The 53905-nt window shown below is 69.5% G+C and carries 59 protein-coding genes and 2 tRNA genes (2 of these 61 only partly in view); 31 read left to right on the top strand and 30 right to left on the bottom strand.

What is annotated here, in order from left to right; all coding sequences use genetic code 11:
• The 3 genes from E4A53_RS02050 to E4A53_RS02060 all read right to left on the bottom strand — a co-directional run.
• Nucleotides 1-670 carry the 5' portion of a transglycosylase domain-containing protein gene (locus tag E4A53_RS02050; protein ID WP_239018090.1) on the bottom strand. Its footprint begins 1349 nt before the window's first position, so the window shows 670 of its 2019 coding nt (coding positions 1-670); the start codon lies at nt 668-670; its stop codon lies beyond the left edge, outside the window.
• Between the two features lie 50 nt (nt 671-720).
• Nucleotides 721-3072, bottom strand: coding sequence for a hybrid sensor histidine kinase/response regulator (locus tag E4A53_RS02055; protein ID WP_136161459.1), 2352 nt, complete (start codon nt 3070-3072; stop codon nt 721-723).
• 94 nt (nt 3073-3166) lie between these two features.
• A complete protein-coding gene (locus E4A53_RS02060) occupies nt 3167-4849 on the bottom strand; it encodes an N-acyl-D-amino-acid deacylase family protein (protein WP_136161460.1) in 1683 nt (560 codons plus the stop codon).
• Nucleotides 4850-4980: 131 nt separating this feature from the next.
• On the opposite strand from E4A53_RS02060, the gene E4A53_RS02065 reads away from it, so the two are divergent.
• Nucleotides 4981-5787, top strand: coding sequence for a UDP-2,3-diacylglucosamine diphosphatase (locus E4A53_RS02065; protein ID WP_136161461.1), 807 nt, complete (start codon nt 4981-4983; stop codon nt 5785-5787).
• A gap of 3 nt (nt 5788-5790) precedes the next feature.
• A complete protein-coding gene (locus E4A53_RS02070; protein WP_136161462.1) occupies nt 5791-6816 on the top strand; it encodes a glycosyltransferase family 4 protein in 1026 nt (341 codons plus the stop codon).
• 150 nt (nt 6817-6966) lie between these two features.
• On the opposite strand, the gene E4A53_RS02075 is transcribed toward E4A53_RS02070, so the two are convergent.
• Nucleotides 6967-7449, bottom strand: coding sequence for a hypothetical protein (locus tag E4A53_RS02075; protein ID WP_136161463.1), 483 nt, complete (start codon nt 7447-7449; stop codon nt 6967-6969).
• A gap of 172 nt (nt 7450-7621) precedes the next feature.
• Here E4A53_RS02075 and E4A53_RS02080 point away from each other — a divergent pair, with 172 nt between their 5' ends.
• The 11 genes from E4A53_RS02080 (at nt 7622) to E4A53_RS02130 (ending at nt 16920) form a co-directional block, all read left to right on the top strand.
• The gene (locus tag E4A53_RS02080; RefSeq protein WP_136161464.1) at nt 7622-8323 is read left to right on the top strand and encodes a DUF1013 domain-containing protein; all 702 of its coding nucleotides are present in this window, start codon (nt 7622-7624) and stop codon (nt 8321-8323) included.
• Complete coding sequence (locus E4A53_RS02085; protein ID WP_136161465.1) at nt 8320-9375, top strand: MBL fold metallo-hydrolase; 1056 nt, start codon at nt 8320-8322, stop codon at nt 9373-9375. Before E4A53_RS02080 ends, E4A53_RS02085 begins: the two co-directional genes overlap by 4 nt.
• Nucleotides 9376-9434: 59 nt before the next feature.
• Complete coding sequence (locus E4A53_RS02090) at nt 9435-11123, top strand: long-chain-fatty-acid--CoA ligase (RefSeq protein ID WP_136161466.1); 1689 nt, start codon at nt 9435-9437, stop codon at nt 11121-11123.
• Between the two features lie 138 nt (nt 11124-11261).
• Complete coding sequence (locus E4A53_RS02095; RefSeq protein WP_136161467.1) at nt 11262-11510, top strand: exodeoxyribonuclease VII small subunit; 249 nt, start codon at nt 11262-11264, stop codon at nt 11508-11510.
• Nucleotides 11511-11515: 5 nt separating this feature from the next.
• The gene (locus E4A53_RS02100; RefSeq protein ID WP_136161468.1) at nt 11516-12415 is read left to right on the top strand and encodes a polyprenyl synthetase family protein; all 900 of its coding nucleotides are present in this window, start codon (nt 11516-11518) and stop codon (nt 12413-12415) included.
• Between the two features lie 16 nt (nt 12416-12431).
• Nucleotides 12432-12935, top strand: a complete 504-nt coding sequence (gene coaD, locus E4A53_RS02105) for a pantetheine-phosphate adenylyltransferase (RefSeq protein ID WP_136161469.1) — start codon at nt 12432-12434, stop codon at nt 12933-12935.
• Between the two features lie 79 nt (nt 12936-13014).
• A complete protein-coding gene (locus tag E4A53_RS02110; protein ID WP_420822598.1) occupies nt 13015-13683 on the top strand; it encodes a peptidylprolyl isomerase in 669 nt (222 codons plus the stop codon).
• 10 nt (nt 13684-13693) lie between these two features.
• Entirely contained in the window at nt 13694-14734 is a 1041-nt protein-coding gene (gene queA / locus E4A53_RS02115; RefSeq protein WP_136161471.1) for a tRNA preQ1(34) S-adenosylmethionine ribosyltransferase-isomerase QueA, read from the top strand.
• Nucleotides 14734-15225 carry an EF-hand domain-containing protein gene (locus E4A53_RS02120; RefSeq protein ID WP_168694290.1) on the top strand — a complete coding sequence of 164 codons (492 nt, stop codon included), beginning with the start codon at nt 14734-14736 and terminating at the stop codon, nt 15223-15225. The genes queA and E4A53_RS02120 overlap by 1 nt, the downstream gene beginning before the upstream one ends.
• Nucleotides 15226-15231: 6 nt before the next feature.
• Nucleotides 15232-16344 (top strand): tRNA guanosine(34) transglycosylase Tgt, encoded by a 1113-nt coding sequence (gene tgt / locus E4A53_RS02125; RefSeq protein ID WP_136161473.1) that lies wholly within the window; start codon nt 15232-15234, stop codon nt 16342-16344.
• A gap of 39 nt (nt 16345-16383) precedes the next feature.
• On the top strand, nt 16384-16920 hold the full coding sequence (locus E4A53_RS02130) for a YcnI family protein (protein ID WP_136161474.1): 537 nt from the start codon (nt 16384-16386) through the stop codon (nt 16918-16920).
• Between the two features lie 5 nt (nt 16921-16925).
• Here the strand turns inward: E4A53_RS02130 and E4A53_RS02135 are convergent, their stop codons facing one another.
• The gene (locus E4A53_RS02135; RefSeq protein WP_136161475.1) at nt 16926-18287 is read right to left on the bottom strand and encodes a DEAD/DEAH box helicase; all 1362 of its coding nucleotides are present in this window, start codon (nt 18285-18287) and stop codon (nt 16926-16928) included.
• A gap of 75 nt (nt 18288-18362) precedes the next feature.
• A complete protein-coding gene (locus E4A53_RS02140) occupies nt 18363-18794 on the bottom strand; it encodes a hypothetical protein (protein WP_136161476.1) in 432 nt (143 codons plus the stop codon).
• A gap of 108 nt (nt 18795-18902) precedes the next feature.
• Here E4A53_RS02140 and E4A53_RS02145 point away from each other — a divergent pair, with 108 nt between their 5' ends.
• Both E4A53_RS02145 and E4A53_RS02150 read left to right on the top strand, forming a co-directional pair.
• Complete coding sequence (locus E4A53_RS02145) at nt 18903-20315, top strand: FAD-binding oxidoreductase (RefSeq protein ID WP_136161477.1); 1413 nt, start codon at nt 18903-18905, stop codon at nt 20313-20315.
• 79 nt (nt 20316-20394) lie between these two features.
• Nucleotides 20395-21171, top strand: coding sequence for a SapC family protein (locus E4A53_RS02150; RefSeq protein WP_136161478.1), 777 nt, complete (start codon nt 20395-20397; stop codon nt 21169-21171).
• A 240-nt stretch (nt 21172-21411) separates the two neighbouring features.
• Here the strand turns inward: E4A53_RS02150 and E4A53_RS02155 are convergent, their stop codons facing one another.
• On the bottom strand, nt 21412-22251 hold the full coding sequence (locus tag E4A53_RS02155; RefSeq protein WP_239018092.1) for an N-formylglutamate amidohydrolase: 840 nt from the start codon (nt 22249-22251) through the stop codon (nt 21412-21414).
• Nucleotides 22252-22375: 124 nt separating this feature from the next.
• On the opposite strand from E4A53_RS02155, the gene cpdR reads away from it, so the two are divergent.
• Both cpdR and E4A53_RS02165 read left to right on the top strand, forming a co-directional pair.
• The gene (cpdR, locus tag E4A53_RS02160; protein WP_136161480.1) at nt 22376-22753 is read left to right on the top strand and encodes a cell cycle two-component system response regulator CpdR; all 378 of its coding nucleotides are present in this window, start codon (nt 22376-22378) and stop codon (nt 22751-22753) included.
• A gap of 64 nt (nt 22754-22817) precedes the next feature.
• Nucleotides 22818-22892: transfer RNA gene (locus tag E4A53_RS02165), tRNA-Val, on the top strand.
• Between the two features lie 87 nt (nt 22893-22979).
• On the opposite strand, the gene E4A53_RS14580 is transcribed toward E4A53_RS02165, so the two are convergent.
• The 3 genes from E4A53_RS14580 to E4A53_RS02175 all read right to left on the bottom strand — a co-directional run bounded on the left by E4A53_RS14580 (nt 22980) and on the right by E4A53_RS02175 (nt 25539).
• The gene (locus tag E4A53_RS14580) at nt 22980-23135 is read right to left on the bottom strand and encodes a hypothetical protein (protein ID WP_168694291.1); all 156 of its coding nucleotides are present in this window, start codon (nt 23133-23135) and stop codon (nt 22980-22982) included.
• A gap of 106 nt (nt 23136-23241) precedes the next feature.
• Complete coding sequence (locus E4A53_RS02170) at nt 23242-23694, bottom strand: MaoC family dehydratase (RefSeq protein WP_136161481.1); 453 nt, start codon at nt 23692-23694, stop codon at nt 23242-23244.
• 72 nt (nt 23695-23766) lie between these two features.
• Nucleotides 23767-25539, bottom strand: coding sequence for a DUF885 domain-containing protein (locus tag E4A53_RS02175; protein ID WP_136161482.1), 1773 nt, complete (start codon nt 25537-25539; stop codon nt 23767-23769).
• Between the two features lie 109 nt (nt 25540-25648).
• Between E4A53_RS02175 and E4A53_RS02180 the strand changes: the two genes are divergently transcribed.
• Nucleotides 25649-26482: an HpcH/HpaI aldolase/citrate lyase family protein gene (locus E4A53_RS02180; protein WP_136161483.1), complete on the top strand. Its 834-nt coding sequence runs from the start codon at nt 25649-25651 to the stop codon at nt 26480-26482.
• A 17-nt stretch (nt 26483-26499) separates the two neighbouring features.
• Here E4A53_RS02180 and E4A53_RS02185 read toward each other — a convergent pair whose 3' ends face one another.
• Both E4A53_RS02185 and E4A53_RS02190 read right to left on the bottom strand, forming a co-directional pair.
• A complete protein-coding gene (locus tag E4A53_RS02185) occupies nt 26500-27147 on the bottom strand; it encodes a PilZ domain-containing protein (RefSeq protein ID WP_136161484.1) in 648 nt (215 codons plus the stop codon).
• Between the two features lie 19 nt (nt 27148-27166).
• On the bottom strand, nt 27167-27715 hold the full coding sequence (locus E4A53_RS02190) for a hypothetical protein (RefSeq protein ID WP_136161485.1): 549 nt from the start codon (nt 27713-27715) through the stop codon (nt 27167-27169).
• Between the two features lie 187 nt (nt 27716-27902).
• On the opposite strand from E4A53_RS02190, the gene E4A53_RS02195 reads away from it, so the two are divergent.
• The 3 genes from E4A53_RS02195 (at nt 27903) to E4A53_RS02205 (ending at nt 29684) form a co-directional block, all read left to right on the top strand.
• Nucleotides 27903-28169: a helix-turn-helix domain-containing protein gene (locus E4A53_RS02195; RefSeq protein ID WP_136161486.1), complete on the top strand. Its 267-nt coding sequence runs from the start codon at nt 27903-27905 to the stop codon at nt 28167-28169.
• Nucleotides 28170-28249: 80 nt separating this feature from the next.
• Nucleotides 28250-28855 carry an NADPH-dependent FMN reductase gene (locus tag E4A53_RS02200; RefSeq protein ID WP_136161487.1) on the top strand — a complete coding sequence of 202 codons (606 nt, stop codon included), beginning with the start codon at nt 28250-28252 and terminating at the stop codon, nt 28853-28855.
• A gap of 94 nt (nt 28856-28949) precedes the next feature.
• Nucleotides 28950-29684 (top strand): 3'(2'),5'-bisphosphate nucleotidase CysQ, encoded by a 735-nt coding sequence (locus E4A53_RS02205; protein ID WP_136161488.1) that lies wholly within the window; start codon nt 28950-28952, stop codon nt 29682-29684.
• A 4-nt stretch (nt 29685-29688) separates the two neighbouring features.
• Here the strand turns inward: E4A53_RS02205 and E4A53_RS02210 are convergent, their stop codons facing one another.
• The 3 genes from E4A53_RS02210 to folK form a co-directional block, all read right to left on the bottom strand.
• A complete protein-coding gene (locus E4A53_RS02210; RefSeq protein ID WP_136161489.1) occupies nt 29689-29823 on the bottom strand; it encodes an entericidin A/B family lipoprotein in 135 nt (44 codons plus the stop codon).
• Between the two features lie 104 nt (nt 29824-29927).
• Nucleotides 29928-30003 (bottom strand) — tRNA-Lys (locus E4A53_RS02215).
• Nucleotides 29994-30488, bottom strand: a complete 495-nt coding sequence (gene folK / locus E4A53_RS02220) for a 2-amino-4-hydroxy-6-hydroxymethyldihydropteridine diphosphokinase (protein ID WP_136161490.1) — start codon at nt 30486-30488, stop codon at nt 29994-29996. The genes E4A53_RS02215 and folK overlap by 10 nt, the downstream gene beginning before the upstream one ends.
• A 23-nt stretch (nt 30489-30511) precedes the next feature.
• Between folK and E4A53_RS02225 the strand changes: the two genes are divergently transcribed.
• Nucleotides 30512-31186 (top strand): uracil-DNA glycosylase, encoded by a 675-nt coding sequence (locus E4A53_RS02225; protein ID WP_136161491.1) that lies wholly within the window; start codon nt 30512-30514, stop codon nt 31184-31186.
• Here the strand turns inward: E4A53_RS02225 and aguB are convergent.
• Both aguB and E4A53_RS02235 read right to left on the bottom strand, forming a co-directional pair.
• Complete coding sequence (gene aguB / locus E4A53_RS02230; RefSeq protein ID WP_136161492.1) at nt 31159-32007, bottom strand: N-carbamoylputrescine amidase; 849 nt, start codon at nt 32005-32007, stop codon at nt 31159-31161. The genes E4A53_RS02225 and aguB overlap by 28 nt on opposite strands.
• On the bottom strand, nt 32004-32999 hold the full coding sequence (locus E4A53_RS02235) for an agmatine deiminase family protein (protein WP_239018093.1): 996 nt from the start codon (nt 32997-32999) through the stop codon (nt 32004-32006). Before E4A53_RS02235 ends, aguB begins: the two co-directional genes overlap by 4 nt.
• Nucleotides 33000-33159: 160 nt before the next feature.
• On the opposite strand from E4A53_RS02235, the gene E4A53_RS02240 reads away from it, so the two are divergent.
• The gene (locus E4A53_RS02240; protein ID WP_168694292.1) at nt 33160-35094 is read left to right on the top strand and encodes an alpha/beta hydrolase family protein; all 1935 of its coding nucleotides are present in this window, start codon (nt 33160-33162) and stop codon (nt 35092-35094) included.
• 59 nt (nt 35095-35153) lie between these two features.
• On the opposite strand, the gene rpsD is transcribed toward E4A53_RS02240, so the two are convergent.
• Nucleotides 35154-35768 (bottom strand): 30S ribosomal protein S4, encoded by a 615-nt coding sequence (gene rpsD / locus E4A53_RS02245; protein ID WP_136161495.1) that lies wholly within the window; start codon nt 35766-35768, stop codon nt 35154-35156.
• Between the two features lie 195 nt (nt 35769-35963).
• On the opposite strand from rpsD, the gene E4A53_RS02250 reads away from it, so the two are divergent.
• On the top strand, nt 35964-36272 hold the full coding sequence (locus E4A53_RS02250; RefSeq protein WP_136161496.1) for a chorismate mutase: 309 nt from the start codon (nt 35964-35966) through the stop codon (nt 36270-36272).
• Nucleotides 36273-36424: 152 nt separating this feature from the next.
• On the opposite strand, the gene E4A53_RS02255 is transcribed toward E4A53_RS02250, so the two are convergent.
• The 4 genes from E4A53_RS02255 to rpiB are packed head-to-tail and all read right to left on the bottom strand — an operon-like array spanning nt 36425 to nt 39960.
• Complete coding sequence (locus E4A53_RS02255; protein WP_136161497.1) at nt 36425-37663, bottom strand: TrmH family RNA methyltransferase; 1239 nt, start codon at nt 37661-37663, stop codon at nt 36425-36427.
• 16 nt (nt 37664-37679) lie between these two features.
• Nucleotides 37680-38144: a transcriptional regulator NrdR gene (gene nrdR / locus E4A53_RS02260; protein WP_136161498.1), complete on the bottom strand. Its 465-nt coding sequence runs from the start codon at nt 38142-38144 to the stop codon at nt 37680-37682.
• Nucleotides 38145-38191: 47 nt separating this feature from the next.
• Nucleotides 38192-39505 carry a serine hydroxymethyltransferase gene (locus tag E4A53_RS02265; RefSeq protein WP_136161499.1) on the bottom strand — a complete coding sequence of 438 codons (1314 nt, stop codon included), beginning with the start codon at nt 39503-39505 and terminating at the stop codon, nt 38192-38194.
• Nucleotides 39502-39960, bottom strand: a complete 459-nt coding sequence (gene rpiB / locus E4A53_RS02270; RefSeq protein WP_136161500.1) for a ribose 5-phosphate isomerase B — start codon at nt 39958-39960, stop codon at nt 39502-39504. The genes E4A53_RS02265 and rpiB overlap by 4 nt, the downstream gene beginning before the upstream one ends.
• Nucleotides 39961-40112: 152 nt before the next feature.
• On the opposite strand from rpiB, the gene E4A53_RS02275 reads away from it, so the two are divergent.
• Entirely contained in the window at nt 40113-40556 is a 444-nt protein-coding gene (locus E4A53_RS02275) for a hypothetical protein (protein ID WP_136161501.1), read from the top strand.
• A 52-nt stretch (nt 40557-40608) separates the two neighbouring features.
• Complete coding sequence (locus tag E4A53_RS02280) at nt 40609-41130, top strand: GNAT family N-acetyltransferase (protein ID WP_136161502.1); 522 nt, start codon at nt 40609-40611, stop codon at nt 41128-41130.
• 11 nt (nt 41131-41141) lie between these two features.
• On the opposite strand, the gene hemA is transcribed toward E4A53_RS02280, so the two are convergent.
• Both hemA and murI read right to left on the bottom strand, forming a co-directional pair.
• Nucleotides 41142-42383, bottom strand: coding sequence for a 5-aminolevulinate synthase (gene hemA / locus E4A53_RS02285; RefSeq protein ID WP_136161503.1), 1242 nt, complete (start codon nt 42381-42383; stop codon nt 41142-41144).
• Between the two features lie 114 nt (nt 42384-42497).
• Nucleotides 42498-43292, bottom strand: a complete 795-nt coding sequence (gene murI / locus E4A53_RS02290) for a glutamate racemase (RefSeq protein ID WP_136161504.1) — start codon at nt 43290-43292, stop codon at nt 42498-42500.
• Between the two features lie 84 nt (nt 43293-43376).
• On the opposite strand from murI, the gene plsY reads away from it, so the two are divergent.
• The 3 genes from plsY (at nt 43377) to topA (ending at nt 47782) form a co-directional block, all read left to right on the top strand.
• Nucleotides 43377-43976: a glycerol-3-phosphate 1-O-acyltransferase PlsY gene (plsY, locus tag E4A53_RS02295; protein ID WP_239018118.1), complete on the top strand. Its 600-nt coding sequence runs from the start codon at nt 43377-43379 to the stop codon at nt 43974-43976.
• Nucleotides 43969-45072: a DNA-processing protein DprA gene (dprA, locus tag E4A53_RS02300; RefSeq protein ID WP_136161505.1), complete on the top strand. Its 1104-nt coding sequence runs from the start codon at nt 43969-43971 to the stop codon at nt 45070-45072. Before plsY ends, dprA begins: the two co-directional genes overlap by 8 nt.
• Nucleotides 45073-45232: 160 nt before the next feature.
• Nucleotides 45233-47782, top strand: coding sequence for a type I DNA topoisomerase (topA, locus tag E4A53_RS02305; RefSeq protein ID WP_136161506.1), 2550 nt, complete (start codon nt 45233-45235; stop codon nt 47780-47782).
• A gap of 6 nt (nt 47783-47788) precedes the next feature.
• On the opposite strand, the gene E4A53_RS02310 is transcribed toward topA, so the two are convergent.
• The 6 genes from E4A53_RS02310 to E4A53_RS02335 are packed head-to-tail and all read right to left on the bottom strand — an operon-like array spanning nt 47789 to nt 52137.
• The gene (locus E4A53_RS02310) at nt 47789-48094 is read right to left on the bottom strand and encodes a peroxiredoxin (protein WP_239018094.1); all 306 of its coding nucleotides are present in this window, start codon (nt 48092-48094) and stop codon (nt 47789-47791) included.
• Entirely contained in the window at nt 48082-48831 is a 750-nt protein-coding gene (locus tag E4A53_RS02315; protein WP_136161508.1) for a HesA/MoeB/ThiF family protein, read from the bottom strand. Before E4A53_RS02315 ends, E4A53_RS02310 begins: the two co-directional genes overlap by 13 nt.
• Complete coding sequence (gene dut / locus E4A53_RS02320) at nt 48828-49268, bottom strand: dUTP diphosphatase (protein WP_136161509.1); 441 nt, start codon at nt 49266-49268, stop codon at nt 48828-48830. Before dut ends, E4A53_RS02315 begins: the two co-directional genes overlap by 4 nt.
• Nucleotides 49265-50524, bottom strand: coding sequence for a bifunctional phosphopantothenoylcysteine decarboxylase/phosphopantothenate synthase (locus E4A53_RS02325; RefSeq protein WP_136161510.1), 1260 nt, complete (start codon nt 50522-50524; stop codon nt 49265-49267). The genes dut and E4A53_RS02325 overlap by 4 nt, the downstream gene beginning before the upstream one ends.
• A gap of 30 nt (nt 50525-50554) precedes the next feature.
• The gene (gene ruvX, locus E4A53_RS02330) at nt 50555-51013 is read right to left on the bottom strand and encodes a Holliday junction resolvase RuvX (protein ID WP_136161511.1); all 459 of its coding nucleotides are present in this window, start codon (nt 51011-51013) and stop codon (nt 50555-50557) included.
• Entirely contained in the window at nt 51010-52137 is a 1128-nt protein-coding gene (locus tag E4A53_RS02335) for a DUF3089 domain-containing protein (RefSeq protein ID WP_136161512.1), read from the bottom strand. The genes ruvX and E4A53_RS02335 overlap by 4 nt, the downstream gene beginning before the upstream one ends.
• Before the next feature lie 106 nt (nt 52138-52243).
• Between E4A53_RS02335 and gatC the strand changes: the two genes are divergently transcribed.
• Nucleotides 52244-52531, top strand: a complete 288-nt coding sequence (gatC, locus tag E4A53_RS02340; protein ID WP_136161513.1) for an Asp-tRNA(Asn)/Glu-tRNA(Gln) amidotransferase subunit GatC — start codon at nt 52244-52246, stop codon at nt 52529-52531.
• Nucleotides 52531-53905 carry the 5' portion of an Asp-tRNA(Asn)/Glu-tRNA(Gln) amidotransferase subunit GatA gene (gene gatA / locus E4A53_RS02345; protein ID WP_136161514.1) on the top strand. The gene runs 107 nt beyond the window's last position, so 1375 of the gene's 1482 nt are visible here — the first part of the coding sequence; its start codon is at nt 52531-52533; its stop codon lies beyond the right edge, outside the window. Before gatC ends, gatA begins: the two co-directional genes overlap by 1 nt.

Below are 53905 nucleotides of genomic sequence, written 5' to 3' on the forward strand. Positions count from 1 at the left end.
CCAGCCCGGCGAGCATCGCCGCCTGCGCGACGGTCAGCTTTTCCGGCGGGCGGTTGAAATAATGGAGGGCGGCGGCGCGCAGGCCGTAGACATTGTCGCCGAAATAGACGCTCGACAGATAGCGTTCGAGGATCTCGTCCTTGGTCAGCCAGGCTTCCAGCCAGAAGGCGATCACCGCTTCGCGCAGCTTGCGCCCGGCGGTGCGGTCGGCGTTGGTGAAGGCCAGCTTCGCAAGCTGCTGGGTGATGGTGCTGCCGCCCTGCCGCACCCCGCCGGCGCGCAGATTCTGCCAGGTGGCGCGGGCGATGCCGATCGGGTCCACCCCCCAATGGCTGCGGAAGCGCCGGTCCTCGATCGCGACGAACGCGCCGGGAACATAGGCGGGCAGGGCGGCGATCTTCACCGGGGAGTCGATGATCGCGCCGCGCCGGGCGACCGGCTTGCCGTCGGTATCGAGCAGGGTGATGCCGGGCGGCGCGATCGGCTTCAGCGACTGGGACAGGGGGGCGGTGACCAGCAGCCAGGCGACGAGCAGCATGAAGCCGGCGAGCAGCGCCAGCGACACCCATTTCAGCCGTTTCCAGAAGCGGCGGGGCGGCGGCGCGGCGTCATCGGCCGCCGGGCCGCCGCCGGGCAGGTCAAGATCGTCGCCTGTCGCCTCGCTCTCCACTGTCCTGTTCCACTAACACGCCGGTCGGCGGCCGGCCACCGCAAAAGCGGTCATGCGCCGGCCGCGGCGGCGAGTGCCGCTTCCAGCTCTCCGGCGGTGAACGGCTTGGCCAGGCAGTGGAGGCCGGCGAGCGAGTCGGTGCCGGCGGCGTAGCCCGAGATGACCAGCGCGTGGAGGCGGGGGTGATCGGCGCGCGCGGCATGGACCAGCTCTGCGCCGCTCATCCGCGGCATGAGCTGGTCGGTGACGATCATGTCGGCGGGGGTGCCGCGCCCCAGCGCGGCCAGCGCCTCCGCCCCCGACGGGCATTCGACGACATGGTGGCCGAGTTCGGCCAGCATCGCGGCGGTGCTGGTCCGCGCCAGCGGTTCGTCGTCGACCAGGATGATGCGTAGCGGCGCCTGGTGGTGCGGGGGCGCCGCCGGCGCCTTCGCCGCCTCCGCCCCGCCTTCGATGATCGGCAGTATGATGTCGATGCGCGCGCCGGCCCCAGGCGTGCTCGCGATGCGGAGCGCGCCGCCGAGCTGCGCCGCAAGCCCGTGCGCCATCGACAGGCCGAGGCCGGTTCCGGCGCCCTGTTCCTTGGTCGAGAAGAACGGCTCGATCGCCCGGCGCAGCGTCGCCGCGTCCATGCCGGTGCCGGTGTCGGCGACGCCGAGCTTCAGATAGGCGCCGGGCGGCAGATCGGCATCGGCGCGGGCGATGCTTTCCTGGTCGAGGCTGATCGTCAGCGTGCCGCCGCCGGGCATAGCGTCGCGCGCGTTGACCGCCAGGTTGAGCACCGCCAATTCCAACTGGTTGGGATCGGCGATGGCGACCGGCAGGCCGGGGGCGAGCGCGAAGTCGAGGCTGATCGCCGGGCCGAGCGTGCTGCGCAGCAGGTCTTCCATGCCGCGCAGCAGCGGGCCGAGCGCGATCGGCCGCGGATCGAGCCGCTGGCGCCGCGCGAAGGTCAGCAGCCGCTGGACCAGCGTCTTGGCGCGATCGGCCGACTGCAGCGCGGCGTCGACCAGCCGGGCGGAGCGGGGATCGGGCAGGCCGCGCCGGGCGATCAGGTCCAGCCCGCCGAGGATCGGCGTCAGCAGATTGTTGAAATCATGGGCGACGCCGCCGGTCAGCTGGCCGAGCGCCTCCAGCTTCTGCGCCTGGCGCAGCGCCTCGCGGGTGCGGTCCAGCGTTTCGGTGCGGTTGCGCTCGTCGGTCACGTCGCGGGCGATGGCGTAGACCCGGTCGCCGTCGACCACCGCGTTCCACGCCAGCCAGCGCCAGGCGCCGTCGGCGGCGCGCAGGCGGTTGGTGAAGGTGACGCCGCTGGTGCCGTGGAACAGGCCGCGCAGGACCGCGCGGGTGCGGGCGACGTCGTCGGGGTGCTCGATCCATTCGGCGGTGCGGCCGAGCAATTGGTCTTCCGGCCAGCCGAGCAGGGTGGCCCAGGCCGGGCTGGCGCTCAGCCAGACGCCGGCCAGGTCGCAGATCATGAAGCCATCGCGCGACAGTGCCCACAGCCGGTCGCGCTCGCTGGTCCGCTGGTCGACGCGGGCGCGCAGCATCGCCGCCGCCTTGGCCGCCAGCTCCGCGGCTTCCTTCTCGGTCGTGATGTCTTCGGCGACGCCGATAAACCCGTCGGGCATACCGCGCGCGTCGAAGCGCGGCTGCGATACCGAGCGCAGCCAGCGCCAGCTGCCGTCGACGCGGCGGTAGCGCCCTTCGAGCGTGAAGCGCTCGCCGCTTGCCTCGCCGGCCAGCGATTCGGCGGTCACCCGATCGCGATCGTCGGGGTGGAGGATCTGCCGCCAGTCGAAGGCCAGCGCCGCGTCCGGATCGATGCCGAGGAAGTCGACATAGGCCTTGTTGGCGAAGGCGCGCAGCCGGTCCGGCCCAGTCACCCAGATCGGCGCTGGAATGCTGTCCGCGATGCGGCGGAAGCGCTGCTCGCTCTCGCGCAGCGTTTCCAGCGTCAGCCACTGCTCGGTGACGTCCTGGACGAAGGCATAGAAGCCGACGACCTTGCCGTCGCGGATATGCGGGACATGCTCGACGATGGTCTTGCGCCGCTCTCCGTCAAGCGGGAAGTCGACATCGTAGCGGACCTGTTCGCCGGCGAGCGCGCGGGCGACGAAGGGCTGGCGCGCGGCATAGGTCTCCGCATCCATGATCGCGCCGACATGCTGGCCCTCGATCTCCGCTACCGGCCGCCCGAACCACTGTTCGTAGGCACGGTTGACGAAGCGGAAGCGGCATTCGGCGTCGAGGTAGGAGATCATCACAGGCATCGCATCGGCGATGTCGCGGAAATTATGGGTCTCGCTGTTGGCCCGGCGCGCGGCGGCCGCAGCCAGTTCCGCCTCCAGCGTGGCGATGCGCGCGCGGAGTTCGGCCTGCGATGCCTGCTTCGTCTTCATACGCTCGCTTGACGCGCCCGAACCGGAGGAATGCCCCGCCACTCTGGATCAAGCCCGGCCGGCCGTCCAGCGTCAAGCGGCGGGGCCGCCCCGGTCATGCCGGCGGACAGCGTTGCCAGCCGGCACCGCGCACCGCGCGCCCCGGCGCCGCGCCGGTCGGGGTGCCGCCGCTCAGCACCTGCACGCCGTTGACGAACACGTCGCGGACGCCGGTGGCGTAGACCTGCGGCTTCGCGAAGGTCGCGCGGTCGGCGATCGTCGCCGGGTCGAACAGCACGACGTCGGCGAAATAGCCCGGTTTCAGCAGGCCGCGATCCTTGATCCCGATATTGGCGGCGGGCAGGCCGGTCAGCCGGTGGATCGCGTCGGACAGGGTGACGACGCCTTCGTCGCGGACATAATGGCCGAGCAGCCGGGCGAAATTGCCATAGGCGCGCGGGTGGGTACTCGATTGCAGGAAAACCCCCTCGGGCGCCTGCGCTTCCGCGTCGGAGCCGAAGCTCATCCACGGCCGGGCGACCAGCTTGCCGACATTCGCCTCATCCATCAGGAAATAGATGGTATCGACGCGGCTGCCGTCGGCGATTACCAGGTCGACGATCGTGTCCTCCGGCGTCGTCCCGCGTGCTGCTGCGACATCCGCCAGCGTCTTGCCGGTCAGCGGCTTCAGCGCCGGGTTCTTGAACCCGCTCAGCAGCATGCCGGCCGGGCCGGCGCCATAGGCCAGGTTTTCCCATCCCTTGCCCGGCGCCTTCATCTCGGCGACGACGCGAGCGCGAATCTTGGGGTCTTTCAGCCGCGCGACCCATTGCTCGACGCCGCCGGCCTGCACCCAGGTCGGCATCGCCGCGTCGAGGCCGGTGGCGCCGGCGGTGTAGGTATACATGTCCGCGGTGATGCGCAGGCCGCTGGCGCGCGCCGCCTCGATCCGCGCGATCGCCGCGTCGTATTTGCCCCAATTGTCGCGGCCGGCCATCTTCAGATGATAGATTTCCGCCGGTGCGCCGGTGCGGCGGGCGATCTCGACCAGTTCGTCGATTGATTCGAGCAGCCGTTCGCCTTCGGAGCGCATGTGGCTGATGTACATGCCGCCGCACGCCGCCGCCGCGCCGACCAGCGCGACCAGCTCGTCGGTTTCGGCGTAGGTGCCGGGCGCGTAGATCAGCGAGCTGCCGACGCCGAGCGCGCCGTCGTCCATCGCCGCGCGGACCAGCGCCCGCATCCGACCGAGCTGGGCCGGATCGGGGTCGACGTCACCTTCGCCCAGTTCGTGGATGCGGACGGTTGCGGCGCCGACGAAGCTGGCGATGTTCGGCGCGATGCCGCGCTTTTCCATGTAGGCGAAATAGTCGCCGAGGCTGGTCCAGCCGATCGCGTAGCGGATGTCGCCCTGCCGCGCCCGCGCGTCCGCCTTCATCCGCGCGTTCAGCGGCCCCATCGAGTTGCCTTCGCCCATCACCTCCAGCGTAACGCCCTGGCGGATGTCGCTCTGGCCGAGCGGGTCGGCGATCAGCGACTCGTTCGCCCAGCTCAGCATGTTGATGAAGCCCGGCGCCACCGCCAGCCCGCGCGCGTCGACCTCCCGCGCCGCGCGGCCGGGCGCCGCGCCGACCGCGACGATGCGGTCGCCCGTGATCGCGATGTCGCCGGAGACGCCGGCCGCGCCGCTGCCGTCGTAGAGCGTGCCGCCCCGGATCGCGATGTCGTAGACCGGGGGTGGCGCGGCCGCCGCGCCGAGCAGGGTGGCAAGCACAACCGGCAGCAGCAACGGCTTCATCGCGACTCCCCTTTCGCGCCGACAGCATAAGGGCGGCGGGGCCTGTCACAAGACCGTCACCGGAATTGCCTGCCACTGTAACCCTTTGGCGCGATAGGCCTCGGGCGAACGAAACGTCCGACGGGGGTCGCATGGACGCTGTCACGCCCGGAAAGCGGTGCCGGTATCGCACCATCTGGATTTCCGACATCCACCTCGGCACGCGCGGCTGCAACGCGGCGATGCTGATCGATTTCCTCGACCATACCGACAGCGATGTCCTGTATCTGGTCGGCGACATCATCGACGGCTGGCGGATGCGCAAGCGCTTCTACTGGCCGACGACGCATAACGACGTCGTCCGCCGGATCATGAAGCGGGTTCGGCGCGGCACCCGCGTCGTCTACATCCCGGGCAACCACGACGAGATGTTCCGCCAGTTCTCCGGCCTCAGCTTCGGCGGCATCGAGATCCGCCGCCGGGCGATCCACGAGACCGCGGACGGGCGCAAGCTGCTTGTCCTCCACGGCGACGAGTTCGACACGGTGATGCTCGCCCACCGCTGGCTCGCCTATGTCGGCGACGCCGCCTACGGTCTGCTGATGCGGCTGAACATCGTCGTCAATGGCGTCCGCCAGGCATTCAAGCTGCCGTACTGGTCGTTGTCGAAGCATGCGAAGCACAAGGTCAAGAACGCCGTCGCGTTCATCAGCCGCTTCGAGGAGGTCGTCGCCCATGCGGCCGGCGACCGCGGCGTGGACGGGGTGGTGTGCGGTCACATCCACAACGCCGAGATCCGCGAGATCGGCGGTATCGCCTATTACAACGACGGCGACTGGGTCGAAGGTTGCACCGCGCTGGTCGAGCATTTCGACGGGCGGATGGAGGTGCTGCACTGGGCCGAGGCAATCGCCGTGCGCGAACGCGCGGCGGCGCGCCCGGTGCGGCTGGCGGCCTGATCGATGCGGATCGCGATCGTCACCGACGCCTGGGCGCCGCAGGTCAACGGCGTCGTCCGTACCCTGCAGGCGGTGCGCGCGGAGCTGGAACGGGCGGGGCACGCGGTGCTGATCGTCGCGCCCGACCAGTTCGCCTCGCTGCCCTGCCCGACATACCCCGAAATCCGCCTGGCGATGGCGCGGACCGAGCGGGTGGGGGCGATGCTGGCTGCCTTCGCGCCGGACGCGATCCACCTGGCGACGGAAGGGCCGCTATGCCTGGCCGCGCGGCGCTGGTGCCTGCGCCACGGCCTTGCCTTCACCACCGCCTATCACACCCAGTTTCCCGATTATGTCGCGCGGCGCACCGGCATGCCGGCGGAATGGGTCTGGCGCTACATCCGCTGGTTCCACGCCCCGGCGAGCGGCGTGCTGGCGTCGACGCCGTCGATCCGCCGGCTGCTCGCCAGCCACGGCATCACCGCGCTGCGACACTGGGGCAGGGGGGTGGACCTTGGCTGCTTCACCCCCGACGCGCCGCCGCCCGCGCTGTATGCCGGCCTGCCCAGGCCGATCCAGCTCTATGTCGGCCGGATCGCGGTGGAAAAGAATGTCGAGGCATTCCTGCGCGCCGCCGCGCCGGGCAGCAAGGTTGTCGTCGGCGAGGGGCCGGCGCGTGCCGCGCTGGAGGCGCGGCACCCCGCTGCCCATTTTACGGGCGCACTGGCCGGCCGAGCGCTGGCCGGGGCCTATGCCGGGGCGGATGTGTTCGTGTTTCCCAGCCGGACCGACACGTTCGGGCTGGTGATGATCGAGGCGCTGGCCTGCGGCACCCCGGTTGCCGCCTATCCGGTGCCGGGACCGCTGGACGTGCTGACCGCCGCGACCGGGGCGATGGACGAGGATCTGGCGGCGGCGATTCCGCGCGCTCTGGCGCTCAGCCGCACGGCATGCGCGGCTGAGGGGCGGCGGTTTAGCTGGGCGGAAAGCGCGGCGCAGTTCGTCGCCGCGCTGGTGCCGCCGGGCGGCGAGTGCCGGGCCGCCGCGTGAACGCGTTTAGGGCGGATCGCCGTTTAGCCCTGACGGCCTGCAAATGGCGGCCTTCCGCGCTTCCGGTGCTCACAGACTATAAGTCCGCTGCGCTCCGGGTCACGGAAAACCACCATTTTCGGCTCGTCATCTTCTGAATGGCGATCCGTCCTAGCTGCAATCCGGGCTGCAATGCTCTGCATTCTCGCGCAGGATGATATAGCCGATGCCGACCGCCGCCACCGCCGCGCCGACGACGATGCCCGCGATGCCGAGCGGCGACAGGCCCAGGCGCCGCCCGTCCGGGCCGGCCGCTCGGCCAGGCGCGAAGCCGTAACCGCCGAAGGTCAGGCGCGGCGCCCGCTGCCCGCCGGTAAAGCCGATTTCCAGCCCGTCGCCATAGCCGCGCCGGCCGGGGGCGCCATGGGTCGCGGTCAGCGTCAGGCCGGCCCTGAACCGCGTGGCGCCGGCGGCGCCGCCGCCGAGCGCGAGGCGGGCCCGCAGCCCGGCGAACTGGCCGGTGCTTGCCCCGGCATTGTCGCGGCCGGCGTAGCCGGTGTCGGCCAGCGTTGCCGCGCCGGCCGGAACGGCGGGGGCGAGCCCGCCGGCGATGGTCAGCATTATCGCCGCGTACCCGATTGCGTTTCTGGTCATCTTCGCCTGCCCCGTCGGTGGTGTTCGGCTTTGACCACGCGCCGCCGCCAAGGTTCCCGCTTGTCGCCCGAGCCCATTGAATCTTGCTCTGAACCCGGTTCGGCATTAGATCGGTTCATCTGTCCGGCCGCTCCGCAAGGGGCGGCCCTTCTTTTGTCCGGAGACATTTGCCGTGGCCCAGCCGCTCATGCCCCACGCGACCGCCTCGTGGCTGGTCGACAATACAGCGCTCAGCTTCGAGCAGATCGCCGACTTCTGCGGCCTTCACATCCTGGAGATCCAGGCGATCGCCGACGACACCGCCGCGACCAAGCTGACCGGCCGCGACCCGGTGCGCGCCCATGAGCTGACCCTCGAGGAGATCGAGAAGGGGCAGGCCGACCCGAGCTACCGGCTGAAGATCATCAAGGGGCCGGAGCAGATGCGCCGTACCCGCGGCCCGCGCTACACCCCGGTGTCGAAGCGGCAGGACAAGCCCGACGGTATCGCCTGGATCATCCGCAACCACCCGGAGGTGTCGGACGCGCAGATCGGCAAGCTGATCGGCACCACCCGCGCGACGATCGGCGCGATCCGCGACCGCAGCCACTGGAACATAGCCAACATTACGCCGAAGGACCCGGTGACCCTCGGCCTGACCACCCAGCGCGAGCTGGACGCGGTGGTCGCCAAGGCGGCGAAGGCGGCCGGGCTGGAAGCGCCGACCGACGAGCGTCTGGACGGTGACCGCGAGGCGCTGATCGAGCAGTTGCGCGCCGAGCGCGAGACCGCCGAGCGCGACCTTGCCGCCGCCCATGCCGCCGAGGCGGGCGAAGGCGCGGCGCCGAGCGAGAGCCGCCTGCCGCCCGGCGTCGTCGACCCGTTCAAGCATTGAGCGTTGCCGCCCGGCCGGAACCGGACGCCGGGCTGACCTATACCCATGGCCGTGACGGGCCGGCGCCGGGCGAAGTGATCGCGGTGGCGCCGGGCATCGGCTGGGCGCGATTGCCGGTGCCGGGCTCGCTGCGCCACATCAACATCTGGCTGCTCGACGACGGCGACGGCATCGCCATCGTCGACACCGGCCTGGCGATCGACCGCTGCCGCGCGGCGTGGGAGGCGCTGTTCGCCGGGCCGCTGGCCGGGCGCCGGGTGACGCGGGTGATCGTCACCCATTTCCACCCCGATCATGTCGGCCTGGCCGGCTGGCTGTGCGCGCGGTTCGGCGTGCCGCTGTGGATGAACCGCACGGAATATCTGATGGCGCGGCTGGCGCTTGCCGACCGCCGCGACGCCGTTCCGGACGCGGTGTGGATGGACCACCGCGCTGCTGGCTGGTCCGACGCGCAACTGGCCGCCGAGCGGGCGGGCGGCTGGAGCAGCTTCGCCGCGCTCGCCGCGCCGATGCTGCTCGGCCATGTGCCGATCGCGGAAGGGCAGGCGGTGGCGATCGGCGACAGGGTGTGGCGGGTGATGACCGGCGGCGGTCATACGCCGGAACATTGCAGCCTGGTCGACGCGGCGAACGGCGTGATGCTCTCCGGCGACCAGTTGCTGCCCCGGATCAGCAGCAACGTCTCGCTCGGCACGATGGAGCCGGAGGGCAACCCGCTGGCCGACTGGTTCGCGGCGCTGGCCCGGTTCCGCCGCGAGTTGGCGCCCGACGTGCTGGTGCTGCCCGCGCATGGCGAACCGTTCACCGGCGCCCATGTCCGGCTCGACGCGATCGCGGCGGAGCACCGGGCGCGGCTCGACGCGCTCGAAGCGGCGCTGGCCGAACGGCCGCTGCGCGCGGTCGACTGCTTCGACACGCTGTTCGGTCGCGCGATCGACGACGCGGTCCTCGCCCTCGCATCCGGCGAGGCGATGGCCCATTTGCGCTATCTGGAGCGGGCGGGCCGCGCCCGGCGCGCGGTGCGCGACGGCGTCTGGTGGTTTTCGCGCTGACCGCCGCCGAGGCCCGGTGGAGGATTGCCCCGGCCCGCCGCCGCACCTAGGCTTGGGTGATGACCGACCCTGAGCACGCGTGGCGCACCGCCTACCAGCACCCGACCCAGTGGGACCAGGATTTTCCGCCGTTGTCGCTGCCCGCGATGCTGGCGGACAGCGTTGCCCGGCGTGGCGCCGCGCCGATGCTGGACTTCATGGGCCGCAAATACAGCTATGACGAGGTGGCCGACGGCGCCCGGCGGGTGGCGAAGGGGCTGCGCGCGATCGGCGTCGGCCGAGGCGACCGGGTCGGCCTGTTCCTGCCCAACGTGCCGCATTACGTCGCCGCCTATTACGGCGCGCTGTCGATCGGCGCGATCGTCGTCAATTTCTCGCCGCTCTACACGGCGGAAGAGCTGGCCGGGCAGGTGATGGATTCCGGCACGCGGGTGATGTTCACCCTGTCGGCGACGGCGCTGCTGCCGACCGCGCTGAAGGTGCTGGAGGCAAGCCCGCTCGAACGGCTGATCGTCGGTTCGATCGCCGGGGCGCTGCCGCCCGCCAAGTCGCTGTTCTACCGCCTGTTCCGTTCCAGCGAGACGGCGGCGCGGCCGGACGACCCGCGGATCATCGCCTTTTCCGAACTGATCGCCAATGACGGGGCAGGGACCCCGGCGCCGATCGACCCGGAGAACGACATCGCGCTGATCCAGTATACCGGCGGCACCACCGGCTGGCCGAAGGGTGCGATGCTGACCCACCAGAACCTGACCGCCAACGCGCGGCAGGTGCAGGCGATCGATCCGCAGCCGGACGCGGAGGACCGGATCGTCGGGGTGCTGCCCTTCTTCCACGTCTTCGCCAATACCTGCGTGCTGAACCGCACGGTGCTGCGCGGCGGCGAGATCGTGATGCTGCCGCGCTTCGATGCCCCCGGTACGCTGGCGGCGGTGGCGCGGACGAAGGCGACGGCGCTGCCCGGCGTGCCGACGATGTACCAGGCGCTGCTCGACAGTCCGAAGATCGCCGGCGCCGACCTGTCGTCGCTGCGCGTCTGCATTTCCGGCGGTGCGCCGATGCCGGCCGAGCTCAAGGCGCGGTTCGAGGCACGGACCGGTGCCACCGTCGTCGAGGGCTACGGCCTGACCGAAAGCGCCGGCGTCGTTTCGACCAACCCCTATGAGGGGCTGAACAAGACCGGGACGATCGGCCAGCCGATCCCCGCCACCCATGTCCGCCTGGTCGACAAGGACGATCCGGCCAGCCCGGCGCCGGACGGCCAGCCGGGCGAACTGGTGTTCCGCGGGCCGCAGGTTATGAAAGGCTACTGGAACCGGCCGGACGACGATGCCGCGGTGTTCGTCGACGGCTGGCTGCGCACTGGTGACGTCGCGGTCATCGACGACGACGGCTATATCCGCATCGTCGACCGGCTGAAGGACATGATCGCGGTCGGCGGGTTCAAGGTGTTCCCCAGCCAGATCGAGGCGGTGCTCTACCGCCACCCGGCGGTGCGCGAGGCGCTGGTGATCGGCGTCGCCGACGCCTATCACGGCGAGGTGCCGAAGGCGTTCGTCACCCTCGCCGAGGGCGCGGCGGCAACCGGCGATGCGCTGAAGGCCTGGCTGAATCCGCAGCTCGGCAAGCATGAACGAGTCGTTGCTGTCGAGGTCCGCGACGCGCTGCCCAAGACGATGGTCGGCAAGCTCAGCCGCAAGGAATTGGTCGCCGAGGAACAGGCGAAGGCGGCCGGCGCGGACGCGTGACCGGAGCGGCGCGCTATCGCCTCGGGCGCCGTGACGGCGGGAAAACGCCCCGGCACGTCGCGCCGGGACCGCTTCTTTTGGCGGCGGCGGCGGCGGCGCGCTTGACCCGCATCGGTGCGCGCTTCACAAGCCGGGCCTATGCCAGATAGTGCAGACACCACCGCCGACCTGTCGTTCGAGGACGCGCTGAAGCGGCTCGAAACGATCGTCGCGCAACTGGAGAGCGGCGACGTGCCGCTGGACCGATCGATCGCCCTGTATGCGGAGGGCGACAAGCTGCGCGCCCGCTGCGAGCAACGGCTGGCCGAGGCGCAGGCGCGCATCGAGCAGATCGTGCTCGGCGGCGACGGGGGACCGGCCGGCCTCAAGCCGTTTGACACCGATTGACCGCGATGCCGCGCGCCTCGCTCAGCCTTGCCCCCGCGTTGGACCGGATCGCGGGTGAGATCGACCGGGCGCTCGATTCGCTGCTGGCGATCCCGGACGACCCGCGCGCGCCGCTGTTCCGGGCAATGCGCCACGCCGCGATCGGTGGCGGCAAGCGGCTGCGGCCGCTGCTGGTCTGCGCCACCTGCGAATTGTTCAACGTCGATCGCGCCGCCGCGCTGCGCGTCGCCGCCGCCATCGAGTGCATGCACGTCTATTCGCTGATCCACGACGACCTGCCGGCGATGGATGACGACGACATGCGCCGGGGCAAGCCGACCGTCCACAAGCAGTTCGGCGAGGCGACGGCGATCCTGGCCGGCGACGCACTGCACGCGCTGGCCTTCACCGTGCTGGCGGAGGAGCGCACCCACCCGGACCCGTTCGTCCGCGCCGACCTGATCCTTGAACTGGGCCGGGCGAGCGGCCCGGACGGCATGGCCGGCGGGCAGATGATGGACCTGGCGGCGGAGACCACCGGCTTCGACCTTGCCGGCGTCACCCGCCTGCAGCAGTTGAAGACCGGCGCGCTGATCGCCTTCTGCGTCGAGGCGGGGGCGATCATGGGCCGGGTCCCGCCGGAGGGGCGCAAGGGACTGCGCGGCTATGCCCGCGACATCGGCCTCGCCTACCAGATCGCCGACGACCTGCTGGATGCCGAAGGGAGCGCCGCGGCCGCTGGCAAGAAGGTCGGCAAGGACGCGGCGGCCGGCAAGGCGACCTTCGTGTCGCTGCTAGGCGCCGACCGGGCGCGGGCGCAGGCGGGGCTGCTCGTCGAGCAGGCCATCGCCCATCTTCGCCCGTTCGGGCAGGAGGCGGACCTGCTGCGGGCAATCGCCCGCTACACCGTCGAGCGCGACCGCTAACAGGGGGGACAGCAAGGTGCGCACAGGCATTTATCCGGGGACGTTCGACCCGATCACGCTTGGCCATATGGACATCATCCGGCGCGGTGCGAAGCTGGTCGACCGGCTGGTCATCGGCATCACCACCAACCCGTCCAAGTCGCCGATGTTCTCGGTCGATGAACGGCTGGCGATGGTCCGGCGCGAAGTCGCGGCGATCCCCGGCACGATCGAGGTCGTCGCCTTCGACGCGCTGCTGATGACGTTCGCCGAACGGCAGGGCGCCAGCGTGATCATCCGGGGGCTGCGCGCCGTCGCTGATTTCGAATATGAGTATCAGATGGCCGGCATGAACCAGCAGTTGAACAATCGCATCGAGACGGTGTTCCTGATGGCCGATGTCGCGCTGCAGCCGATCGCGTCGCGGCTGGTCAAGGAAATCGCCGTTTACGGCGGCGACATCCACCGCTTCGTTACCCAGGCGGTCAACACCGATGTGCAGGCGCGGATTACCGACGCCGGCCTGAGGCGGGGCGTCTGAAAACCGACCGATGCGCCGCCAAGCCGCCACATTTTCGCGCAAAGGCCACCATCCCATGTCCAGCGGAGTTTCCGTCCCGATGCGCTTCCTGATCGGCCTGCTCGCGATTTTCGGCCTGGCGACCGCCGCCGGGGCGCAAAGCGATACGCCCACGCCGGCCGCGTCGCCGACGCCGTCGCCGGAAGGCAGCGCGCCGCCGGTCGACCCGCAGAACATCTGGGTGCTGGACCTATCGAACGGCGGCCGCATCCGCATGCTGTTGCGCCCGGACAAGGCGCCGAACCATGTCGAGCGGATCAAGACGCTGACCCGGCGCGGCTTCTACAACGGCCTGACCTTCCACCGCGTGATCGACGGCTTCATGGCGCAGGGCGGCGACCCGGAGGGGACCGGCGCCGGCGGGTCCGACCTGCCGGACATGAAGGCCGAGTTCAACGATATGCCGCACGTGCGCGGCGCCGTGTCGGCAGCGCGCGCGCAGGACCCAGATTCAGCCAACAGCCAGTTCTTCATCATGCTGATGCCGCGCCTGCAGCTTGACGGCAAATACACCGTGTTCGGCCGGGTGATCAGCGGCATGGACGCGGCCGACCGGATCGAGAAGGGCGAGCCGCCGATGAACCCGACCCGCATCCTGCGCGCCTGGATCGAGGCGGACGGGGAGCCGGCCGCCGCCGCCGCGCCGACGCTGGATACCGAGCTTCCGCCCGCGCCGCCGACGATCGCGAAGCCGACCGGCAAGCGCTGAGCCGCCGGCGATGCGGGTCGATCTGTTCGACTTCGCGCTGCCGCCGGAGGCGATAGCGCTGCGCCCGGCCAGCCCGCGCGATTCGGCGCGGATGCTGGTGGTGGCGGACGCCGGCATGGCCGATCACGGCGTCGCCGAACTGCCGGCGCTGCTCCGGGCGGGCGACTGCCTGGTGTTCAACGACACCCGCGTCATCCCGGCCAGGCTGGAGGGCAGGCGCGGCGAGGCGCGGGTCAGCGCGACGCTGCACAAGCGGGAGGGGCCGCGCGCCTGGCGGGCGTTCGTCCGCAACGCGAAGCGGGTGCGCGACGGCGACCGGATCGCCTTCGCCGCCGGGGTGTCCGCCGTCGCCGGGGAACGGGGCGAGGACGGCAGCCTGCTGCTGACCTTCGACGGCGACGAGCCGGTCGAGCTGCTGCTGGAACGGGCGGGGACGATGCCGCTACCGCCCTACATTGCCGGCAAGCGCGCGCCGGACGCCCGCGATGCCGACGATTACCAGACGATGTTCGCGCGCGCGGCGGGGGCGGTGGCGGCGCCGACCGCGGCGCTGCACTTCACCCCGGCGCTGGTCGCTGCGCTCGACGCCGCCGGTGTCGGCCGCGAGACGCTGACCCTGCATGTCGGCGCGGGCACCTTCCTGCCGGTCAAGTCCGACGACACCGACGACCACCGGATGCACGCCGAATGGGGGCGGATAGACGCCGCCACCGCCGATCGGCTGAATGCGGTGCGCGCCGGCGGCGGCCGGCTGATCGCCGTCGGCACCACCAGCCTGCGCCTGCTGGAAAGCGCGGCGGACCCGGACGGCACGATTCGGCCGTTCACGGGCGACACCAGCATCTTCATCACCCCCGGCTATCGTTTTCGCGCGATCGATGGGCTGATGACCAATTTCCACCTGCCCAAATCGACGCTGTTCATGCTGGTCGGCGCGCTGATGGGCCGCGAACGCATGCTTGCGGCCTATGCACATGCGATCGCGGCGGGCTATCGTTTCTATTCCTACGGCGATGCGAGCCTGCTGCTGCCGGGCGACGGATGCGAATGATGCGCGCTGGATATGCCGGGCTGCTGCCATGCCTGCTGCTGCTCGCCGGCGCGAACCAGCCACCGGCCGACAAGGTGCAGCCGCCGCCGGTGCCGCCGGTCGACAGCGGCATCACGATGATGGCGGCGCCGGTCGCGATCCTGATCACCAGCTTCGACGCCGACCGCGACCGTGTCGTCACCCGCGCCGAGTTCGACGCCGGGGTCAAGGCGTCGTTCGCGCTGGGCGATGCCAATGGCGATGGCGCGATCTCGCTGATCGAGCTGTCGCACTGGGCGGAAGCGGAACTGGGCAGTGCCGGGGCGCTTCCCGGCCGCTTCGATTTCGACCGCAACGAGGACGACCGGATATCGGAGGCGGAGTTCGTCGCCGAGTTCGCCCGGCGCTTTGCTGCCTATGACAAGAACGGTGACGGCCGGCTGACCCGCGACGAGTTGCTGACCCTGAATTTTCAGCGACCGCAGCCGGGCAAGGGCAAGCGGGGCCGCTAGCGCAGCGTGAGCGATCGTTTCGCCTTCACCATCGCCGCGACCGACGGCGCCGCCCGTACCGGCACGATCCACATGCGCCGGGGCGAGATTCGTACCCCCGCCTTCATGCCGGTCGGCACCGCAGCGACCGTCAAGGCGATGAAACCGGCGGCGGTGCGGGCGACCGGCGCCGACATCATCCTCGGCAACACCTATCACCTGATGCTGCGCCCCGGGGCGGAGCGGGTGGCGCGGCTGGGCGGGTTGCATGCGTTCATGGGCTGGGGCCGGCCGATCCTGACCGACAGCGGCGGCTATCAGGTGATGAGCCTGTCCGAATTGAGCAAGGTCAGCGAGGAAGGCGTCGCCTTCCGATCCCATCTCGACGGGTCGCGCCACATGCTGACGCCGGAACGGTCGATGGAGATCCAGCGCCTGCTTGGGTCCGATATCGTCATGGCGTTCGACGAGCTGGTGCCGACCACCGCCGACCGCGCGGTGCAGGCGGCGGCAATGGAGCGGTCGATGCGCTGGGCGCGCCGATCCCGCGCCGCGTTCGACGCCGAAAACGCGGGCGGGGCGCTGTTCGGCATCCAGCAGGGCGCGCTCGACCGCGCATTGCGGCAAGCATCGGCCGACGCGCTGACCGACATCGGCTTCGACGGCTATGCGGTCGGCGGGCTGGCGGTGGGGGAAGGGCAGGCGGCGATGTTCGGCGTGCTCGACCATGCGCCGGCGATGCTGCCCGTCGACCGGCCGCGCTACCTGATGGGGGTCGGCAAGCCCGACGACATCGTCGGCGCGGTCGAACGCGGCATCGACATGTTCGATTGCGTGCTGCCCACCCGCAGCGGCCGCACCGGCCAAGCCTTTACCTGGGACGGGCCGATCAACATCCGCAACGCCCGCTTCGCCGAGGACAGGACGCCGCTCGACCCGGAATCGCCGACGGCAGAATGGTCGCGCGCCTATCTCCACCACCTCGTCCGGTCGGGGGAGATATTGGGGGCGATGCTGATGACCGAGCATAATCTGTGGTTCTACCAGCGACTGATGCAGAACCTGCGCGATGCGATCGGCGAAGGGCGGCTAACTGCTTTCGCCGACGCGTTCCGCCGCCGTTACGCCGGGCGCGATTGATCGGCTGGGCCTTGCCGGGCGGCTATGGTAACGGCGGCCATGAATTTCCCGATCCGCGTGCCGCTCACCGCCCTGTTGCTCGCCGCCGCCCCGGCGGCGCAGGCACATATCGTGTTTGCCGAGCCGCAGGCGCCGCCGGGCAGCTATTATGCCGGCTTTCTGCGCGTGTCGCACGGCTGCGACGGGGCGGCGACCACCGCGATCCGCGTGTCGATCCCCGCCGCAGCCGAGTCGGTCAAGCCCCAGCCGAAGCCGGGCTGGACGCTGTCGGTCGAGCGAGAGCCGCTGCCGGCGCCGATCAAGGGGGAAGGGGGCGCGGAGATTCGCGACCGGGTGGTCGCGGTCACCTGGACGGGGCGGCTGCCCGCCGACCAGTTCGACCAGTTCGGCATCATGATGAAGCTGAGTGCCGAAGCGTCCGGGCCGCTATATTTCCCGACCGTCCAGCAATGTGGAGCGAACAGCATCGGTTGGACTGGAACTCCCGCCGCCGGCGAGGCCTGGCATAGCCTGAAGACGCCGGCGCCGGTGCTGAATGTCGGCGCGGCGCCGCCCGCGCCGCACATGCAACACTAAGGCGATCAGCCGCCCAGGCTGATGCCGAGGAAATCCGGGACCGGGCCGTTCCAGCCTTCGTCCGGGCCGTCGTTGCGGTCGTCGCGGCGCGGCTCCGGCTTGTGGGGCCTGGGCGCGGGCGGAGGTGCCCGTTCGGCCTTGGGTCGTGCGTCTGCCTTCGACTTTTCGGGCGCCGGCTTGGCCGCTGCCTTGGGCTGGCCGGCGCAACTGGCGGGTGCGGGCTTGTCCTCGGCGGCGGCGGGCGCGGCCGGTGCGGCTTTGCCGATGCGCGGGATTTTCTGGCCGGTCAGCTTCTCGATATTGGCGACCGCCTCGTCATCGTCCGGGGTGGCGAGGGTGAACGCCTTGCCGGTCGCCCCGGCGCGGCCGGTGCGGCCGATGCGGTGGATGTAGTCGTCCGGGTGCCATGGCACGTCATAGTTGAAGACGTGGCTGACGGCCTTCACGTCCAGCCCGCGCGCGGCGACGTCGGAGGCGACGAGCACGGTCACCTCGCCGGACTTGAACCGGTCCAGTTCGCGGATGCGCTCCGCCTGTTCCATGTCGCCCTGGATCTGCCCGGCAGCGAAGCGCGCGCGCTTCAGGCTGGTCGTCAGGTCACGCACCGTCGACTTGCGGTTGGAGAACACGATCGCCGTCTTGACGTCCGGCGCGCCGAGCATGTCGATCAGCGTCGCCTTCTTGGTCCGGCTGGTCACCGGCACCAGCGCCTGTTCGATCAGCCGGTTCGACGACGCCGGCCGGGCGACCTCGATCGATTTCGGATCGGTCAGGAACTTGTCGGCCAGCTTCTTGATCGGCGCCGGCATCGTCGCGGAGAACAGCAGGGTTTGCCGGGTCTTCGGCAGCTTGGCGCAGATGTCCTCGATATCGGGGATGAACCCCATGTCGAGCATCCGGTCGGCCTCGTCGATGACGAGCAGCGCGCAGCCGGTCAGCAGGATGTTGCCGCGCTGGAACAGGTCCATCAGCCGGCCCGGCGTCGCGATCAGCACGTCGACGCCCTTTTCCAGCGCCTTCACCTGATCGCCCATCGACACGCCGCCGATCAGCAGCGCCATCGAAAGCTTGTGGTATTTGCCGTACTGCTCGAAATTCTCGGCAACCTGCGCGGCCAGTTCGCGCGTCGGCTCCAGGATCAGCGAGCGCGGCATCCGCGCCCGGCTGCGGCCGCTGCCCAGTATGTCGATCATCGGCAGTACGAAGGCGGCGGTCTTGCCGGTGCCGGTCTGGGCGATGCCGATCAGGTCGCGACCCATCAGCACGCTGGGGATAGCCTGCTTCTGGATCGGAGTCGGCTCGCTGTAGCCGACTTCGTCGACCGCGCGCATCAATTCGTCAGAAAGGCCGAGATCGGCAAAAGTCATCGAGATTCCGGAAGAATGGAAGCGGGCGGCCCGTCGCCGTCAGCGTCCCGCGCTTGGGCAAAGCCCCGCCATTTGTCAAGGTTTCGCGCGTTTGCCGCTGCGTTTCGGGGTCAGCAGGCGGAATTCGTCGATCTCGCACCGCCCGCCGGACCGGGCGTGGATCGCGTCGCGATCGGCGCAGATCTGGCCGTCGCTGCCCGGCCGCAGGTAGAAGCCGGAATAATAGCCGAGCACGGTGCAGCGGCCGTTCAGTCGGGCGCGGATATGGGCGCCGCCCTTCAGCCGCAGGTCGACGCTGTCCTCGCCGGTCACCTCCGCCCCGGCGAGCTGGTCGGCGGGGATGCAGGCCGGCCCGCGGCGTTCGCGCCATTCGGCGGGGCGCGGCGGGCGCGCGGTCGGCACGCGGATGATCACCCGTTCGCGGATGATGACCTGGGCATATTCCACGCGCTCCGCCGCCGGAGCGGCGACAGCGAGCAGCAGGACGGTGACAAGCGCGATGCTCAAGCCCAGAGTTCCATCAGGGCGACGCGCATGGCCCAGCCCGGTTGAACGCCCGATTAATTGAGGCGCCGTTCAAGATGCAAATCTGCGCGGTTGCGCTATGACCGCGCGATGATCGACTCCACCGCCCTCGACCGCTTCGCCGCCCTGCTCGGGCCGAAGGGTTTCATCACCGACCCGGATGCGATCGCGCCCTGGGCGCGGGACTGGCGCGGCCGCTACCACGGCGCCGCTCCGGCGCTGCTTGCCCCGGCGGACACGGCGGAAGTGGCGGCGGCGGTCGCGCTTGCCGCCGCCGCCGGAACCCCGCTGGTGCCGCAAGGGGGCAACACGTCGATGGTCGGCGGGGCGACGCCGCCGGCCGACGGCAGCGCCCTGATCCTGTCGCTGCGGCGGATGAACCGCATCCGGTCGCTGTCCGCCGACGACAATCTGGCGGTGGCGGAAGCGGGGGTGATCCTGTCCGACCTGCACGACGCGGCGGAGGCGGCCGGGCGCCGCTTTCCGCTGTCGCTGGGCGCCAAGGGATCGGCCACCGTCGGCGGACTGGTGTCGACCAACGCCGGCGGTACCCAGGTGCTGCGTTTCGGCACGATGCGGGCGCTGGTCGCCGGGGTGGAGGCGGTGCTGCCCGACGGTACGCTGTTCAACGGCCTGTCGGCGCTGCGCAAGGACAACCGCGGTTACGATCTGGCCCAACTGCTGATCGGCGCGGAGGGGACGCTGGGCGTCGTCACCGCCGCCGCGCTGCGGCTGGTTCCGGCGGTGGTCGACCGCGCGGTCGCCTGGGTCGGGCTGGAGACGCCGCACACCGCGCTGGCGCTGCTCCGCCGGCTGGAGGCGGCGCTGCCCGGCGGAATTGAGAGTTTCGAGCTGATCCCCGCCGATTCGCTTGACCGGGTGCTGCGCCACATCCCCGGCGCGCGCGCGCCGCTGGCCGGCGCCCACCGTTGGCACGCGCTGATCGAACTGGTCGGGGCCGACGCCCGTGAGCGGCTGGAAGCGGCGCTGGCCGTCGCACTGGCCGCCGGGCTGGGCGAGGACGCCGTCGTCGCGCTCAACCGTGCGCAGGAGGACGCGTTCTGGCGCCTGCGCCATTCGATCTCGGAAGCGGAGCGCGCCAGCGGGCCGGCCGCGCAGCACGACATTTCGGTGCCGGTGGCGGCGATGCCCGATTTCCTGCTGCAGGCGGCAACGGCGATCGAGGCGGAGTTTCCCGGCACCCAGGCCAGCGGTTTCGGCCATCTTGGCGACGGCAACGTCCATTTCCACGTCCGCGCCCCCGCCGGATCGCCAGCCGACTGGGCCGACGGCGCCGGCAAGGCGGCCAGCGCCCGTGTCCACGACCTGGTCACCGCCGCCGGCGGCTCGATCTCCGCCGAGCACGGTATCGGTCAGATGAAGCTCGGCGAACTGGAGCGGCTGAGCGATCCCGCCCGGCTGGCGGCGTTGCGCGCGATCAAGCGGGCGCTTGACCCCCAGGGAATCATGAACCCCGGCAAGCTGGTCCGTCTTGCGTCATGACCGCCAAGGCCATAGACCCGCCAGCCATTGCAACGCCCCGGCGGCCGCCGGACCGCAACCAACGTGGAGAGAATTGAACATGGCCAGCCAGCCGCCGGCGAACCTGCCGCTTTTCTACAAGGACCTGGTCCCGCTTTCGAGCAACGACCATGCCGACTGGCATACCCGCCCGACCGACGCGCTGCCGTTCCTGGCGATCGAGCATGCGGTGCCGATCGCGGTCGAGGAGTTCATCCCGTGCCAGCGTTCTTTCCCGATCGTCTTCTCGTCCGGCGAGAGTTCGGTGCCGCTGGCGCTGATGGCGCTGAACGCCGGCATGAACACGATGATCGGCGAAGACGGGCGGATGAGCCGCGAGGCCTATGTCCCGGCCTATATCCGCCGTTACCCGTTCATGCTGGCGCGGCTGCGCCCCGACACCGACGAGCTGTCTCTGTGCTTCGACCCGACCAGCGAGGCGATCGGCCCGGGTGAGGAAGGCGCGCCGCTGTTCGTCGACGGCGAGCCGAGCGACGCGACCAAGTCGATCCTGCAATTCTGCGAAGGGTTCGAGCAGGCAGCGGCGCAGACCACCGCTTTCATGGCCGAGCTGAACGGATCAGGCCTGCTGATCGACGGCGAGGTCAAGATCGAGCAGCCTGAGCAGGAGCAGCCGTTCGTCTATCGCGGCTTCCGCATGGTCGATCAGGACAAGTTGAAGGACATGCGCGGCGACCAGCTACGCAAATGGTCGCAGAACGGCATGCTGCCGCTGCTCTATGCCCACCTGTTCTCGCTCGGCCTGGTCAGCGACCTGTTCGGCCGGCAGGTCCGCATGGGCAAGCTGCCGGACATGATGGGCACGGCGGCGGCGTAACCGGCGCCCGACGGCCGGGGCGCGCAGATGGGGCGGGGCTGTGGCGCGGTCTCCCCCATTGCGGTTCAAATAATTTTGGTTGCGGCTTGAAATCCACACGGCCGCGTTCCATATCTTGTTGGCCCGTGGAGGTGTTTTCCCCCCTTTCACTTCCTGCGGGTTGGCACATCCTCGGATGTGCTTCCTCCCTGAGCCTTGGCCACTCCGTGCTTCGCACGGGGTGGCTTCTTTCTATCGGGGCTATTCGGCGGCGACCGGCAGCGTGCCGCCCAGCGCCTCTTCCGCCAGTGCGCCGACGCACCGGGCGATGAAGCGGGCCAGTCGCGCAACCCCGGAGGGATCGGGCGCGCGCAGGTCTCTAGCCAGGTAAAGGGCGCGGTCGACCTCGATCTGGACCGCGTGGATGCCGCGCCCCGGCGCGCCGTGGCGCTCCAGGATGTGGCCGCCCTGATAGGGGGTGTTGAGCGCAACCCGCAGCCCGGCCGCTTCCGCCTCGCCACGCAGGCGGGCGGTGAAGCGGGTACCGGCGCTCAGCCCGAATCGGTCGCCCAGCACCAGCTCCGGCGGCCGCTCCCCGCCCAGCGGCGGCATCGAATGCAGGTCGAGCAGTACCGCGACGCCGAATCGGTCGCGACTGGCAGCGATCGCCGCCGCCAGCGCCGCGTGATAGGGGCGGTGGACGGCGTTGATGCGCGCGTCGAGCTGCCCGCGCGCGAGCGGCGCCCGCCACAGGTCGCCGATCCCGGCGAGCCGGCGCGGCACCAGCCCGAGCCCGCCGCGCACCTTGGCCGATGGCGCCCGGCCAAAAGCGATCGGCGGGTCGATCATCGTCGGATCGACATCCTGCTCGGAACGGTTGAGGTCGATCCACGCCCGCGGCGTCCGCGCGACCAGTGTCGCCGCCCCGGCGGCCGGGGCGTGGGCGGCGAGCAGGTCGACATGCCGATCCTCCAGCGCGACCAGCCGATCCGCCGGCACCCGCGCCAGCCGGGCGGTGTCGGCGGGGTAGCAGCGACCGGCATGGGGCACGGACAGAATGACCGGAACCATCGGCCCGCTCGGCGCGATAAAGTCGAACACCGGCCAACCTTGGCGCGATCCGCCGATGCGATCAATCCCGCGCGAAGCTGGAAATTATTAAGAGGCAGGCGCATAAGAGCGCGTCAGCGGCCGGTTTTCGGCGCCAACGATTATGAGGGTTTCGATGATCCGGATCCTGCTGGCCGAAGACGACGAGGTTATGCGCCAGTATCTGACGCGGGCGCTCGAAAAGGCCGGTTATGCGGTCACCGCGGTCGATCGCGGCACCGCCGCGCTGCCGCTGCTGATGCCCAACGCGTTCGACCTGCTGCTGACCGACATCGTCATGCCGGAAATGGACGGAATCGAACTGGCCCAGCGCGCCGGGCAACAGGCGCCGGGGATGCGGGTGATGTTCATCACCGGCTTCGCGGCGGTGACGCTGCGCGCCGGCAAGGCGGTGCCGCAGGCCAAGGTGCTGTCGAAACCGTTCCACCTGCGCGAACTGGTGACCGAGATCGACCGGATGTTCGATATCGGCAGCCTGTCGGGCCAGAGTTGAGCGGCGTCACGGCGCATTCGGTGCTTGCGCGGGCCAAGGTGCCCGGCTAAAGCCCGCCTCCGATGGGCGTGTAGCTCAGTGGTAGAGCACTGTGTTGACATCGCAGGGGTCGCAAGTTCAATCCTTGCCACGCCCACCATAAAAAGGCTCGCTTCCCAATGGGGTGGCGAGCCTTTTTCATATCCGAAGTGAAGTTGCGTCGTGGGATGTCGCCGCGCGCCCGCGACTAAGGCAGGGCGGTATCGGGCGCGGCGATGCGGCGGACATGGTCGCTGAACTTCTCGCCACCCAGCCGCTCGGTCCGGACGCCGTTTACCTTCCATGGCTTGCAGAGTTTGCAGCCGGCGCGGCGATTGCGGGTGCGGTGCCGTTTATGGTGCATGGCCGATTGCTCCCGCGCATTGATGCGCGGCAATCATACACGAAAGCAGCGGGGCGGTCATCGTGGAGCGGCGCCGGCGGTGCGGCCTTTCCGTTTGCTTGGCCCGTCAGCCGTCGCCGCGCAGCATCAGCGCGGCGCGGCGGCAGCGGCAGACCAGTTCGTCGCGCTGGTTCAGGCCGCGATGCTCGAAGGTGACGATGCCCTGCGTCGGCCGCGACTTGCTGGCGCGCACGCCGACGACGGTGGTTTCGGCGCGCAGCGTGTCGCCGACGAACACCGGCTTGGGGAAGGTCACGTCCTCGAACCCCAGATTGCCGACGGTGGTGCCGAGCGTCGTGTCCTGCACGGACAGGCCGACGATCAGCCCCAGCGTGAACAGCGAATTGACCAGCGGTTGGCCGAATTCCGTGGTTTTCGCATATTCGTGGTCGATGTGGATCGCCGCCGGATTGTGGGTCATCGTCGAGAACAGCATGTTGTCCGTCTCGGTCACCGTCCGGCGGATTTCATGGGCAAAGCTCTGCCCCTCGACGAATTGCTCGAAAAACAGTCCGGCCATGCTTGTAGTCCTTGCCAGCGGCCGGGCGGGGGCCCGGCCGCGTGTTCCGTATCGATCCGCCGAGTCGCGGCGTCAGGCCCTGGCCTTCTCGCGCGCGATATATTCGTCGATCTGCTGTTCCAGTACCGGCAGCGGCAGCGCGCCGGTCGACAGGATCGCGTCGTGGAACGTCCGCTTGTCGAATTTCGCGCCCAGTTCGGCCTCCGCCTTGGCGCGCAGCCGCCGGATGGTCAACTCGCCCAGCTTGTAGGCCAGCGCCTGGCCCGGCCAGCTGATATAGCGGTCGACCTCCGTCTCCACCTCATGCTGCGACAGGGCGGTGTGGTCGGCGAGGTAGGCGATCGCCTTGTCGCGGCTCCAGCCGTAATGGTGGACGCCGGTGTCGATCACCAGCCGCACCGCGCGCCACATCGCGTAGGAAAGCTGGCCGAATTCCTCGTAGGGGTTGCGGTAGATGCCCATCTCCCGCCCCAGCCATTCGGTGTACAGGCCCCAGCCCTCGCCATAACCGGAGAAATAGGTGGCGCGGCGGAATTCCGGCCGGTCCGCCGGCTGCTCCAGCGCCAGCGCCGCCTGGAAGCTGTGCCCCGGCGCGCATTCGTGCAGGGTCAGCGCCGGGATGTTGTAGAGCGGCCGCGACGGCAGGTCGTAGGTGTTCATCATGCACGCCTTCAGCCCGCCGCGCCCGGCGGTGTAGAAAGGCGCGATCGCGTCTGGCACCGGGATGATGGTGAAGCGGAAGCGGGGCAGGGTGCCGATCTGCTCGGCCAGCTTGCCGTCGGCGCGCTTGGCGACGTAGGCGGACACGCCCATCAGCTCGTCCGGCGTCTTGGCGATGAACTGCGGATCGGTCTTCAGGAATTTCAGATAGGCGGGGAAATCGCCCTTGAAGCCGCTGCGCACCATGGTGTCGCGCATCTCCGCCTCGATCCGCGCGACTTCCTTCAGGCCGATTTCGTGGATCTGCTCGGCGTTGAGGTCGAGGGTCGTATACTCCTTGATCTGCGCCGCATAAAACGCCTTGCCGTCGGGCATCGCTTCCGCGGCGAGGGTGGTGCGCGCCTTCGGCGCATACTCATCGCGGATGAAGGCGAGCAGCTTGGCATAGGCCGGGGCGACCGCCTGGCTGATCGCCGCCTTCGCGTCAGCGCGCAGCCGGTCCTGCTCCGCCGTCGGCATCGTCGCCGGCAGGGTGCGGAACGAGTCGTAGAACGGGTTCTTCTCCGGGTCGGTCTCGGCGTAGGGAGCAATTGAATCGGCGCGGCCGGCGAGCGTCGCGCGCGGCACGCTGAACCCGCGCTTCAACCCGGCGCGCATATTGGCGATCTGCTGGTCGAAATAGCGCGGGATATCCCGCATCCGCGCAACGGCGCGGGTCAGCGCGGCGGCATCGGCGCCGTCGTCGGCCCGGGCGAGGCCGCTCCAGAAATTGCTGTCGCTGTTGAACGGCATTTCCCAGGTGTGAAACGGTGCGCTGGCGATGTTGGCGCGCAGCACTTCGTGGAGGACGGCGGCGTTCAGCTTCTCCTCCGCCGACAGCTCGGCGACCGGGATCGCCTCCAGCTTCGCCATTGTCTCGCGCCAGTGAGCGATGCGCGTCTGCTGCGCCGCCGGGCTGACGTCCGGCAGGCGGTCGCCCGCGACCCAGCGATCGCCGGCCTTGACTTGCTGCCTGTCCGCCTTGGTCCAGGCCCAGTCCGCCTCGTACAGTGCCTTGAGCCGGGCGTCGGCGGCGGAGGGGGCGGCGGAGGAAGCGGCGGCCGACGGCTGGGCGAACGCCGCGCCGGCGATGACGGCGGCAGGGAGGGCGGCGAGCATCGCCCCGGCAAGCAGAACAGCGCGCATTAGAATCCCCCTTTTTCCGTAATCCCTTGTCCGCAGGTTAGGCGATCCTGTAGCGGGGTTGCAATCGCCGCATGACGCGCGCTGGCGGAAAATCGACGGAAGGCAGGGAATGAGGCTGCGATCGTTGCTGTTCGTGCCGGGGGACCGGCCGGAGCGGATGGAAAAGGCGCTGGGCCTTGGCGCCGATGCGCTGATCCTCGACCTGGAGGACGCGGTTGCGCCCGCGGCAAAGCCCGCTGCCCGCGCCGCGGTTGCGGCTTTCCTGACCGGCGCGCGGCGCAAGTGCGCGCTGTTCGTGCGGATCAATCCGCTCGACGGTGGGCTGGCGGAGGCCGACCTTGCCGCGGTGCTGTCCGGCGCCCCCGACGGCATCGTCCTGCCCAAGGCGGAAGGCGCGGAGTCGCTCCGCCGGCTCGACACGCTGCTTGCCGGCAGCGACGCCCGCATCCTGCCGGTGGCGACGGAGACGGCGGCGGCGGTGTTCCGGCTGGGCGAATATGGCGGCGTCACCCCCCGCCTTGCCGGGCTGACCTGGGGCGCGGAGGATCTGCCGGCGGCGGTCGGCGCCACTGGTGCGCGCGAGGCGGACGGCAGCTACACCGCGCCCTACCAGATGGTGCGTTCGCTGGCGCTGTTCGGTGCTGTCGCAGCCGGGGTGCCGCCGATCGAGACGGTCTACCCTGATTTCCGCGACCTCGACGGGCTGCGCCGCTATGCCGAGCGCGGTGCCCGCGACGGCTTCACCGGCATGATGGCGATCCACCCGGGGCAGATTCCGGTCATCAACGCCGCCTTCGCCCCGTCGGGCGCGGCGATCGCCCATGCCCGCGCGGTGGTCGCCGCCTTTGCCGCCAATCCCGCGGTGGGCGCGCTCCAGCTCGACGGCCGGATGATCGACGCGCCGCACCTGAAGGCCGCGCGGCGGCTGCTCGACCGGGTATAGGCGGTGCCGCTCCTCCCTTAGCTGTACGATGGTTGCCGGCGGATCGCCCATTCCGCCAGCGTGTCGAACGGCAGAAGCTGAAAGAACGATACGCCGGCGCGGCCGTCGTGCGACCAGACGATCGAGCTGCGCTGTGGCACCAGGTCGTCGATGGTGATGATGACGTCGTCGCCTTCCTTCAGGAACTTGCTCTCGATCTTGGCGCCGCCCTGCGACACGTCGATGACGTTGACCTTGTAGTGGATGTTGGCGAGCAGCAGGTCGGCGACACAGGGGATGTTGAGCCGGGGCATCCGGCGCGGCATGCCGGCGGCATCCTCCTCGCTCGGCGCGTGGAGGATCTGCAACACGTCGATCCGTTCGTCGAACTGAATGCCGATCATGGAATCGGCGGTCCACACGATCCGCCCCGGCACCGCATAACCCGACCGCAGCTCGACGCAGACCGGCGCGCCGATCGGCAGCTTGGTGTGGATCTTGCCCATCATCCCGCCGGCGGAGATGTTGCGGATCAGGCACAAGCCCTGGAACCCGGCCATGGTCAGCGCCGCCGATCGGTACATCGACAGGTGGCGCCGGTCGCCCCGTCGTTCGTCCGAGGGCATCGGGACGTCCGGGGAAAATGAAATGCCGGTCAGGTCAACATTGTCATAATCCAGTGCCATCGGGGCTCTCCTGCGCGAATTATCTTGGGTCGTCGCCTGGCGTCGGGCGCCGCAGCATCGGAAGCGTCGTGCGTGTCCGGCCGCCGGCCGCCGCCGTGAAACCCTCTATGCTGTCGTTGCCGAGCATGCGGAGCAGATCGATCCAGCCGGCGAAGCGGATGCCGACCAGCGCGCCGTCGACCCACAGCACTTCGCCCGCTATCGGATGGCCCGGCCGCAGTTCCACGCTGACCTTGTCGCGAGGCGCCATCGCCAGCCCGGTTTCGGCCATCATGCCGCCGGCCGAAACCATATGAATGTAACAAACGGCGCGTACGGTGCCGGCGGTAAGGTGGCCGGCACGCAGCATCCGGGGGTCGCGATCCACCCCGTGAAAATTTTTATCGGGCGGATTGGGGACGTCGCCGGACAGCGAAACGACCGTCAGGTCGGGCATACCGGCCGGCTTGCCGTCGTTCGGTCGGTAATGGGCATTCACAACGCCGCCTCCCTTGCATGCAGCAGAGAAAAGGCCACGCATCGGACCGCGCAGTACCTGGTTTCCGTAACGTAAACCAAGATCGACCACCCATTTCCTGTTGCGCAGAATCTTTTCTATTCTTGCCCGATACCGGGGCTACGCAACGACGCCTTATATTGGCGATGCACACAACCAGAGCTTCGCATTCTGGCTAGGTTTTGTAAAATACATCAATTTGGTGTACTGATTGTTACCAGTGCCCTTTGGCTGCTCATGTTTGGTAAAGGGGCGGTTCATGGCAAAAGGGATTACGGACGAGCGCTATCGTCAACTTCTCGTTATCCTTATAGAGGCCAGAAAAGGCATCGGTCTTTCGCAGGCCGATGTCGCCACCAAGTTGAACAAGCCGCAGCAATTCGTCTCGCGCTACGAGCTGGGCGAGCGCCGCCTTGACGTCATCGAATATCTCGATATCGCCGCGGTGCTGGGTCTGGACGCGTTGACCACGTTGCTCACCGTCGCCGAGTCGCGACCCGGTGGTCGAGGTGATTCGGCCCCGTAGAAACCGCCGCCGGAGCGCAAGATAATAGTAGAATAATAAACTATCTTGTCCCGGCGCGCCGAAGCTGGCAACCACACGGCATGACCAAACCCCTTTCGATCGTAGGCATCGGCGGCACTACGGCGCCCAATTCCTCCACCGAGCAGGCGCTGCGCCTGGCGCTGGCCGCGGCGGCGGCGGAAGGTGCGACGGTCACGCTGTTCGACGGGCCGCAACTGGCCGCCCTGCCGCATTACGCGCCCGGCGCGCTCCCCGGGTCGGACGTGGCCCGGGCGCTGGTCGACGCCGTGCGCCAGGCGGATGGGCTGGTGCTGGCCAGCCCTGGCTATCACGGTTCGATCTCCGGCCTGGTCAAGAACGCGATCGACTATGTCGAGGAAACCTCGAAGGACGCCCGTGTCTATCTGGACGGCCTGCCGGTCGGCCTGATCGTCACCGCTTACGGGTGGCAGGCGACCGGGTCGACGCTGGCGACGCTACGCTCGATCGTCCATGCCCTGCGTGGCTGGCCGACGCCGCTCGGCGCCGCGATCAAGAGCGACCGGGGCATGTTCGTCGAAGGGCGCTGCAACGACCCGGGGGCATCGGGCCAGCTCGATCTGGTCGGCCGCCAGGTCGTCGAATTCGCCCGCCTGCATCAGCGCGCGCCGGCGATCGGCGCGACCGGCCCGGTCGAGGACGCCTGACCGGGGCGGCGCTGGATACCGCGCCGTATACGCCGCCGCCGAAGCACCGGCCCTCCCGATTTGCGTTGCGCCGCCGATCGCGTATGGCGCGGCCATGACTTCCCATGCCGATGACGCGGCCCTTGCCGCCGCCCTGGCGGAAACCGCCGGCCGCCTGCTGCTGCCGCTGCGCGACAGCGCATTGCTGAGCGGCAAGGCGCTGGGCGACGCCGGCGATCGCACCGCCAATACCTTCCTGATGGCGGCGATCGCCCAGCAGCGGCCCGACGATGGCGTGTTGTCGGAGGAAAGCGTCGACGACCTGTCGCGGCTGGCGAAACGTCGGGTGTGGATCGTCGACCCGCTCGACGGCACCCGCGAATATGCGGAAGGGCGCGCCGACTGGGCGGTGCATGTCGCGCTGGCGATCGACGGGCACGCGACGGTCGGCGCCGTCGCGCTGCCGGCGCAGGGGCTGGTGCTGCGTTCCGACGCCCCCCCTCCGCCGGTCGAACGGCCGGCGCGGCCGCGTCTGCTGGTCAGCCGCAGCCGCCCAGCGCCGGAATGCGCCCGCGTCGCCGCCGCCCTCGATGCGGAGGTGGTACCGATGGGCTCGGCCGGGGCAAAGGCGATGGCGGTGCTGCTCGGGCAGGGCGACATCTACCTGCACAGCGGCGGCCAGCACCAATGGGACAATGCCGCGCCTGTAGCGGTGGCGCTCGGCGCCGGCATGATCGCCGAACGGATCGACGGCAGCCCCTGCGCCTATAATGCGGCGGACACGGCGCTGCCGGACCTGCTGATCTGCCCGCCCGAATACCGCGAACGGGTACGCGCCGCGCTCGGCTGAGCGGTTATTTGGCGCCTTCGGCGGTCTTCGACACCGTCTTGCCGACCGATGCGACGTCCTTGCCGGCGCCGGAGATCGTGTTGCACCCCGCCAGCGCGATCAGGCCCGCCAGACAGGCCAGTGCGGTCATCTTCTTCATCGTGGCATCCCTAATCAAAAGCCGTTGGTGCGCGAGGCGCGTCGCCGCATATTACGGCGCGCAAGCCCGGATGCAATTGGCGATTCCGGGGCAGAGGAGAAGGCTGGTGGGCTCGCCGGGATTCGAACCCGGGACCTACAGATTAAAAGTCCGTTGCTCTACCGACTGAGCTACGAGCCCCCAGAGGCGGTCGCCCTATAAGCCGGTCGCCGCCGGGTCAACCGGGCGTGAAGCTGGCGGACGGTCAGGCCGGTGATCGGGTCGCGCCAGTCCGGCGCGATCGCCGCCAACGGTTCCAGCACGAAGCCGCGCTCGCGAAACGCCGGGTGCGGAATGGTGAGGCCGGGGGAGGACCAGGCACCCCCCGACCACAGGATGATGTCCAGGTCGAGCGGCCGGCTGCCCCAGCGGCGGCCCGGCCGGCGCCCGGCGGCCCGCTCCATCCGCTTCAGCACCGCCAGCAGCGCCGGCGGGGGAAGGGGGCTGGTGATGACGCAGGCGGCATTGGCGTAGCGGCGGATCGACGGCCCGATCGGTGCGGTGCGGATAATGGGCGATGCCGCCCCGCCAAGTTCGGCGAGCGTGGCGGCCAATGCAGCTTCCGGCGCGCCGTTCCGGCTTGGGCGGTTGGCGCCGAGCGCGATCACATAGCTTGTCGTCACCATGCCCGCGCGCCTAACTCATCGCCATGCCCGTCGAAAGCCCGCTTGCCGCGACCGAACCACCGCACGACTGCCCGCGCTGCCCCCGCCTCGTTGCGCTGCGCCAGGAATCGCGGACCGAGCACCCGGACTGGTGGAATGCGCCGGTGCCGGCGTTCGGCGATCCGGACGGCTGGCTGGCGATCATCGGCCTCGCCCCCGGCAAGCACGGCGCCAACCGCACCGGGCGGCCGTTTACGGGCGATTTCGCCGGGCCGCTGCTGTTCGACACGCTGGAGGCGTTCGGGCTGACCCGCGGGCGCTACGACGCGCGGATCGACGACGGCTTCGGCCTGCGCGGCGTCATCATCATCAACTCGGTCCGCTGCCTGCCGCCGCAGAACAAGCCGACTCCGGCGGAGTCGCGCGCCTGCCGCCCGTTCGCGGCGGCGCAGGTCGCGGCGTTGCCCCGGGTCCGGCTGTTCGTCGCGCTCGGCCGGATCGCCCATGATTCGGCGGTGCGGATATTGGGCCTGCGTCCCGCCGCCGCGCCGTTCGGCCACTTGGCGGAACATCCTCTGCCCGATGGGCGGGTGCTGATCGATAGCTACCACTGCTCGCGCTATAACCAGAATACCGGGCGGCTGACGCCGGAGATGTTCGCGGCGGTGTTCGCGCGGGCGATCGCGCTGCGTCAGATATCCGCGACCAGCCGGCCGTAAAGCTCCGGCCGCCGGTCGCGGAAGAAGCCGAAGGCTGCGCGGTGGCGCCTGACCTGGTCGAGGTCGATCGTCGCGGTCAGCACCCCCGTCTCCTCCGCGCCGAATTCGGCGAGCAGGTCGCCGCGCTCGTCGCAGATGAAGCTGTGGCCGTAGAAGCGCTGGCCATCCTCGGTGCCGATCCGGTTGGCGGCGACGACCGGAACGACATTCGACACCGCATGGCCGATCATCGCCCGCCGCCACAGCCGGCTGGTGTCGAGATCGGGGTCGTGCGGCTCGCTGCCGATCGCGGTCGGGTAAAACAGGATCTCCGCGCCCATCAGCATCATCGCCCGCGCCGCTTCCGGGTACCACTGGTCCCAACACACGCCGACGCCCAGCGCCGCGCCCGGCGTCGGCCATACCTTGAACCCGGTGTTGCCGGGACGGAAATAGAATTTTTCTTCATAGCCCGGCCCGTCGGGGATATGGCTCTTGCGGTAGACGCCCATGATCGCGCCTTTGTCGTCGATCATAGCCAGGCTGTTGTAATGGTGCGGCCCGTCCGCCTCGAAGAAGCTGGTCGGGATGAACACGCCCAGTTCCGCCGCCAGCGCCCGCATCGCCACGACCGCCTCGTGCCGCTCGACCGGCCGGGCGCCGGCGAACAGCCCCTCGTCCTCGACCCGGCAGAAATACGGGCCTTCGAACAGTTCGGGCGGCAGGATGACGGTCGCGCCCTTCGCCGCCGCCTCGCGCACCAGTGCGGAGACGTTGGCGATATTCTCGCCAATGTCGTCGGTGAAGGCCAGTTGCAGCGCGGCGACGGTGATCTCGGTCATGGCATGTCCTGAACGGCGGGGATCTGCTGGCTGATGCAGTGGAGGCTGCCGCCGCCGGTCAAGATATGGTCGGCGCGCTGGCCGACAACCCTGCGCGTCGGAAACAGCGCCGCGACCGCCGCGACCGCCGCATCGTCGTTGGGCGCACCGTAGAGCGGCACGACCACCGCGGCGTTGCCGATGTAGAAGTTCATGTAGGAGGCCGGGATCACGTCTCCGTCGCGCAGCACCCGGCCGGGCGAGGGCAGGGGGGCGACCGTCAATCCGAACGCTTCCGCCCGCGCCGCCGCGTCGGCGTAGACGGTCGCGTTGGGGTCGTCCGCCCCGGCGGCGACCGGAATCGCGATCGTGCCCGGCGCGACGAAGCGGGCAAGGTTGTCGACATGGCCGTCGGTATGGTCGTTGGCCAGCCCGTCGCCCAGCCACAGGATGCGCTCCAGCCCCAGGTCGGCGCGCAGCCGCGCCTCGACCTCCGCCTTCGTCATGCCGGGGTTGCGGTTGGGGTTCAGCAGGCATTGCTCGGTGGTGACTGCCAGGCCGCTGCCGTCGCCGTCGATCGCGCCGCCTTCCAGCACCCAGGCGCACCGCTCGACCGCGATGCCGCGCGCCGTTGCCAGCCGGGCGCCGATATCCTCGTCCCCGGTCAGCTGGTATTTGCCGCCCCAGCCGTTGAAGCGGAACGATCGCGCCGTCCCGTCGCCGAGCAGGATCGGCCCGGTATCGCGCAGCCAGATGTCGCCGAACGCCGCGACGACGACCGAAACCCGCGCCGGCGCCAGCGCCCGCGCCGCTGCGGCCGCGCTTTCGTCCGCCGCGACCAGCACCACCTGCTCCCCGGCTCCGCCGGCATCGACCGCCGCCGCAAACGCCGCCACCTCCGCCTGTGCCGGCGCCAGGTCGTCTTCCCACAGCTCGGCATGGCTCGGAAACCCGATCCACACCGCATCATGGCGCGCCCATTCGGGGGGAGGGGGAAGGATGGCGTCGGACACAGCACTCTCTTTGGGCATCGGTGCCATGCCATGGCAGCGGCTTGGCCCGGCGACAAGGAAAAGCCTTGCATAATGCAAGGCCAAGGATGTTTATCAAATAGTTAGGGGATATCCTTGGGGGGCTTCGATGCGATATCGGTTCTGGCTGTGCGGATTGGCGATGGCGGCGCTTGTCGGTGCCGATTCTCCCGACACGCTGGCTGCCAAATTCGGGGCGCTCCCGTCGGTCATGGACATCAGCCTGTCGCCGTCGGGCGATCAGATCGCCTATCTCGCGCCGTACGGAGACATGGGCAACGCGCTCTACACCGCCACGCTGTCCAATCCGCAGCCGCGCATCGCCATGGCCGCGAACGGCAAGCCGATGATCATCGACCGCTGTATATGGGTGTCCGAGCAACGCCTGCTCTGCGATATCTCCATTGCCAGGAAAGGGGCCGCGGACGTTCCGTTCGTCAACGCGACCCGCCTCGTCGCCGTGAACACCGACACGAGCAACGTCAGGATCGTGTCGCAGCGCAGCGGCGCCAACGCGCTGTATTTCAGCGGCAATGGCGGCGACGTAATCGACTGGATGCCGGGCTCCCCCGACCATGTGCTGATAACCCACTGGTTCGTGCCGGAAGCGAAAATCGGCTCGGTCATCAAGAAGGACGCTGAGGGCCTGGGGGTGATCGACGTCGATATCGCCACGCTCAAGCGACGCACCATGGAGATCGCGAGGCGGGACGGCGAGAACTATCTGACCGATAGCCATGGCACCGTGCGGATCCTGGCGGTGCGGGCCTATGACGGGCTCGGCTACGCGAAGGAAACGATTACCCATTATTATCGGGGTCCGGACAGCCGGGACTGGAAGCCATTGGGAACCTATAATTCCCTGGAGGAAGAAGGATTCCTTCCAATGCGCATCGATCGGGACAAGAACGTTGTCTACGGCCTGCGTAAGCTGGACGGGCGCAAGGCACTCTATAGCATTGCGCTGGACCCGTCGCTCACGGAAACGCTGATCTACGCGAATCCGTCTGTCGACGTCGACGGCATCGATACGCTGGGCCGTGTGCGGAGGGTGATCGGCGTCACCTTTGCCGATGAAGCCCGGAAGATCATCTATTTCGATAAGGAAATGGACAGCATGGCCTCCGCGCTGTCGCGGGCGTTGCCCGGAGGCCCGGGGGTCACGCTCGTCGACACGAGCGACGACAGCGGGAAGCTGCTGGTCCATGCCGGCGGAGCGACTGACCCGGGAACCTATTTCGTTTTCGACAAGCAGGCCAAAAGCCTGAACAAGGTCCTTCTGTCGCGTGCCGAACTTGCCGGCGTGGCGTTGGCGAAGCAAAAGCCGATCACCTATCCGGCGGCGGATGGCGCCCGGATTCCTGCCTATCTGACCTTGCCGCCGGGGGGCGTGGCCAAAAACCTGCCGGCCATCGTGATGCCGCACGGCGGCCCCTGGTCGCGGGACGAATGGGGATTCGACTGGCTGTCCCAATATTTCGCATTGCGCGGTTATGCGGTGATACAACCCAACTACCGCGGGTCGACCGGCTATGGCGACAGCTGGCAGATGGGCAACGGATTCAAATCCTGGCGGCAGGCGATCGGCGACGTGACAGATGCCGGACGTTGGCTGGTCAGCGAAGGGATCGCCGATCCGCGGCATCTCGCAATCGTTGGCTGGTCCTATGGCGGCTATGCCGCGCTTCAGTCGGCGGTAACGGTGCCGGACCTGTTCAAGGCTGTCGTGGCGATTGCCCCGGTCACCGATTTCAATCTGTTGCGGGAGCAATATCGCAACACCTCGACGTTCAAGCTCGCCAAGGAAACCATTCAGGCGGAATCGCTGCGCGAAGCGTCGCCGGCCCAGAATGTGGAGGCGATCCGTGCGCCGGTGCTGCTGTTCCACGGCGACATGGATCAAAACGTGTTCATCGAGGAATCCGAACTTATGGCATCGCGGCTTGGCAAGGCAGGAAAGAGCGTGGAGTTTGTCGCTTATCCGGACTTGTCCCACTCGCTGCCATCGACCAAAGCGCGCACCGACCTGCTCAGTAAGACCGATCTGTTTCTGCGGGCGGAAATGGGATTAAAATGACGAAAAAAGGGGCGGCGCCGTTGCCGGGCCGCCCCTCTTTTAAACCGTGATCCGTCCGATCAGCGCGAATAGAATTCGACGACCAGGTTCGGCTCCATCTTCACCGGGTAAGGCACCTCGTCCAGCGTCGGGACGCGGGTGAAGGTGATCTTGGCGGCGCCGTCCGGGGCGACGTAATCGGGGATGTCACGCTCGGCCAGGCTCTGCGCTTCCAGCACCAGCGCCATTTCCTGCGCCTTCTTGCCCAGCGTCACTTCGTCGCCCGGCTTCACCAGCCGCGACGCGATGTTGCACTTCACGCCGTTGACCAGGATGTGGCCGTGGCTGACGAGCTGGCGCGCGGCGAACACCGTCGGCGCGAACTTGGCGCGGTAGACGATCGCGTCCAGCCGCCGCTCGAGCAGGCCGATCAGGTTCTGCGAGGTGTCGCCCTTCATCCGAGCGGCCTCGACATAGGCCTTCTTGAACTGCTTCTCGGTGACGTCGCCGTAATAGCCCTTCAGCTTCTGCTTGGCGCGCAGCTGGATGCCGTAATCCGACACCTTGCCCTTGCGGCGCTGCCCGTGCTGGCCGGGGCCATATTCGCGCTTGTTGACCGGGGATTTCGGACGGCCCCAGATATTCTCGCCCATGCGGCGATCGAGCTTGTACTTGGCGCTGGTGCGCTTCGACATGAGTCTTCCTTCAGCAATTGCCAACAACGTCCGCCGGAATGGCGGAATTCCCGGTCATCGCTCTGCTTGTCCGTCGGATGGGGCAGGGCCGCCGCTTCACCGGGGTGCGGGGCCATCGCGAAGGCGGGCGACTAGCGGGAGGGCGCCGCCAAGTCAAGCTGTGGACAGCGCCGCGCCACGGACTATGACGCGCGCATGGACGAAACCGTAAAGGCGCCGGAGGATTGCGCCACCATGCTGGAAGTGCGCGCCGGGGTCGACGCCGTCGACCGCGCGCTGATGCGCCTCATCGCCACCCGTTTCGGGTATATGGACGCCGCGGCGCGGATCAAGCCGGAACGCAGCGCCGTCCGCGACGAGCCGCGCAAGGCCCAGGTCATCGCCAACGCCCGCCGTTCGGCCGCTGCCGCCGGCGTGCCGGAAGACGTTGCCGCCGGCCTGTGGGACTGGCTGGTCGAGGCCTCGATCGCGTATGAATTCGAGGTGTTCGACCGCAAGCGGTGAGGGGCCGGCGCTGGGCCTTTTGCGTCCTTCGACTGCGCTCGGGGTGGCCCCTCGACTACGCTCGGGGTGGACGGGGAGAGTGACCGCTTTTTAGTCCCCATCCACCCCGAGCGCAGTCGAGGGACGCAGTAAAGTTTAACCGTGATCTGCCGCTACCGCCGCCGGGGCCGGGCCAGCGCGCTCAGCACCCCGCGCAGGGTGCGGACCTCCAGGCTGTTCCAGCCGGGCTTGGTCAACAGGGTGCGCAAGGTCAGCCGGGTCGCCGGCGCGCGATCCGGCGGATAGAAATAGCCTGCCGGCTCCAGCAATGCCTCCAGCGCGGCGATCAGGCCGTCCAGCTCCACCTGCGGCGCCGGCGGCAGGAGCGGGGTCTCGGTCGGGCTGGCCAGCGCCTCGCCCTTCGACCATTCGTAGCAGATCAGGTTGACCGCCTGCGCCAGGTTGAGCGAGCCGAATTGCGGGTTGATCGGCACGGTGACGATCGTCCGCGCCAGCGCCACGTCCTCGGTCTCCAGCCCCGACCGTTCCGGCCCGAACAGAATGGCGGAGCGCCCGCTGGCGCCATGGATCGCGTCCGCCGCCTGCGCCGGTGTCAGCACCGGCTTGGTCACCCCGCGCTTGCGTACCGTGGTCGCATGGACATGCGCACAATCGGCGACCGCCTCGGCGACCGTATCGAACAGGCGCACCCGCTCCAGCACGACATCCGCCCCGCTCGCCGCCGGCCCGGCATCCGGGTTCGGCCAGCCGTCGCGCGGCGCGACCAGCCGCATCTCGGTCAACCCGAAATTCAACATCGCCCGCGCCGCCTTGCCAATGTTCACGCCCAGTTGGGGGCGGACCAGCACGATCACGGGCTGAGTGGGGGGCAATTCCACGCATTGCTGATCCGTGCGTCTCTCGACGGCGCTCGGGATGGCTCCCCGATGGTGCTTGGGACGGTCCCTCGACTGCGCTCGGGATAGATGGGTGGAGAGAGGTGAGGGGCGGGGTGCCTGCGCATCCCCATCCCTATCCCTATCCCCCAATCCGTCCATCCCGAGCGCAGTCGAGGGACGTATCGGCAAGGGATGCACGTCTGACACATCCGGCACCTCCCGAACCCCACGCTCTGCCGGCGGCACCGCGGCGGTCTTCAGCGCGGCCCAGTCCCCCCGGATCAGCGCCTCCTTCTTGGCGCGCGACCAGCCCTTGATCCGTGCCTCGGCCGCGCGGGCATCGTCGCGGGTCTGGAAGGCTTCGCTCCACACCAGCGCCACCGGCCGCCTGGTCGCGGTGTAGCCGCCGATCGCGCCGCTCTCATGCTCGGCGATGCGGCGGTCGAGGGTGTCGGTCTGGCCGGTGTAATAGCTGCCGTCGGCGCAGCGCAGCATATAGACGTGAAAGGTCATGCCCGGTTCGCAGCGGTCATTCCGGCGCCCCGACGCCGGCGATAGTGCCGGCGAAATCCTCGAAATCGCGGGCTTCGGTGAAGTCCTTGTAGACGCTGGCGAAGCGGATGTAGGCGACATGGTCGATCGCATGCAGGCCGTCCATCACCAGCTCGCCGATCCGCTTCGCCGGGACCTCGCTGTCGCCGGCGGTTTCCAGTTGGCGCTGAATGCCGGAGACGAGTCGTTCCAGCCGCATCGGCTCGATCGGCCGCTTGCGGCAGGCGATCGAGACCGACCGGGCCAGCTTGTCGCGGTCGAACGGCTCGCGCTGCCCTTCCGCCTTGATCACAGTCAGCTCGCGGATCTGGATGCGCTCGAATGTGGTGAAGCGCGCGCCGCAGCCCTCGCACTGGCGCCGTCGGCGGATGGCGGCGCCGTCCTCGGTCGACCGGCTGTCCTTGACCTGGCTGTCCTCGTGGCCGCAGAACGGGCAGCGCATCTACGCCGCCTTGCGCGGCGTCCGCCGCTGCCCGCGCGCCGTCACCATCACGCCTCCGGATAGATCGGGAAGCGGGCGCACAGCGCGCGGACGCGATCGTTGACAGCCTTTTCCACCGCCGGGTCGCCGGCCTCGCCCTTGGCGCGCAGCCCGTCGAGCACGTCGGCGATCATGTCGCCGATGTCGCGGAATTCGGCGACGCCAAAGCCGCGGGTGGTGCCGGCGGGCGATCCGACACGGATGCCGCTGGTCTTGACCGGCGGCAGCGGATCGAACGGGATGCCGTTCTTGTTGCAGGTGATGCCGGCGCGCTCCAGCGCCTCGTCGGCGTCGCGGCCGGTCACGCCCAACGGCCGCAGGTCGACCAGCGCCAGATGGGTGTCGGTGCCGCCGGCGACCAGATCGGCGCCGCGCTCCTTCAGCCGGCTGGCCAGTGCCTTCGCATTCTCCAGCACGGCGGCGATGTAGCTCTTGAACGACGGCTGCAGCGCTTCGCCGAACGCCACCGCCTTTGCGGCGATGACGTGCATCAGCGGCCCGCCCTGAAGGCCGGGGAACACCGCCGAGTTGATTTTCTTGGCGATCGCCTCGTCATCGGTCAGCACCATGCCGCCACGCGGGCCGCGCAGCGTCTTGTGGGTGGTGGTGGTGACGACATGGGCGTGGCCGAACGGCGTCGGGTGCAGCCCGGCGGCGACGATTCCGGCGAAATGGGCCATGTCGACCATGAACAGCGCGCCGACCTCGTCCGCGATCGCGCGGAAGCGGGCAAAATCCAGGTGGCGCGGATAGGCGGAACCGCCGGCGATGATCAGCGTCGGTTTATGCTCCTTCGCTAGCCGCTCGACCTGATCGAAATCGACGAGATGATCGTCGGGGCGGACGCCGTACTGGACGGCGTTGAACCACTTGCCCGACAGCGCCGCCCGGGCACCGTGGGTCAGGTGGCCGCCGGCGTCCAGGCTCATGCCGAGGATGGTGTCGCCCGGCTTGGTCAGCGCCAGCATCACCGCGCCGTTGGCCTGCGCGCCGGAATGCGGCTGGACGTTGGCGAAGCCGCAACCGAACAACTGCTTCGCCCGCTCGATCGCCAGCGTCTCGACCGTGTCGGACGGGGCGCAGCCCTGGTAGTAGCGCTTGCCCGGATAGCCTTCCGCATATTTGTTGGTGAAGACGGATCCCTGCGCCTGCAGCACCGCGCGCGACACGATGTTCTCCGACGCGATCAGTTCGATTTGGTTCTGCTCGCGGTCCAGCTCGCGGGTCATGCCGGCGAAGACGGCGGGGTCAGCTTCGGCGACGCCGCGGGTGAAGAAGCCGTCCGGCTGAACGTCGTTCAGGGTCCTGGGGTTGGTGCTCATGCCGGCTCCTTCGCGCTGCTGGGGTGGGTCAGTTTGTCGATGCGTCGCTGGTGGCGGCCGCCCTCGAATTCGGTGGTGAGGAAGGCGGTGACGCAGGCCTTGGCCATGTCGAGGCCGACCAGCCGGCCGCCCATCGCGATGACGTTGGCGTCATTGTGCCGCCGCGCCAGTTCCGCCGACAGCGGCTCGTCGACCAGCGCGCAGCGGCAGGCCGGATTGCGGTTGACCGCGATCGAGATGCCGATGCCGGACCCGCAGAGCGCAATGCCGACCGGCGCGTCGCCCTTCGCCACCGCTTCCGCCAGGCGGTAGCCGAAATCGGGGTAATCGACGGAATCGGGTCCGTTGGTGCCCAGATCCTGCACGGCGTGCCCTTCCGCGTGCAACCATTCGACCAGTGCGGCCTTCAACGCATAGGCGGCGTGATCGGAGGCGATGGCGATGGAACGGGGCATGGCTCTGTGTCCGCGAATGAGTCGGATGGCGGCTCTCTAGGCACTTGCGGCCGCGCGCGCCACCTTTGTCAGCATGCGGGGCCGCCGCCGCCCGGCTTTCCCGCCGCGCCTGCCGCCTGTAGGCTGGCGCGCCAGCCCTGGGAGAAATGCCGATGTCGTTCCGTTCCGCTGCGCTGACCGCCGTCGCGCTGCTGCTTCTCGCCTGTTCCGGCAACGGCCCCGCCGACAACGCGGCCGAGGCGCGCGACCGGCTGCCCCCGGGCCAGGCGCTGCCGCCACCGGAGTTCGAGATGGTGCCGCCGGACGAATCGGCCAGCCCGACCGATGCGTGGATCGGCAAGTGGGTCGGCGTCGAAGGGCTGGCGCTGGACGTGGCACCAGCCGACGCGCCGGGCCGCTATACGCTGACCGTCACACTGCTTGATGGGACGAACCGCTACGACGGCGTCGCCGACGGCGATGTCATCCGCTTCACCCGCGCCGGCCGCCCGGAAACGCTGCGCGCGGTGCTGGGCGATGAAACCGGCCTCAAATACCTGGCCGGCAAGCACGATTGCCTGATGATCAAAACGGGCGAGGGCTTCTGCCGGGACTAGCCACCTGTCGCGGATGATTTTGCGCGAGGGAAAAAGCCTTTAAGGTCAACGGATGATCGAAACCGACAGGCTTGTCCTCCGCCGTCACCGGGAGGACGATTTCGACGCGCTTCATGCGCTGTGGAGCGACCCGCTGGTCGTCGCCCATGTTGGCGGTATTCCGCTGGGGCGCGAACAGGTCTGGCAGCGGCTGCTGCGCTACTTCGGCCATTGGGCGGTGCGCGGTTACGGCATGTGGGTGGTCGAGACCCGCGCCGGCGCCTTCGTCGGCGACGTTGGCATCTTCGAGGGGCGGCGCGGGCTGGGCGCGCGCTTCGACTCGGCGCCGGAGGTCGGCTGGGTGCTCAGCCCGGCGGCCTGGGGGCGCGGCTATGCGACGGAAGCGGTACTCGGCGCGATCGGCTGGATGGAGGCGACGCACGGCATCGACCGCACCGTTTGCCTGATCGAGAGCGGCCACCGCCCGTCGATCCGCGTCGCCGAGCGCGCCGGCTTCGTTCATTACGACGCCGCCGAATACAAGGGCGAGGCGATCGTGCTGATGGAGCGCCCGCGCCCGGCGGCGGGCGGCTGAGCGGGCGGCGTTCAGGCCGCCTTGCGCATTTCCAGCCGGTCCCAGATCTCGACCAGCGCCCCGACCAGCTCGCGCATCATCGCCTCGCTGTGGGTCGGCCCGGGGGTGAAGCGCAGCCGCTCGGTGCCGCGCGGCACGGTCGGGTAATTGATCGGCTGGACGTAGACGCCGTATTCGGCGAGCAGAATGTCGCTGATCTTCTTGGCCTTGACCGGGTCGCCGACCATCAGCGGCACGATGTGGGTGGTCGACGCCATCACCGGCAGGCCGGCATCCCGCATCATCGCCTTCAGCCGCGCCGCCGCCGCCTGCTGCCCGTCGCGCTCGGCGCTCGACGCCTTCAGGTGGCGGACGCTGGCGAGCGCGCCGGCGACCAGCACCGGCGACAGCGAGGTGGTGAAGATGAAGCCCGGCGCATAGCTGCGGATCACGTCGATGATCGTGCGGTCCGCGGCGATATAGCCGCCCATCACGCCGATCGCCTTGGCCAGCGTGCCTTCGATGATGGTCAGCCGGTGGGCGACGCCCTCGCGGTCGGAAATGCCGCCGCCGCGCGGGCCGTACATGCCGACGGCGTGGACCTCGTCCAGATAGGTGAGCGCGTTGTATTTGTCGGCCAGGTCGCAGATCTCGGCGATCGGCGCGACGTCGCCGTCCATCGAATAAACGCTTTCGAATGCGATCAGCTTGGCGGCGCCGACCGGTGCTGCCGCCAGCAATTCCTCCAGATGGGCGAGGTCGTTGTGGCGGAACACCCGCTTCTCGCAGCCGGAATGGCGGATGCCGGCGATCATCGACGCATGGTTCAGCGCGTCGGAAAACACGATGCAGCCCGGCAGCAGCCGGCCGAGTGTCGCCAGCGCCGCCTCGTTCGACACGTAGCCGGAGGTGAACAGCAGTGCGCCGCCCTTGCCGTGCAGGTCGGCCAGTTCGTGTTCCAGGTCGACATGGTAATGGGTATTGCCACCGATGTTGCGGGTGCCGCCGGACCCGGCGCCGACATCGTGCAGCGCCTCTTCCATCGCGGCGATCACGTCGGGGTGCTGGCCCATCGCCAGATAGTCGTTGGAGCACCAGACGGTGATCGGCTTCGGCCCGTTATGCCCGGCGAAGCAGCGCGCGTTGGGGAACATGCCCTTGTTGCGCAGGATGTCGATGAACACGCGGTATCGGCCTTCGCTGTGCAGCCGGTCGATCGCCTGGGCGAACACGTGGTTGTAGTCGAGCGCGCGCTCGTCGCTGTTCTGGGTCATCTCGGCCGTGCCGATAGCCCGTGAACTATCGTATTACCAGTGAGAACAGCTCGCAACAGCATGGTTTCCGGCCGATTCGGCAAGCGGCGGCGGGTGTTTGCGCCGCCCGGGGACCTACAGCGTGTCGATCCGCTGCAGCCCGAATCCGGCGAGCGCGGGGATCAGCGGCTCCTGTCCCGCGTCGCGCTGGGTGAACAGCGCGATGCCGGGCGGCGCCGCTTCCGGCCAGCCCTGTCCCCGGGTCAGGTGCGCGATGCGGCGGGCGATGCCCTCGGCGCCGTCGACCAGCGTCACGCCCGGCGCCGCCCGCGCCAGTTCGTCCTCGATCAGCCGGAAATGGGTGCAGGCGAGGACGATCGCGTCCATCCCCGCGCCACCCGGCTGATCGGTCAGCGCGGCGACGATCGCGGCATATTCGGCCGGGTCGGTGGCTTCGCCGCGCAGTTTCGCCTCGGCCAGCTCGACAAGCCGGGCCGATCCGTGGCGCAGCACGGTGCAGTCAGCGGCGAATTCGGCGGCGAGCCGGTCGACATAGGGCTGGCGCACCGTCGCATCGGTGCCAAGCACCCCGATCACCCGGCTTTTCGAGACGAGTGCCGCCGGCTTGATCGCCGGCACGGTGCCGACGACCGGCACGTCGAGCGCGGCACGGATCACCGGCAGCGCGATCGTCGACGCGGTGTTGCAGGCGATGACGACCAGACGCGGCCGGTACCGCTCGACCAGCCGACCGAGCAGCGCCGGCACCCGCGCCGCGATTTCCGACTCGCTTTTCAGGCCGTAGGGGAAACCGGCCGAATCGGCCGCGTATACGACGGGCGCGGTCGGCAGCAGCGCGCGCGTCGGACCGAGAACGGACAGGCCGCCGACACCGGAATCGAAGAAAAGCAGGGGACGGGTGTCGGCCATTGAGATTTTGCTGTAAGTTATTGCCGGTCTGGATCAAGGCCCTAAACTGGCGGTCTTGAACGGGGGCTGGGGAGCTTGATCGACATGCTCTGGATGGGACCGGCGGCGGCGCTCGCCCTTGGCTACGTGCTCGGGGCCATTCCGTTCGGCCTGTTGCTCGGTCGCATGGCCGGAATCGGCGATATTCGCGAGGCTGGCTCCGGCAATATCGGCGCGACCAACGTGCTGCGCGTCGGCGGCAAGAAGCTGGCCGCCGCGACGCTGCTGCTCGATGCGGGCAAGGGCGCGGCGGCGGTGCTGCTCGGCGGGCTGATCCTGCCCGAATCCGGGGCGTTGCTCGGCGGGACGGGGGCGTTCTTCGGCCACCTCTACCCGGTCTGGCTGGGCTTTCGCGGCGGCAAGGGGGTGGCGACCCTGCTCGGCGTCGCTCTTGCGCTCTACTGGCCGGTCGGCAGCGTGTTCGCGCTGGTGTGGGTCGGCGCGCTGGCACTGTTCCGCTATTCCTCGGTCGGCGGCATGGCCGCCGCGGTCTCAGCGCCGCTCGTCGCCGCGATCTGCGGCCGGTTCGAACTGGCGCTGCTGCTGATCGCCCTGGCGCTGATGGTGCTGTGGCGCCACCGCGCCAACATCGAACGGCTGCTCGCCGGCACCGAGCCGCGCATCGGCGGCGCCAAGGGTGGCTGACGCCGCTTCCGGCGACGATGATTTTGCCAGATTGCGGCTGATCCGCTCGGCCAATATCGGCCCCGTGACCTATGCCCAGTTGATCGCCCGTTTCGGCAACGCGGCGGCGGCGCTGGCCGCGATCCCGGCACTGGCGGCACGTGGCGGCGGGCGGGCGCCACGGCTGGCGGAGACGGGCGCGGTGCGGGCGGAGATGGCACGCACCGCCGCTCTTGGCGCCCGTTATCTGTTCACCGGCGATGCCGATTATCCGCCGCTTCTCGCCCATGTCGAAAGCGCGCCGCCGGTGCTGGTCGTGCGCGGCGCCGTCCCACTGGCGGCGCGGACGACGGTCGCCGTCGTCGGCGCGCGCAATGCCTCGGCTGCCGCCTGCCGCTTCGCGCGCGGGCTGGCGCAGGCGCTGGCCAGCGACGGGATCAGCGTCGCCTCCGGGCTGGCACGGGGCATCGACACGGCGGCGCATGTCGGCGCGCTCGACGGCGGCACCATCGCCGTCGTCGCCGGCGGCATCGACGTGGTCTTTCCGCCCGAAAACGCCGCATTGCAGGAAGAGGTCGCTGTGCGCGGTCTGCTGATCGCTGAACAGCCGCCGGGCACGGAACCGCATGCCCGCCATTTTCCCTGGCGCAACCGGATCATCGCCGGGCTGGCCGCCGGCACCGTGGTGGTGGAGGCGGCGCCGCGCTCCGGCTCGCTGATCACCGCCCGGCTGGCCGGCGAGGCCGGCAGGGCGGTGATGGCGGTACCCGGCTCGCCGCTCGACCCGCGCGCGCAGGGCTGCAACCAGTTGATCCGCGATGGCGCGATCCTGATCCAGTCCGCCGCCGACGTCGTCGAGGCGATCGGCCCGCTCGACCGGCGCGTCGTCGCCCAGCCGGCCGATCGCTTCGCCGCCCAGCCGATCGCCGCCGACGCGACCGACGGCGAGCGGCGGGCCGTCATCACCCTGCTCGGCCCGACGCCGGTGGCGGTCGACGAGCTGATCCGCCAGGCCGGGCTGGCCCCGGCCGTCGTCCAGACGGTGCTGCTCGAACTGGAACTGGCCGGGCGGCTGGAGCGGCATGCCGGCGCCCGCGTCGCGCTTCCCGCCGGGTAGGGGAGCGGGCCGGTGCCGACTCCGCCTGAAGCGGACGAACTCCAGCGGCATGGTCAATCGGTATGGATCGGGGCGGGTAATCCTCTCTCCCTCTTGACGGGGCGCACCGGGGCTTCCCATCCTCGCATGCGTACGTGAAGCGTTTTCGATCCGGGGTTTCATGCAGCTTGTCATCGTCGAATCGCCTGCCAAGGCGAAGACCATCGAGAAATATCTCGGCGGGGCGTACCGCGTCCTCGCCTCCTACGGCCACATCCGCGACCTGCCGCCGCGCGACGGATCGGTCCGGCCGGACGAAGGCTTCGCGATGGATTGGGAAGCCTATGCCGACAAGGGCAAGCAACTGCGCGCGATCGTCGACGCGGCGAAGCAGGCCGATCGGCTGATCCTCGCCACAGACCCCGACCGGGAAGGGGAGGCGATTTCGTGGCACGTGCAGGAAATGCTGCGCCAGAAGAAGGCGCTGCCGAAGGACATCGAACGGGTGACGTTCAACGCGATCACCAAGGCAACGGTGACGGCGGCGATGAAGGCGCCGCGCGCGCTCGACGACGACCTGATCGACGCCTATCGCGCCCGTCGCGCGCTCGATTATCTCGTCGGCTTCACCCTGTCGCCGGTGCTGTGGCGCAAGCTGCCCGGCGCCAAGTCGGCCGGGCGGGTGCAGTCGGTTGCGCTGCGCCTGATCGTCTCGCGCGAGCGGGAGATCGAAAGCTTCGTCGCGCAGGAATACTGGTCGGTCTTCGCCGACATGGAGCAGGACGGCCAGCCGTTCGTCGCCCGGCTGGTGCGCTGGCGCGGCGAGAAAATCGATCGGCTGACGATCGGCGCCGCCGGCGATGCGGAGGCGGCGAAGGCGGCTGTAGAGGCCGGTCGTTTCACTGTCGTATCGGTTGAAACCAAGCCGGCGACCCGCAACCCCCCGCCGCCGTTCACTACCTCCACCTTGCAGCAGGAAGCGGCCCGAAAGCTGGGCTTTTCCGCCAGCCACACCATGCGCGTCGCCCAGACTCTCTATGAGTCCGGGGTGATAACCTATATGCGAACCGACGGCGTCCAGATGGACGAAAGCGCGATCTCCGCCGCCCGCCGCGCGATCGCCGATCGCTATGACGGCAGCTATGTTCCCGACAAGCCGCGCCACTACACGGCCAAAGCGAAGAACGCCCAGGAAGCGCACGAAGCGATCCGCCCGACCGATTTCGCCAACGACCGCGCCGCCTCCGGCGACGAGGCGCGGCTCTACGATCTGATCTTCAAGCGCGCGCTTGCCAGCCAGATGGCCTCCGCCCGGCTGGAACGGACCGCGGTCGAACTGGCCGATGCCACCGGCCAGACCGCGCTGCGCGCCACCGGCCAGGTCGTGCTGTTTCCCGGCTACCTCGCCCTGTACGAGGAAGGACGTGACGACCCGGCCGGCGGCGACGGCGATGATGATTCGCGCCGCCTGCCCCGGCTGGCGGCGGGTGACGCCCCGGCGCGCAAGGCGGTTCACGCCGAACAGCATTTTACCCAGCCGCCGCCGCGCTTCTCGGAAGCCAGCCTGGTCAAGAAGCTGGAAGAACTAGGCATCGGCCGCCCGTCGACCTACGCCTCGATCATCCAGGTGCTGAAAGACCGGGCCTATGTCCGGACCGAGAAGAACCGCTTCTTTGCCGAGGAGAGCGGCCGGCTGGTCACCGCCTTCCTCGAACGCTTCTTCGAGCGCTACGTCTCCTACGACTTCACCGCTGGGCTGGAGGACGAGCTGGACGACATCTCCGGCGGCCGGGCGCAGTGGCAGGCGGTGCTCGAGGCGTTCTGGAAGGATTTCAAGCCGAAGACCGAGCAGGTCATGGAGCAGAAGCCGTCGGACATCACCGCCGCGCTCGACCAGTTCCTGGAGCCCTATCTGTTCCCGCCGCAGGCGGACGGCAGCGATCCGCGCCTCTGCCCAAGCTGCAAGGCCGGGCGGTTGGCGCTGCGCGGCGGCCGGTTCGGCGCCTTTGTTGCCTGCTCCAACTACCCGGAGTGCAAATACACCCGGCGCTTCGCCCAGCCGGGCGGTGACAATGGCGGCGACAGCGGGCCGGAGGCGCTGGGCACCGACCCGGCGAGCGGCCTGGACATCACCCGGCGCAGCGGCCGGTTCGGCCCCTACATCCAGCTTGGTGACGGCAAGGAGGCGAAGCGCGCGTCGATCCCCAAGGATCTGCCGGGCGACGGCCTGACTCTCGATTGGGCGGTCAAGCTGCTGTCGCTGCCGCGCGAGATCGGTCCGCACCCGGAAAGCGGCAAGCCGATCACCGCATCCATCGGCCGTTACGGCCCCTATCTTGCTCATGACGGCAAATATGCCCGGCTGAGCAGCACGACGGAGGTGTTCGAAACCGGCATGAACGCCGCCGTGGTCAAGCTGGCCGAGGCAGCGGCAAATGGCGGCCGCCCCGCGCGCGGTGCCGCTGCCGCGCCGCTGCGCGTGCTCGGCGCCCACCCGCGAACCGAGGCGGAGATTCGGGTGATGGCCGGCCGCTACGGCCCCTATGTGACCGACGGCACCACCAATGCGACGCTACCCAAGGGGCTGGAGCCGGAGGCGGTGACGCTGGAGGAAGCAGCGCAGTTGATCGACGCGCGCGCGGCCGCCCCGGCACGCGGCAAGAAGAAGGCACCGGCCAAGAAGGCGCCGGCCCGGAAGAAGACACCGGCGAAGAAGGCAAAGAAGGCCTGAGCGCCCTCAGGCAGTGATTATGCGGTCGTCGCCCGCTTCGGCGAGCAGCGACACCAGTCCGCCGCCGGCGATGCGCGGATCGAATCGGTCCAGCGCCAGCCCGGCGGCGGCGAGGCCGCTCTGGCAGGCGATGACCTCCACTCCCAATGCCAGCGCGTCGTCGAGCGACGCGCCGTGCAGCAGGGCGACCGCGCGGTCGTGCAGGTAGAGCCGGCTGCGCCCGCCAAGCGCTGCTGTGGCGCTTGCGACGGCGATCGCGGCGTCCAGCCGTTCGCGGTCGGCAGTCAGCACGATCAGGGTCAGCCCGCGCATCGGCACTCCGGATCTTTCGGCAGCGCGGCGGTATGGAAGCGGAAGGCGAGCGCGTCGAGCCGCAGCAGCCGGCCGGCACTGTCCGCCCCGAACGGCACGATCTGGCGGATTGCCTCGATCGCGGCGAGGGCGCCGAGCGTTGCGGTCAGCGCGCCGAGCACGCCCTGGTCGGCGCAGCTTATGTCGGGCTGGTCGGGATCGTCGCCGACCAGGCAACGATAGCAAGGCTTGCCGGCTTCCCAGCCGCGATAGACCGCCAGTTGCCCGTCGAACTGCCCGACAGCCGCGGAGACCAGCGGGATGTGGAGGGCGAGCGCGGCGTCGGCGACGATCAGCCGGGTGGCGAAATTGTCGCAGCCGTCGAGCACCACGTCGGCGTCGGCGAGCAGCGCGGCGGCGTTGCTGGCGTCCAGCCTTACCGCCTGCCCGATAACGCCGATATCCGGGTTCAGCCGCTCGACAGCGTCCGCCGCCGCGTCGACCTTCAACCGCCCGACATCGGCGGTGGCGAACAGCGTCTGGCGTTGCAGGTTGGACAGCGCGACCCGGTCGTCGTCGATCACGGTCAGCTGGCCGACCCCGGCCGCCGCCAGCGCGGCGATTGCCGGGCAGCCGATGCCGCCGGCGCCGATCACCGCGACATGGCCGGCGAGCAGCGCCCGCTGCCCGGCGCCGCCGACCTCCTTCAGGATGATGTGGCGGGCGTAGCGATCGAGCTGGGTGTCGCTGAGCGTCACACCCCGGTCGAGCCGAAGCCGCCGGCGCCGCGCGCGGTCTCGTCCAGCTCCTCGACCTCGGCGAACCAGGCGGCGGTGACGGCGGCGGGGACGAGCTGGGCAATCCGGTCGCCGCGCGCGATGGCGAACGGCTCGCTGCCCAGATTGGCGAGGATCACCTTCACCTCGCCGCGATAGTCGGCGTCGATCGTTCCCGGCGCGTTGAGGCAGACGACACCGTGCTTCAATGCCAGGCCGGAGCGGGAGCGGACCTGCACCTCATGCCCTTCGGGGATGGCGAAGGCGAAGCCGGTGGCGACGGCGTGGCGAGCACCGGGGGCAAGGGTCAGCGCCTCGGCCGCGACGACGTCCATGCCGGCGGCATGGGCGGTGGCGTAGGTGGGGAGGGGCAGGCCGTCGCCGTGCGGCAGCCGCTTGACCTTGATCGTCACCGTCATCGTGCGGTCCCCAATGCATCGGCGATCCGTTCGGCCAGCCGTTCGGCGACCGCCAGCTTGCTGCCCTGCGGCCAATCCTCGACGCCGTCGGCGGTGACGAGGTGGACGCGGTTCTCGGCGCCGCCCATCACGTCGCCCGATACGTCGTTGGCGACGATCCAGTCGCTGCCCTTGCGCGTCCGCTTGGCGACGGCGTTGTCGACGACATTCTCGGTCTCCGCGGCAAAGCCGACGACCAGCGTGGGGCGGCGCGGATCGCGGGCCAGTTCAGCCAATATATCGGGGTTCTCGGACAGGCCCAGCGTCGGCGGCTTGCCGTCGGTGCGCTTCTTGATCTTGCCGGCGGCCGGCTCGACGCGCCAGTCGGCGACCGCCGCGACCATCACCGCCGCGTCGGCGGGCAGGGCGCGGGCGACTTCACTCGCCATCTGGCGCGCGGTCTCGACATCGACGCGGTCCACGCCCGGCGGTGTCGGCAGCGCCACCGGGCCGGAGACCAGCGTCACTCGCGCCCCCCGCGCGGCGAGGGCGCCGGCGATCGCATAGCCTTGCTTCCCCGACGAGCGGTTGGCGATGTAGCGCACCGGGTCGATCGGCTCGTGCGTCGGCCCGGCGGTGACGATGACGTGCCGCCCGGCCAGCCGCGCGTCGCGGCCGATCCATGCCGGACCGCCGGCCGGCGGCGGCAGCTTGGCCGGGCGGCTGGCGGTGGGCTCCGCCGCCAGCATCGCGTGGATCGCGGCGAGGATGGCGATCGGCTCGGGCAAGCGACCGGGACCGTATTCGCCGCAGGCCATTGCGCCTTCGTCCGGCTCCATCACCGTCACGCCGTCGGCGCGCAGGCGTTCGACGGCGCGCCGGGTCGCGGGGTGCAGCCACATCCGCACGTTCATCGCCGGGGCGACCAGCACCGGCTTGTCGGTCGCCAGCAGCAGCGTCGTCGCCAGATCGTCCGATATGCCGGCGGCCATCCGCGCCATCAGGTCGGCGGTGCCGGGGGAGACGACGACGAGATCGGCTTCGCGGCTGAGACGGATATGGCCCATCTCCGCTTCGTCCTTCAGGTCCCACAAGCTGGTGTGGACCGGCTGTTCCGACAGGGCGGCCAGCGTCATCGCGGTTACGAAATGCGCGCCACCGTCGGTCAGCACGCAGCGCACGCCCAGCCCGTCCTTTCGGAGCAGGCGGATCAACTCGCACGCCTTGTAGGCCGCGATCCCGCCGCCGACGATCAGGAGAATTCGCTTCGCTGTCATCACCGCCTCATTGCCGCGTGCAAGCCGGGGTTACAACCCGGCGAGCGCGTCGATCGCGCCCTGCAATATGTAGGAGGCGGCGAGCTTGTCGACCAGTTCGGCGCGGCGCGCCCGGCTGGCGTCGGCTTCGATCAGCGTGCGGGTCACCGCCTGGGTCGACCAGCGTTCGTCCCACAGCAGGATCGGCCTGGCGTCAGCCATGTTGCGGGCGAAGGCGCGGATCGACTGGGTGCGCGGCGAATCGCTGCCGTCGAGGTTGAGCGGCAGGCCGATGACGATGCCGGCAACCTGCTGCTCCGTCATCAGCGCCTCCAGCCCGGCGCGGTCGGCGGAGAATTTCGTCCGCCGGACCAGGGATGCCGGGCTGGCGATCGTCCAGCCGGCGTCGCACAGCGCGGTGCCGATCGTCCGGGTACCCACATCCAGCCCGATCAGCCGCCCGCCGTCGGGCAGCGCTGCGCGGAAAGCGGCGGGGTTGGTGGCGATCAACGCAGTTCGCCCGGCTGTTCGGCGAGGTAGGTCGCCAGACGCCGGGCAATATCCGCGCGGACATTGGCCCAGAACAGCGGATAGTCGAACACATGATAATTGTTGCCGGGCAGGGTGTAAGGGCCAAGCTCTGGCGGCTCGCCTATCAGCAATATGCCGCGCCCGTCGCAGCGCGCCGGCACCCGCCCCGCCTCGATCGTCGCGCTCTTCAGGTCCTTGCTGGGGAACAGGGTGCCGAGATTGGCCTCGGCGCCGGCGGCGGTGAACGGAATACCGGTCAGCGGGTTGGTGCACAGCATCGGCGTGCCGGCACGCGATACGCCGTTGAAGCCGGTGGTCTCGTCGTAATGCTCGAAGATCAGCGACGGGTCGGCCGGCTCGGCGAAACTTTGCCAGGATAGCAGGCACCCGGCCTGTTCGGCGGTTTCGCACGGCGGCAGGCCGAGCGCGGTAAGATCGGTGTCGACCGATATCGGCCAGCCGACGATGTAGACGGCGACGATGCGCTGCGCGATCGGCCGCCCCGCCACCCGCTCGCGCAGTAGCCGGGTCAGGTGGAGCGAGCCCTGGCTGTGCCCGGCGAGGATGATCGGCCGGTCGGCGGGCAGGTCCTTCACGAAGCGGTCGAACGCCGACAGCACGTCGCCATAGGCGAGGGCCAGCGCCTTCTCCGCATCGGCGCGGTCGGTCAGGAAGGCGCCGAACGTCGCCTGCCGGTATTTGGGCGCCCAGACGGTGGCGACGCCGTTGAAGGCGCTGGCCTGGGCGCGCAGGAACAGGCGGGCGCGTTCGCTGGCCTCGATGTCGTCGAGCGGGGCGTTCCAGGCCGAGCGTTCCAGGTAGGTTGTCGGGTGAATATAGAACAGCGCGGCGGGTGGAGCCCCGGCAGGCTGATAGCCTTCGGGCACCCAGAGCGACGGGTCGGTCGGGCCCTTGCCGGGGTAGGAATACCACATTGCCGGATCGGCATAGGCGTCGGCGGCGACCTTCGGCGCCGCCTGGAAGGCGGCGCTGGGCACGAAGGCGGCGCGCATGATCCGAGCGCTGAACAGGCGGTAGGCGAAGGCGGCGACCAGCACGAGGACGACCGCACCGGCGATGAAATACAGGAATTTCCGGGCCAAGTGGTTGCTCCGAACTGCGCTGTCCGCCACCTAGCGGGCGGACGGGATCGCGTCCAACACTACCGTCGTGCTTGAAGCCGGCCGGGCCGAATGCTAGCCGCGCGGCATGTCAGTCGATACAGCCACAGTCCGCCGGATCGCCGGCCTCGCACGGATCGCGGTCAGCGATGCCGAAGCCGAGGCGATGGTGCCCGAACTCAACAACATCCTCGGCTGGATCGAGCAACTGGGCGAGGTCGACACCAGCGGCGTCACCCCGATGACCGCGGTTATCGCCAACACCCTGCGGCTGCGCGACGACGTCGTGACCGACGGCGATGTGCGCGACGCGGTGCTGGCCAACGCCCCGCAGGCCGAGCACGGCTTCTTCGCCGTGCCGAAGGTGATCGAATAATGGCCGCGCTGACCGATCTGGGCATCGCCGCGATCCGCGACGGCGTGCGGGATGGCGCGTTCACCGCGCGCGAGGTGGCCGAGCAGTTCGTTGCCCGCGTCGCGGCGGCGCGGCCGCTGAACGCATTCATCACCGAAACGCCGGAGCATGCGCTGGCCGCCGCCGACGCCGCCGACAAGGCGCGCGCGGCGGGCACGCTGGCGCCGCTGTCCGGCGTGCCGATCGGCATGAAGGACCTGTTCTGCACCGCCGGCGTGCGGTCGACAGCCGCCAGCGCGATGCTCGGCGATTTCGTGCCGCCGTATGAATCGACGGTATCGGAAAAGCTGTGGGCGGCCGGCGCCGGCATGCTCGGCAAGCTGAACCTCGACCAGTTCGCGATGGGATCGTCCAACGAAACCAGCGCGTTCGGCAACGTCGTGTCACCGTGGCGGCGGAACGACGGCGGCAACGCGGCGCTGACGCCGGGCGGATCGTCGGGCGGCAGCGCGGCGGCGGTGGCGGCGCGGCTGTGCCCGGCGGCGACTGGCACCGACACCGGCGGGTCGATCCGCCAGCCGGCGGCGTTCACCGGCATTTCCGGGATCAAGCCAACCTACGGCCGCTGCTCGCGCTGGGGCATCGTCGCCTTCGCGTCGTCGCTGGACCAGGCCGGGGCGATGGCGCGCGACGTGCGCGACTGCGCGCTGATGCTGCAGGCGATGAGCGGTTTCGACCCGAAGGATGCGACCTCGCTCGACCTGCCGGTGCCCGACTGGGAGGCGGGGCTGTCCGCCGACCTGCGCGGCAAGCGCGTCGGCATCCCGCGCGAGTACCGCGTCGACGATATGCCGGCGGAGATCGACGCGTTGTGGCGGCAGGGCGCCGCCTGGCTGAAGGACGCCGGGGCCGAGGTGGTCGAAGTGTCGCTGCCGCACACCCGCTACGCCCTCCCGGCCTATTACATCGTCGCGCCGGCCGAGGCGTCGTCCAACCTCGCCCGCTATGACGGCGTCCGTTACGGGCTGCGCGACCTGCCCGAAGGCGCCGGGTTGCAGGACATGTACGCCGCCACCCGCGCCGCCGGGTTCGGGGCCGAAGTCAAGCGCCGCATCCTGATCGGCACCTATGTGCTGTCTGCCGGGTTCTACGACGCCTATTACACGCAGGCGCAGAAGATCCGGGCGCTGATCGCCCGCGATTTCGAGCAGGCCTGGGCAAGCTGCGACCTGCTGCTGACCCCGACCGCGCCGTCCGCCGCCTTCGCGCTGGGCGAGCGCAGCGCCGATCCGATCGCCATGTATTTGAACGACGTGTTCACCGTGCCGTCGTCGCTGGCCGGCCTGCCGGCGATGTCGGTTCCCGGCGGACTGGACGGGCAGGGCCTGCCGCTGG

Source organism: Sphingomonas flavalba (assembly GCF_004796535.1).
Classification (GTDB): Bacteria; Pseudomonadota; Alphaproteobacteria; order Sphingomonadales; family Sphingomonadaceae; genus Sphingomonas_L; species Sphingomonas_L flavalba.

Bases quoted from the DNA above. Each gene is read 5' to 3' on its own strand.
- E4A53_RS02055 (WP_136161459.1), bottom strand. From the start codon at position 3,072: ATGAAGACGAAGCAGGCATCGCAGGCCGAACTCCGCGCGCGCATCGCC.
- E4A53_RS02060 (WP_136161460.1), bottom strand. From the start codon at position 4,849: ATGAAGCCGTTGCTGCTGCCGGTTGTGCTTGCCACCCTGCTCGGCGCG.
- E4A53_RS02065 (WP_136161461.1), top strand. From the start codon at position 4,981: ATGGACGCTGTCACGCCCGGAAAGCGGTGCCGGTATCGCACCATCTGG.
- E4A53_RS02070 (WP_136161462.1), top strand. From the start codon at position 5,791: ATGCGGATCGCGATCGTCACCGACGCCTGGGCGCCGCAGGTCAACGGC.
- E4A53_RS02075 (WP_136161463.1), bottom strand. From the start codon at position 7,449: ATGACCAGAAACGCAATCGGGTACGCGGCGATAATGCTGACCATCGCC.
- E4A53_RS02090 (WP_136161466.1), top strand. From the start codon at position 9,435: ATGACCGACCCTGAGCACGCGTGGCGCACCGCCTACCAGCACCCGACC.
- E4A53_RS02095 (WP_136161467.1), top strand. From the start codon at position 11,262: ATGCCAGATAGTGCAGACACCACCGCCGACCTGTCGTTCGAGGACGCG.
- E4A53_RS02100 (WP_136161468.1), top strand. From the start codon at position 11,516: ATGCCGCGCGCCTCGCTCAGCCTTGCCCCCGCGTTGGACCGGATCGCG.
- E4A53_RS02110 (WP_420822598.1), top strand. From the start codon at position 13,015: ATGCGCTTCCTGATCGGCCTGCTCGCGATTTTCGGCCTGGCGACCGCC.
- queA (WP_136161471.1), top strand. From the start codon at position 13,694: ATGCGGGTCGATCTGTTCGACTTCGCGCTGCCGCCGGAGGCGATAGCG.
- E4A53_RS02120 (WP_168694290.1), top strand. From the start codon at position 14,734: ATGCGCGCTGGATATGCCGGGCTGCTGCCATGCCTGCTGCTGCTCGCC.
- E4A53_RS02130 (WP_136161474.1), top strand. From the start codon at position 16,384: ATGAATTTCCCGATCCGCGTGCCGCTCACCGCCCTGTTGCTCGCCGCC.
- E4A53_RS02135 (WP_136161475.1), bottom strand. From the start codon at position 18,287: ATGACTTTTGCCGATCTCGGCCTTTCTGACGAATTGATGCGCGCGGTC.
- E4A53_RS02145 (WP_136161477.1), top strand. From the start codon at position 18,903: ATGATCGACTCCACCGCCCTCGACCGCTTCGCCGCCCTGCTCGGGCCG.
- E4A53_RS02150 (WP_136161478.1), top strand. From the start codon at position 20,395: ATGGCCAGCCAGCCGCCGGCGAACCTGCCGCTTTTCTACAAGGACCTG.
- cpdR (WP_136161480.1), top strand. From the start codon at position 22,376: ATGATCCGGATCCTGCTGGCCGAAGACGACGAGGTTATGCGCCAGTAT.
- E4A53_RS14580 (WP_168694291.1), bottom strand. From the start codon at position 23,135: ATGCACCATAAACGGCACCGCACCCGCAATCGCCGCGCCGGCTGCAAA.
- E4A53_RS02170 (WP_136161481.1), bottom strand. From the start codon at position 23,694: ATGGCCGGACTGTTTTTCGAGCAATTCGTCGAGGGGCAGAGCTTTGCC.
- E4A53_RS02175 (WP_136161482.1), bottom strand. From the start codon at position 25,539: ATGCGCGCTGTTCTGCTTGCCGGGGCGATGCTCGCCGCCCTCCCTGCC.
- E4A53_RS02180 (WP_136161483.1), top strand. From the start codon at position 25,649: ATGAGGCTGCGATCGTTGCTGTTCGTGCCGGGGGACCGGCCGGAGCGG.
- E4A53_RS02185 (WP_136161484.1), bottom strand. From the start codon at position 27,147: ATGGCACTGGATTATGACAATGTTGACCTGACCGGCATTTCATTTTCC.
- E4A53_RS02195 (WP_136161486.1), top strand. From the start codon at position 27,903: ATGGCAAAAGGGATTACGGACGAGCGCTATCGTCAACTTCTCGTTATC.
- E4A53_RS02200 (WP_136161487.1), top strand. From the start codon at position 28,250: ATGACCAAACCCCTTTCGATCGTAGGCATCGGCGGCACTACGGCGCCC.
- E4A53_RS02205 (WP_136161488.1), top strand. From the start codon at position 28,950: ATGACTTCCCATGCCGATGACGCGGCCCTTGCCGCCGCCCTGGCGGAA.
- E4A53_RS02210 (WP_136161489.1), bottom strand. From the start codon at position 29,823: ATGAAGAAGATGACCGCACTGGCCTGTCTGGCGGGCCTGATCGCGCTG.
- folK (WP_136161490.1), bottom strand. From the start codon at position 30,488: ATGGTGACGACAAGCTATGTGATCGCGCTCGGCGCCAACCGCCCAAGC.
- E4A53_RS02225 (WP_136161491.1), top strand. From the start codon at position 30,512: ATGCCCGTCGAAAGCCCGCTTGCCGCGACCGAACCACCGCACGACTGC.
- aguB (WP_136161492.1), bottom strand. From the start codon at position 32,007: ATGACCGAGATCACCGTCGCCGCGCTGCAACTGGCCTTCACCGACGAC.
- E4A53_RS02240 (WP_168694292.1), top strand. From the start codon at position 33,160: ATGGCGGCGCTTGTCGGTGCCGATTCTCCCGACACGCTGGCTGCCAAA.
- rpsD (WP_136161495.1), bottom strand. From the start codon at position 35,768: ATGTCGAAGCGCACCAGCGCCAAGTACAAGCTCGATCGCCGCATGGGC.
- E4A53_RS02250 (WP_136161496.1), top strand. From the start codon at position 35,964: ATGGACGAAACCGTAAAGGCGCCGGAGGATTGCGCCACCATGCTGGAA.
- E4A53_RS02255 (WP_136161497.1), bottom strand. From the start codon at position 37,663: ATGACCTTTCACGTCTATATGCTGCGCTGCGCCGACGGCAGCTATTAC.
- nrdR (WP_136161498.1), bottom strand. From the start codon at position 38,144: ATGCGCTGCCCGTTCTGCGGCCACGAGGACAGCCAGGTCAAGGACAGC.
- E4A53_RS02265 (WP_136161499.1), bottom strand. From the start codon at position 39,505: ATGAGCACCAACCCCAGGACCCTGAACGACGTTCAGCCGGACGGCTTC.
- rpiB (WP_136161500.1), bottom strand. From the start codon at position 39,960: ATGCCCCGTTCCATCGCCATCGCCTCCGATCACGCCGCCTATGCGTTG.
- E4A53_RS02275 (WP_136161501.1), top strand. From the start codon at position 40,113: ATGTCGTTCCGTTCCGCTGCGCTGACCGCCGTCGCGCTGCTGCTTCTC.
- E4A53_RS02280 (WP_136161502.1), top strand. From the start codon at position 40,609: ATGATCGAAACCGACAGGCTTGTCCTCCGCCGTCACCGGGAGGACGAT.
- hemA (WP_136161503.1), bottom strand. From the start codon at position 42,383: ATGACCCAGAACAGCGACGAGCGCGCGCTCGACTACAACCACGTGTTC.
- murI (WP_136161504.1), bottom strand. From the start codon at position 43,292: ATGGCCGACACCCGTCCCCTGCTTTTCTTCGATTCCGGTGTCGGCGGC.
- plsY (WP_239018118.1), top strand. From the start codon at position 43,377: ATGCTCTGGATGGGACCGGCGGCGGCGCTCGCCCTTGGCTACGTGCTC.
- topA (WP_136161506.1), top strand. From the start codon at position 45,233: ATGCAGCTTGTCATCGTCGAATCGCCTGCCAAGGCGAAGACCATCGAG.
- E4A53_RS02310 (WP_239018094.1), bottom strand. From the start codon at position 48,094: ATGCGCGGGCTGACCCTGATCGTGCTGACTGCCGACCGCGAACGGCTG.
- dut (WP_136161509.1), bottom strand. From the start codon at position 49,268: ATGACGGTGACGATCAAGGTCAAGCGGCTGCCGCACGGCGACGGCCTG.
- E4A53_RS02325 (WP_136161510.1), bottom strand. From the start codon at position 50,524: ATGACAGCGAAGCGAATTCTCCTGATCGTCGGCGGCGGGATCGCGGCC.
- gatC (WP_136161513.1), top strand. From the start codon at position 52,244: ATGTCAGTCGATACAGCCACAGTCCGCCGGATCGCCGGCCTCGCACGG.